The organism is Pseudomonas sp. S3(2024), assembly GCF_036861315.1.
In the GTDB taxonomy this organism is placed as follows: Bacteria; Pseudomonadota; Gammaproteobacteria; order Pseudomonadales; family Pseudomonadaceae; genus Aquipseudomonas; species Aquipseudomonas putida_A.
In genome coordinates this window covers 1-56,107 of sequence record NZ_JAZAQQ010000009.1, presented here as the reverse complement: position 1 = coordinate 56,107, position 56,107 = coordinate 1, and the positions used below count along the sequence as shown (strand labels likewise).

Below are 56,107 nucleotides of genomic sequence, written 5' to 3'. Positions count from 1 at the left end.
GTCAGGGTCATACGTAGCCCTCGAGCAGTTTGGCCACGCCGGCAGGTTGCACGTCGCCAAAGGTGTCGTCGTCGATCATCAGCGCCGGTGCCTTGTCGCAGTTGCCGAGGCAGCAGACAGGCAGCAGGGTGAAACGACCGTCGGCGGTGGTCTGACCCAGGCCGATGCCCAGATTGTTCTGGATTTCGCTGACCACCGACTCGTGGCCACCGATGTAGCAGACCATGCTGTCGCAGACGCGAATGATGTGACGGCCGACCGGCTGACGGAAGATCTGGCTGTAGAACGTCGCCACGCCTTCAACGTCGCTGGCCGGGATGCCGAGGATCTCGCCGATTGCGTACAGGGCGCCATCCGGCACCCAGCCGCGTTCCTTCTGAACGATCTTCAGGGCTTCGATCGACGCCGCGCGCGGGTCTTCGTAGTGATGCAGCTCGTGCTCGATGGCCGAGCGCTCGGTTTCACTCAAGGTGAAACGGTCTGTCTGGATAAGCGTGCTGTTCATGCTTAGCGGTCCACGTCGGCCATAACGAAGTCGATACTACCCAGGTACGCAATCAAGTCCGCGACCATGCTGCCTTTGATCACCGAAGGGATCTGTTGCAGGTGCGGGAAGCTCGGAGTACGGATCCGGGTACGGTAGCTCATGGTGCCGCCGTCGCTCGTCAGGTAATAACTGTTGATGCCCTTGGTCGCTTCGATCATCTGGAAGGATTCGTTGGCCGGCATGACCGGACCCCACGAAACCTGCAGGAAGTGCGTGATCAGGGTTTCGATGTGCTGCAGCGTGCGCTCTTTCGGCGGCGGCGTGGTCAGCGGATGATCCGCCTTGTACGGGCCTTCCGGCATGTTGCGCATGCACTGGTCGATGATCTTGATGCTCTGGCGCATCTCTTCGACGCGGACCATGCAGCGATCGTAGGCATCGCCATTGGCGGCCAGCGGTACTTCGAATTCGAAGTTCTCGTAGCCGGAGTATGGACGCGCTTTACGCAGGTCGAAGTCGCAACCGGTCGAACGCAGGCCGGCACCGGTGACACCCCATTCCAGGGCTTCTTTGGTGTTGTACTGGGCGACGCCGATGGTCCGACCTTTGAGGATGCTGTTCTGCAGGGCCGCCTTGGTGTACTCGTCGAGGCGTTTTGGCAGCCATTCAACGAAGTCTTTCACCAGTTTGTCCCAGCCGCGCGGCAGGTCGTGGGCGACACCACCGATGCGGTACCAGGCCGGGTGCAGACGGAAACCGGTGATGGCTTCGATCACTGTGTACGCCTTCTGGCGGTCGGTGAAGGTGAAGAACACCGGGGTCATGGCGCCGACGTCCTGGATGTAGGTACCCAGGAACAGCAGGTGGCTGGTGATCCGGAAGAACTCGGCCATCATGATGCGGATGACGTCGACTTTCTCCGGCACCTTGATGCCGGCCAGCTTCTCGACCGAGAGCACATACGGCAGGTTGTTCATCACGCCGCCGAGGTAGTCGATACGGTCGGTGTACGGGATGAAACTGTGCCAGGACTGACGCTCGGCCATCTTCTCGGCACCACGGTGGTGGTAACCGATGTCCGGTACGCAGTCGACGATCTCTTCGCCATCGAGTTGCAGAATGATGCGGAACGCACCGTGCGCCGAAGGGTGGTTCGGGCCCAGGTTGAGGAACATGTAGTCCTCGTTGGCCCCGGAACGCTTCATGCCCCAGTCTTCAGGACGGAAGCGCGCAGCTTCTTCCTCAAGCTGCTGCTTGGCGAGGTTGAGGCTGAACGGATCGAATTCGGTGGCGCGCGCCGGGAAGTCCTTGCGCAGCGGGTGACCTTCCCAGGTCGGCGGCATCATGATGCGCGACAGGTGCGGGTGACCTTTGAAGTCGATGCCGTACATGTCCCAGACTTCACGCTCGTACCAGTTGGCGTTCGGCCAGATGCTGGTGACGGTCGGCAAGCTCAGGTCGCTTTCGGACAAGGCGACTTTGATCATCACGTCACTATTACGCTCAAGCGACATGAGGTGATAGAACACGGTGAAGTCGGCGCCCGATGGCAGCCCTTGACGCTTGGTGCGCAGGCGCTCGTCCACGCCGTGCAGGTCATAGAGCATGACGTACGGCTTGGGCAGGTTGCGCAGGAAGGTCAGGACTTCGACGAGTCTGGCGCGCGCCACCCACAGCACCGGCATGCCGGTGCGGGTCGACTGAGCGGTGAACGCTTCGGCGCCAAAACGGTTGTTCAATTCGACGACCACATCCTGGTCGTCTGCCTTATAAGGCGGGATGTACAGAGCGCTGCCTGTAGTCATGGTTATTTTTTCGCTTTCGGTCAACGTAAAGAATGAAGCCAGCTTCTCGTTTCTTTGAAACAGACTGGATCAGACTTCGTCAGGGCTGCGCAGATTGGTGACTGCGATTCGCTGTTCGCGGCGCTGTTCCTTCTGCGAAGGCATGTCGGCGCGATAAACGCCTTGGTCGCCAACGACCCAGGAAAGCGGACGACGCTCCTGTCCAATCGATTCCTGCAACAGCATCAAGCCTTGCAGGAATGCTTCTGGACGAGGCGGGCAGCCAGGTACGTAGACGTCCACGGGCAGGAACTTGTCCACCCCTTGAACCACGGAGTAGATGTCGTACATGCCACCGGAGTTGGCGCACGAACCCATGGAGATAACCCACTTAGGCTCGAGCATCTGCTCGTAGAGACGCTGAATGATCGGCGCCATCTTGATGAAGCAGGTACCGGCGATAACCATGAAGTCGGCCTGACGCGGTGATGCCCGGATAACTTCGGCGCCAAAGCGCGCGATGTCGTGGGGCGCCGTGAAGGCGGTGGTCATTTCCACATAGCAGCACGAAAGGCCGAAGTTGTACGGCCACAGGGAGTTTTTACGCCCCCAGTTGACCGCGCCACTCAGCACGTCTTCGAGCTTGCCCATGAAAATGTTTTTGTGAACTTGATCCTCTAACGGATCGGAAACGGTTTCCCGTTCGCCGATCGGATATTGCTCGTTAGGAGCATCGGGGTCGATTCTGGTGAGATTGTATTGCATTGCCAAAGCCTCATTGTTTCAGCTTCGCCTGCCGCTTGCGACGAGCTTCCGGAGCCCAGTCAAGGGCGCCCACTCGGAACAGGTAGACAAGACCTGCCAACAGAATTGCTATGAAAACGAGAGCTTCGACGAATCCGGTCCAGCCGCTTTCGCGGACGGACACAGACCATGCAAAGAGAAAGAGGGCTTCGATATCGAAGATCACGAACAGCATCGCGACCAGATAGAATTTGGCTGAGAGCCGCAAGCGGGCGCCACCTGTAGGTAGCATGCCGGACTCGAACGGTTCGTTTTTGCTGCGGCCCCAGGCTTTTGACCCGAGGAGGCTGGAGACGCCAAGCATGAAGGCACACAGGCCGACGACACCCAGAAGGAAAATGGCAAAGCCCCAGTTGTGGGCCATGAGTCCTGTCGCTTCGGGCATGCTGGTAATCCTTAACAGAGAGCAAAGGTCTCTGAGCTTGATAAAGAAATAGGCAGTGACGATATGTCGCAGCAATCAATCGCGCTGATTTTATGGCTAAACACCCGGCAAGTAAAATTCCTATAGCGAAATTATTTATTGGAATAAGGACATAGCGTACCTCCAATGCCCTGCAGCCCATGCGTTGCGGGCATTAGCCGGGTTTATGCAAATAATGTTTTGTAGGGAATGTAACGAACATAGTTGCAGCTAAATGATAATTAATATCGTTTGGAGTGGTTTTGTAACTGTTTAGCGGTGCAGTAAACAGAAAGTTGTCTTATATGCCTGTTACTGCAAGTAGCGGTGGCGCCCGTTTTAGCTGATTTTTCTGACCTGAGTACTGGTCTGGATCAATGTTTCGTCGCGCGGCGGGCGTCAAACCTGTGGGAGCGGGCTTGCTCGCGAATGCGGTGGGTCAGTCGCGCATGTGCAGGCTGACACTACGCTTTCGCGAGCAAGCCCGCTCCCACAAGGGGGGCTGTGGTGTTTGGGGAATCAACGCGCAAAAAAAAACGCCCCGAACCAGTCGGGGCGTCAGTTTTGCGGCTTTGCGGTTAGCTTTCTATACGATCCGCAAAGGCCGTTTGCTCAGCGAAGCCGAATCAGTGGAACTGTTCTTCTTCGGTCGAACCGGTCAGCGCGGTCACCGAGGACGAGCCACCCTGAATCACGGTGGTCATGTCGTCGAAGTAGCCGGTGCCCACTTCCTGCTGGTGAGCCACGAAGGTGTAACCCTTGGCGGCGTCAGCGAATTCCTGCTCCTGCAGCTTCACGTAGGCAGTCATGTCGTTGCGGGCGTAGTCGTGCGCCAGGTTGAACATGCTGTGCCACATGTTGTGAATGCCGGCCAGGGTGATGAACTGGTGCTTGTAGCCCATGGCGGACAGTTCGCGCTGGAACTTGGCGATGGTCGCGTCGTCCAGGTTTTTCTTCCAGTTGAAGGAAGGCGAGCAATTGTACGACAGCAGTTGGTCCGGGTATTCCTTCTTGATCGCTTCAGCGAAGCGACGAGCTTCTTCCAGATCCGGCTTGGCGGTTTCGCACCAGATCAGGTCGGCGTACGGTGCGTAGGCCAGGCCACGGGCAATCGCCTGATCCAGACCGGCACGTACCTTGTAGAAGCCTTCCTGAGTACGCTCGCCTGTCACGAACGGCTGGTCGTACGGATCGCAGTCCGAAGTCAGCAGGTCAGCCGCGTTGGCGTCGGTACGCGCCAGGATGATGGTCGGCGTGCCGGCAACGTCAGCCGCCAGACGAGCAGCGGTCAGCTTCTGTACGGCTTCCTGAGTTGGAACCAGTACCTTGCCGCCCATGTGGCCGCATTTCTTCACGGAAGCCAGCTGGTCTTCGAAGTGAACGCCGGCGGCGCCTGCTTCGATCATGCTCTTCATCAGCTCGTAGGCGTTCAGTACGCCGCCGAAACCGGCTTCAGCGTCAGCCACGATTGGCGCGAAGTAGTCGATGTAGCCTTCGTCGCCCGGGTTCTTGCCGGCCTTCCACTGGATCTGGTCAGCACGACGGAACGAGTTGTTGATGCGCTTGACCACGGTTGGCACCGAGTCCACCGGGTACAGCGACTGGTCCGGGTACATGGATTCTGCGGAGTTGTTGTCCGCAGCCACTTGCCAGCCCGACAGGTAGATCGCCTGGATACCGGCCTTGACCTGCTGAACAGCCTGGCCGCCGGTCAGGGCGCCCATGCAGTTGACGAAATCTTTCTCTGGGCGGAAGGACGGCTTGGCACCCTGGGTCACCAGGTTCCACAGCTTCTCGGCGCCCATTTTCGCAAAGGTGTGCTCAGGTTGAACCGAGCCACGCAGACGGACGACGTCAGCAGCGGAGTAAGTGCGAGTCACGCCTTTCCAGCGCGGGTTTTCAGCCCAGTCTTTTTCAAGGGCTGCAATTTGCTGTTCGCGTGTCAGTGCCATGGAGATAAACCTCGTCGCGTCTTTATGAAAAGTTGTTCTGCGGTGGAAAATTCCTGCGCTCGCTGACCAGAAGCTTAGGTGGTCAAGTCGGATTCGGCGGGGTAGGCGACGGGATGAACGATGGGCTCGAGGGGAAGTGAGCAGGTAGTGGCGGACTGCGGGCGCATTCGGGCGTCGTGGGCCTTTATACGGACTACAGCGTGAAGCCGGGTTACCTAAATACGCTTCCGTCCCTCGGGACAACTTCGTTCCAGTCGGCAACCTCGTCAAACACACCTTGTGGGCGGTACAGACACGAAGCGGTTCGCGGGGTAGGTGCGAACGTCGCTTCGAAGGCCCTTGCCAGGGCCTCTGATTAGCGGGAGCGAGGCCATCATGCCTTCGCTTTTTTGGCTCGTCAAACGTTTTGTAGTGCTTTTTTTTAAGCACTACATCTTTCGTCTAATACGACTAATCAGTCAGTTTTCGGTGCTTTAGTCCAGGGCGTCGACTTTGACCCGTAAAGTCATGTCATCCCGGCCTTGAGTCGAGTAGCTGCGGGTCAGGCCCTGTTTGTCTGCCTGAGTCTGGCGATTTACGCCGGCGAGGGTGATCCATTCGCCCAGGCGTCCGCTGACCGTTGTGTCGGTACTTTGCACGTTCACTACATCGGCGCGTTCCTGGCTCATGCGGTCACGGTTGGTACTGATTGCCAGGTGAACGATGTCGCCGGTGACGCTGGCGGTGACGTAGAAGCCTTGAGTGACGTTGCGGTATTGGGTCTGGCTACTGTAGTCGCCGTAGGAGTTGGTCTGGCTGCTGGTGATCGGCACACTTTGGCCGACCTGAATCAGCGCCGGCATGCCGTCGGTGGCCTGTACTTGCTGCACGCCGCCGTCACGGCTGGCGGTGCTGCGGCTGATAATGCGGGTCTGATTCGGCTGCGCGCCGTTGACCGAGTAGCCTTCATCGCCGCGACCGTTGTTTTCATTGGTATCAACCGTGATCAACAGGCGTTTGGGCGCAGTATCGAGCTGGGTAATCAGCGCCTTGAGTTCCTGAATCTTGTCCGGCTCGGCCTTGATGATCAGTTGATTGCCATAGGCGCTGACCTGACCGTCCTTGCCGATAAAGTCTTGCGCCATCGGCAGCATGTCGGCGCTGGTGCGGTAGTTGAGGGGCACGATTTCTGTGGCTGCCATCACCGAAAAACTGCAACCGAGCAGCAGGGTGGTGAGCAGGGTGCGTAGGGACATGTCCGTTATCTCCGCTTTCGAAAGGCTTGATATTGCCAGTTTGTCGGCCCGGGGTGGGGCAAGTTGAATCGTAGACAGCAAAACGCCCCGGCATCTGAAGATGGCGGGGCGTTTTGAGGGTGCTCACATACCGCTTTTTGTGGCGAGGGAGCTTGCTCCCGCTGGGCTGCGCAGCAGACCCCAAATTTTCAGGGCCGCTTCGCGCCCCAGCGGGAGCAAGCTCCCTCGCCACAGGGTTTCACAGGTATGGGATCTCTGTTGATCAAGCCGAATGCCGAACCATATCGACATGCGGAATCCCGGCTTCGAGGAATTCCTCGCTGACCAGGCTGAAGCCTAGGCGCTCATAGAACGCCGTCGCCTGTACCTGGGCGCTGAGCATCTGCTGCTGCAGGCCGCGGGCTTCGGCTTCGGCGATGACCGCTTGCATCAGCGCATCGCCCACCTTCATCCCGCGCCAGTCCTTCAACACCGAAACCCGACCAATGTGCCCGTCGGGCAGCAGGCGGGCGGTGCCGATCGGAAAGTCGCCTTCGAACGCCAGAAAATGCACGGCGGTCGCGTCATCGGCGTCCCATTCAAGCTCGGGTGGCACCGATTGTTCGGCGATGAACACCGTTTCACGAATGCGCCGGATCTCGGCGTTGTCCTTTTGCCAGTCTGCGACACGTACGCGAATCTTATTCATCGGCAAATCCCAGGCTGCCTTGTTTGACCAGTTCGCACAGCAGGCCGCGACCGTCTTCGTCGTTGAGCCACTCGCCGAGGTTGTCGACATGCAGCGCATCGGCAGCGCAGATCATCTTCAGCAGCTCGCGCAGCTTGCCCGGCAGGTAACGGCTCTGGCCGCTGGCGAACAGCAGCAGATCGTCATCGACTTCCGACCAGGCCAGGCGCGCGCTCGGGTTGCGGATCAGCACGGCGCCGTCTTGCAGGGCGTTGAGGAAGTCGTCTTCTTCAACGTCTTCCGGGCCGACCACCAGTTCCGGGTAGCGCGGCTCGGTCATGTACTGGCCGAACCAGGTCAGCAGCAGACGCTCGTCGCTCATGTGCTCGGCGAGCAGGCTTTTCAGGCGGCCGAGTGCGTCGTGCTGGATCTGATGTGGATCATCGCTGACCGGTTTCGCATCGGCGTCGGTGTAGCGTTCTTCGTCAGTCAGGAACTGGCTGAGGAAGTCGGTGAAGTGGGTCAGTACTTCCGAGGCGCTCGGGGCGCGGAAGCCAACCGAGTAGGTCATGCAGTTGTCCACGGCGACACCGCAGTGGGCCAGGCGCGGCGGCAGGTAGAGCATGTCGCCCGGTTCCAGCACCCACTCTTCGGTCTCGTGGAATTCGGCGAGAATGCGCAGATCCGCGTGTTGCAGCAGCGGGCTGTCGGAGTCGCACATCTGGCCGATTTTCCAGTTGCGCTTGCCGTGGCCTTGCAGCAGGAACACGTCGTAATTGTCGAAGTGCGGGCCGACGCTGCCACCCGGGGCGGCGAAGCTGATCATCACGTCATCGACGCGCCAGCTCGGCAGGAAGCGGAAGTTTTCCAGCAGCTCGCTGACTTCCGGGACGAATTGATCAACGGCCTGAACGAGCAGGGTCCACTCTTTTTCCGGCAGCTTGCTGAATTCGTCTTCGGCGAACGGGCCGCGACGCAGCTCCCACGGACGCTCGCCGTGCTCGATCACCAGGCGCGACTCGACCTCTTCTTCCAGGGCCAGGCCGGCCAGTTCGTCGGCGTCGATCGGGCTTTCGAAGTCAGGGATGGCCTGACGGATCAGCAGCGGCTTTTTCTGCCAGTAATCGCGCATGAATTCGCGCGCCGTGAGACCGCCCAGAAGTTGAAGAGGAGTATCAGGATTCATGTGTAACCTATTGAAAAAAAGCATTTTTCAGACGGGAATAAAAACGCCCGGCGCGGCCGGGCGTCTCAAACGGGTCAAGCGGTGAATCAGATGCGTTTGGCTTGCGCTACAGCGTTACCGATGTAGTTGGCCGGGGTCAGCTGTTTCAGCTCGGCTTTCGCTTCGGCTGGCATGTCCAGGCCGTCGATGAAAGTCTGCAGCGCTTCCGGGCTGATGCCCTTGCCGCGGGTCAGTTCTTTGAGCTTTTCGTACGGGTTTTCGATGTTGTAGCGGCGCATCACGGTCTGGATCGGCTCGGCCAATACTTCCCAGCAAGCGTCCAGATCGGCAGCGATCTTGTCAGCGTTCAGCTCAAGCTTGCTGATGCCTTTGAGGCTGGCTTCGTAGGCGATCACGCTGTGAGCGAAGCCCACACCGAGGTTGCGCAGTACGGTGGAGTCGGTCAGGTCGCGCTGCCAGCGGGAAATTGGCAGTTTGCTCGCCAGGTGCTGGAACAGTGCGTTGGCGATGCCCAGGTTGCCTTCGGAGTTTTCGAAGTCGATCGGGTTGACCTTGTGCGGCATGGTCGACGAACCGATTTCGCCAGCGATGGTGCGCTGTTTGAAATAACCCAGGGAAATGTAGCCCCAGATGTCACGGTCGAAGTCGATCAGGATGGTGTTGAAGCGCGCGATCGCGTCGAACAGCTCGGCGATGTAGTCATGCGGTTCGATCTGCGTGGTGTACGGGTTGAAGCCCAGGCCCAGTTCGTCTTCGATGAAGGCGCGGGCGTTGGCTTCCCAGTCGATCTGCGGGTAGGCCGACAGGTGCGCGTTGTAGTTGCCTACGGCGCCATTGATCTTGCCCAGCAGCGGCACGGCAGCGACTTGAGCGATCTGACGCTCGAGACGGTAAACCACGTTCGCCAGCTCTTTACCCAGAGTAGTCGGGGAGGCCGGTTGGCCGTGGGTGCGCGACAGCATCGGCACGTCGGCGAAACGGATCGCCAGTTCGCGGATGGCGTTGGCAGTCTGGCGCATCAGCGGCAGCATCACGTCGTCACGGCCTTCGCGCAGCATCAGGGCGTGGGACAGGTTGTTGATGTCTTCACTGGTGCAGGCAAAGTGGATGAACTCGCTGACCTTGGCCAGCTCCGGCAGCTTGGCCGCCTGCTCCTTGAGCAGGTATTCGATCGCCTTGACGTCGTGGTTGGTGGTGCGCTCGATCTCTTTGACGCGCTCAGCGTGCTCCAGCGAGAAGTTTTCAGCCAGTTCATTGAGAACGGCGTTGGCCTCGGCGGAGAAGGCTGGCACTTCCGGGATACCGGCGTGGGCGGCCAGGCGCTGGAGCCAGCGCACTTCAACCAGGACGCGGGCACGGATCAGGCCGTACTCGCTGAAAATCGGGCGCAGGGCCTGGGTTTTGCCGGCGTAGCGGCCGTCAACAGGGGAAACCGCAGTGAGCGAAGAGAGCTGCATGGGGTGTTCTCGGACAGTCGGGCAACGAAATGGGGCGCGTATCATACATGAAAAAATCCGCCGGTCCGTTGCCAACTGACCGGCGTATTACGCGCTACAGACTACAAAACTTTTATTGCGCGACGATTTACTCGCTGCGCATCAACGGATACAGCTCCTTGAGCAGCTTGCGCCGGCTGATCACCAACTGCCAGCGGTGGCCGCCGAGCTGTCGCCACAGGCGTGCCGAACGGATGCCGGCCAGCAGCAGGGCGCGGATCTTCGAGGCGTTGCTCGGTTGCTGCAGGTTGCGCATGTCGCCATGCACCTGAATGCGCTGGCGCAGCGTGCTCAGGGTGTCCTGATACAGCGCACCGCAGGCGGCGATCACGTTTTCGTGGGCCGGGCCGAAGTGTTCGACCTGTGACTGGATCTGCGGCAGGCGCTTGCCAATGGTGTCGAGCATGTCGTCACGTTTGGCCAGTTGGCGTTCCAGGCCGAGCATCGACAGGGCATAGCGCAGCGGTTCGCGTTGCAGGGTGCTCGGGTCGCGCTCGAGGGCGCCGATCAATGCCCGATAACCCTCGCGCAGATTGAGGTCGTCGCCGCCGTACACATCCAGAGTGTCCTTCGGGTCGCGTACCAGCAGGCTGCCGAGCATGCAGCTCAGGCCGGCCTCGCTGGTCTGGCCGGTCTTGGCGATGCGGTCGACCAGCACGGCGGCGAGAAACACCCCGCCCAGCGCCGTCAGTTGCTCCTGAGTCGGGCTCATGCCTGGCCGCTCCACGGCTCGGCCACTTCGATCACGCCGCCACCGAGGCAGATTTCACCGTCATAGAACACCACGGACTGACCCGGGGTTACCGCGCGTTGCGGTTCGTCGAACACGGCGCGGTAGCCGTTTTCGGTTTTTTCCAGGGTGCAGGCCTGATCGCTCTGGCGATAACGCACTTTGGCGGTCAGGCGCAGTGGCTGGCTCAGGTCGATCGGATTGACCCAGTAGATTTCCGAAGCGAGCAGGGCGCTGGAGAACAGCCACGGATGGTTGTTGCCCTGGCCGACGATCAGCTCGTTAGTGTCCAGATCCTTGCGCAGCACGTACCACGGCTCGTCGCCCGCATCTTTCAGGCCGCCGATGCCCAGGCCCTGACGCTGACCGATGGTGTGGTACATCAAGCCGTGGTGACGGCCGATGACTTCGCCTTCGGTGGTTTTGATTTCGCCCGGTTGCGCCGGCAGGTATTGCTTGAGGAAATCGCTGAAACGTCGCTCGCCGATGAAGCAGATCCCGGTGGAATCCTTCTTCTTGGCGGTCGCCAGCTCGTATTTCTCGGCAATGGCGCGCACTTCGGGCTTTTCCAGTTCACCGACCGGGAACAGGGTCTTGGCGATCTGTTCGCCGCCGACAGCGTGCAGGAAGTAGCTCTGGTCCTTGTTCGGATCGAGGCCCTTGAGTAGTTCGGTACGACCATCGATGTCGCGACGGCGCACGTAGTGGCCGGTGGCGATCAGGTCGGCGCCAAGCATCATGGCGTAGTCGAGGAACGCCTTGAACTTGATCTCGCGGTTGCACAGGATGTCCGGGTTCGGCGTGCGACCGGCCTTGTATTCGGCCAGGAAGTGCTCGAACACGTTGTCCCAGTACTCGGCGGCGAAGTTGGCGGTGTGCAGCTTGATGCCGATCTTGTCGCACACGGCCTGGGCATCCGCCAGGTCGTCCATGGCGGTGCAGTATTCCGTTCCGTCGTCTTCTTCCCAGTTCTTCATGAACAGGCCTTCCACCTCGTAACCCTGCTCGATCAGCAGGAGAGCGGAAACGGAAGAGTCCACGCCGCCGGACATGCCGACAATGACGCGCTTCTTGGATGTGTCAGAAGGGGCTGGATCACGCATAGGGATTCAATGAGTGTCTTGAAAAAGGACGCGATTCTAGCAGGCTCACGGCCTCAAGGCTAAAGAGAAGGGCGGATCAGTTCGAGACTGAAGTGATGACCGGCCAGATAGTCGTCGATGCAGCGGATGATCAGCTCGCTGCGCCAGTTGTCGCGCTGAGCGATTAATTCGCTACGGGTCAACCACTTGGCGCCGACGATGCCGTCGTCCAGTTGATAGTCGGGGTGGTGTTTCACTGCTTTGGCGCTGAAGCACACGCGTTGATACGTCACCCCGTTGCTCGGCGCGGTATACAGATAAATGCCGATCACCCCGGTGGGTTCGACGTCCCAGCCGGTTTCCTCAAGGGTTTCGCGGATGGCGGCGTCGATCAGGGTCTCGTTCGGGTCCAGATGACCGGCCGGCTGGTTGAGCACATTACGCCCGGCTTTGTGCTCTTCGACCATCAGGAAGCGGCCGTTGTCTTCGACGATGGTGGCAACGGTGATGTGGGGGAGCCATTCCATAGGGTGTCCTCAAATATTGAATTGAAACCTAATCCCTGTAGGAGTGAGCCTGCTCGCGATAGCGCAATGTCAGCCACCATAATCGTTGAATGGTATACCGCTATCGCGAGCAGGCTCACTCCTACAAGGGGCTTGTGTTGTATTCGGAAACAGAAACCCCGGCACTGGGCCGGGGCTTCTTTGCAGCATTACAACCTTAAACCAGCGCAGCAATCGCCGCGTTGAAGGTTGCGCTTGGGCGCATGGCCTTGCTGATCAGCTCGGCGTCGGCGTGGTAGTAACCGCCGATGTCCACTGGCTTGCCCTGCACGGCGTTGAGCTCGGCAACGATGGTGGCCTCGTTCTCGGTCAGGGTTTTGGCCAGGGTCGCGAACTGCGCTTGCAGTGCAGCGTCTTCGGTCTGGGCGGCCAGGGCCTGAGCCCAGTACAGCGCCAGGTAGAAGTGGCTGCCGCGGTTGTCGATGTTGCCGACCTTGCGCGATGGCGACTTGTTGTTGTCGAGGAACTGGCCGGTGGCCTGATCCAGGGTTTTCGACAGAACCAGCGCTTTCGGGTTGTTGTAGTTCACACCCAAATGCTCGAGGGACGCTGCCAGAGCCAGGAATTCGCCCAGCGAATCCCAGCGCAGGAAGTTCTCTTCGACCAGTTGCTGCACGTGCTTCGGCGCCGAACCGCCGGCGCCGGTTTCGAACAGGCCACCGCCGTTCATCAGCGGCACGATCGACAGCATCTTGGCGCTGGTGCCCAGTTCCATGATCGGGAACAGGTCAGTCAGGTAGTCGCGCAGGACGTTGCCGGTCACCGAAATGGTGTCCTTGCCTTCGCGGGTGCGCTGCAGGGTGTACTTCATGGCGTCGACTGGCGCCATGATCTGGATGTCCAGACCGCTGGTGTCGTGATCCTTCAGGTACGCCTGAACCTTCTCGATGACCACGCCGTCGTGGGCGCGCATCGGGTCCAGCCAGAAGATCGCCGGGGTGCTGCTGGCGCGAGCACGGTTGACGGCCAGTTTGACCCAGTCCTGAATCGGCGCGTCTTTGGTCTGGCACATGCGGAAGATGTCGCCGGCTTCAACAGCCTGTTCCATCAGCAGGTTGCCCTTGCTGTCGGTGACGCGAACCACGCCGTCAGCCTTGATCTGGAAAGTCTTGTCGTGCGAGCCGTACTCTTCGGCTTTCTTCGCCATCAGGCCAACGTTTGGCACGCTGCCCATGGTGGTCGGATCGAACGCGCCGTTGGCTTTGCAATCTTCGATCACGGCCTGGTAGATGGTTGCGTAGCAACGATCCGGGATCACTGCCTTGGTGTCGTGCAACTGACCGTCGGTACCCCACATTTTGCCGGAGTCACGGATCATCGCTGGCATCGAGGCGTCGACGATGACGTCGCTCGGCACGTGCAGGTTGGTGATGCCCTTGTCGGAGTTGACCATCGCCAGCGATGGGCGAGCAGCGTAGACCGCCGCGATGTCAGCTTCGATCTGTGCTTGCTGCTCGGCCGGCAGGGCCTTGATGCGCGCGTACAGGTCGCCGATGCCGTTGTTCAGGTTGAAGCCGATCTGAGCCAGCACGTCGGCGTGTTTGGTCAGGGCGTCTTTATAGAACTCGGCAACGATCTGGCCGAACATGATCGGGTCGGAGACCTTCATCATGGTCGCTTTCAGGTGCACCGAGAGCAGCACGCCCTGGGCCTTGGCGCTGTCGATTTCAGCGGCGATGAACGCGCGCAGGGCGTTTTTGCTCATCACGGCGCAGTCGAGGATCTCGCCAGCCTGAACGCTGGTTTTTTCTTTCAGGACGGTGGCGGTGCCGTCTTTGGCGATCAGCTCGATTTTCACAGCGTCAGCGGCGTCGATCAGGGCAGCTTTTTCGCTGCCGTAGAAATCGCCGGTGCTCATGTGAGCGACGTGGGACTTGGAGTCTTTGGCCCACGCGCCCATTTTGTGCGGGTGCTTGCGCGCATAGTTCTTGACCGACAGCGGAGCGCGGCGGTCGGAGTTGCCTTCACGCAGAACCGGGTTCACGGCGCTGCCCTTGACCTTGTCGTAACGCGCCTTGGCTTCTTTTTCGGCGTCGTTGGTCACGGTTTCCGGGTAGTCCGGCAGGTTGTAACCCTGGGCTTGCAGCTCTTTGATCGCCGCTTGCAGCTGAGGCACCGAAGCACTGATGTTCGGCAGCTTGATGATGTTGGCTTCAGGCGTAACGGCCAGGTCGCCCAGTTCGGCGAGGTGGTCGGCTACGGCTTTGTCGCCCAGTTGCTCGGGGAAGCTGGCCAGGATGCGTGCTGCAAGAGAGATATCGCGGGTTTCCACGGCGATATCGGCCGAGGCGGTGTAAGCCTCGATGATCGGCAGCAGGGAATAGGTGGCGAGGGCTGGAGCTTCGTCGGTGAAGGTATAGATGATCTTCGAGCGGGTGGGCATATTCGGATTAACTCTCTCTTCTTTGCTAAAGCGTGCGCAGAAACTCGAGGGGCGCCGGGTAAGCGCGTTCGTTCAAAGTCATCCATGAACCGAATGTCGAGATTCTTCGCGGTGATGTTGGGTGCATCAGTAGAGCGTCAAGCAGTCGGACTGCGGTAACAACCCGACCAATCAGGCGGAAAGTCTCGTGCTAGAGAGGCCAGCCGTCGTGACCCTTTGGTCAGCGGGCGGCATTATACATAGGTAGCTGGCAATCTGCCGATGGTTCATATGCAACGATTCTCGTCCATTGGTCTAAAGGTCGCAGGGGCGGGTGGGGCGTAGAGTCGCTGCGAATGCTTGAGTTTGGCGCTTTTCCCTTTGCTTTCAGGCTTGTACGAAACCAGATGTGGCCGCGCCGTGAACAGAGGGTTTGCGTGTTGATTTAACTGGGTTACGCTCGAACCAAGCCAGATGTTCAATCCAAACAATGGAGTTCAGCATGGGTTACAAGAAGATTCAGGTTCCAGCCGTCGGCGACAAAATCACCGTCAATGCAGACCATTCTCTCAATGTTCCTGATAACCCGATCATCCCCTTCATTGAAGGTGACGGCATTGGCGTCGACGTCAGCCCGGTGATGATCAAAGTGGTTGATGCTGCCGTGGCCAAGGCCTATGGGGGCAAGCGCAAGATTTCCTGGATGGAGGTTTATGCTGGCGAAAAAGCGACCCAGGTCTACGACCAGGACACTTGGCTGCCCCAGGAAACCCTGGACGCCGTCAAGGATTACGTGGTCTCCATCAAGGGCCCGCTGACCACCCCGGTCGGTGGTGGCATCCGCTCCCTCAACGTAGCCCTGCGCCAGCAACTCGATCTGTATGTGTGCCTGCGTCCCGTGGTGTGGTTCGAAGGTGTGCCAAGCCCGGTGAAAAAGCCTGGCGACGTCGACATGGTGATTTTCCGCGAGAACTCCGAAGACATTTATGCCGGTATCGAATGGAAGGCCGGCTCCCCTGAGGCCACCAAGGTCATCAAGTTTCTGAAAGAAGAAATGGGCGTCACCAAGATCCGTTTCGACCAGGATTGCGGGATCGGCATCAAGCCTGTTTCCAAGGAAGGCACCAAACGTCTGGTGCGCAAGGCCCTGCAATACGTGGTGGACAACGACCGCAAGTCGCTGACCATCGTGCACAAGGGCAACATCATGAAATTCACCGAAGGTGCCTTCAAGGACTGGGGTTACGAGGTGGCGAAGGAAGAATTCGGCGCCGAGCTGCTCGATGGCGGTCCATGGATGAAATTCAAGAACCCGAAAACCGGCCGTGAAGTCATCGTCAAGGACGCCATCGCCGACGCCATGCTTCAGCAGATCCTGCTGCGTCCAGCCGAGTACGACGTAATCGCCACCCTGAACCTCAACGGTGACTACCTCTCCGACGCCCTGGCGGCGGAAGTGGGCGGTATCGGTATCGCGCCGGGCGCCAACCTGTCCGACACCGTGGCCATGTTCGAGGCGACCCACGGTACCGCGCCGAAGTACGCCGGCAAGGACCAAGTCAACCCGGGTTCGGTGATTCTGTCGGCCGAGATGATGTTGCGTCATCTGGGCTGGACCGAAGCAGCTGACCTGATCATCAAGGGCACGAACGGCGCCATCAAGGCCAAGACCGTGACCTATGACTTCGAACGTCTGATGGAAGGCGCCACGCTGGTGTCTTCTTCGGGCTTCGGTGAGGCGATCATCAAGCACATGTAAGCCATGCAGGTACAAAAAAACCGCCTTCGGGCGGTTTTTTCATGTCCGGGTGACGGTTATGTCAGCCCGACACCTTTTCTTTATGAGGGGCAGGCGTAGCCGATTCGCTTGCCACGGGCGCCGCTGTGATCTTTACCGCGTGCAGGCCTTTGGGGCCCTGAACGATGTCGAAACTGACGACCTGCCCGGCCTTGAGGGTTTTATACCCGACCATCTCAATAGCCGAGTAGTGCGCAAAGAAATCTATGTCCTTGCCATCCTCGTCTCGTCCTTCGCGGGCATCGGTGTTGATGAAGCCGAATCCCTTGGCATTGTTGAACCACTTGACCTTGCCGACAGCCATGCTCAAATCCCTCTGCAACAGACTCCATCGCTGGAGTATCATCCAGGACATCCGCAATCTAATCCGTTAAAAGGATTGACTCCGCGGATCTTTTTTACCCACTGTGGGCTCTATTGGTTGTAACACCGTTTTCCCGATAGTCAAGGTGACCGGGCAGTCGGAGTTGAAAAGGTGTACAGCCGCCCCCACCACTGTATTTGCACAACTGACGAACCTTTCTTTCCATGCATGCAATCAGCCAGATTCGACTAACATTCAATCAGGATCGCCCGCTTCTCCAAAAGGATCATCCAGAGGAGCACGACGACGATTCGGCAGGCGTTGCTGTTCAGGAAGCAAAGCCTGCGTTACAGGCGCCGCCGATGTACAAGGTGGTTTTGTTCAACGATGACTACACACCGATGGATTTCGTCGTCGAAGTGCTCGAGGTGTTTTTTAACCTGAATCGCGAGCTGGCGACCAAGGTCATGCTGGCCGTTCACACAGAAGGACGGGCAGTATGTGGAGTGTTTACCCGCGACATCGCCGAGACAAAGGCCATGCAGGTCAACCAGTACGCCAGGGAAAGCCAGCATCCGCTACTCTGTGAAATCGAGAAGGACGGTTAATCGCCGACCACTTGGGTATGAGGTGAAGCTATGTTAAACCGCGAGCTCGAAGTCACCCTCAATCTTGCCTTCAAGGAGGCTCGTTCGAAGCGTCATGAATTCATGACCGTCGAACACCTGCTGCTGGCCCTATTGGACAATGAGGCTGCCGCCACCGTATTGCGTGCCTGCGGCGCAAACCTCGACAAACTCAAGCACGACCTGCAGGAGTTCATCGACTCCACCACGCCATTGATCCCCGTCCACGACGAAGATCGCGAAACCCAGCCAACCCTGGGCTTCCAGCGTGTACTGCAACGTGCTGTCTTCCATGTGCAGAGCTCGGGCAAACGCGAAGTAACCGGCGCCAACGTGCTGGTTGCAATCTTCAGTGAGCAAGAGAGTCAGGCCGTATTCCTGCTGAAACAGCAGAGCGTTGCGCGCATTGATGTCGTCAATTACATCGCCCACGGCATTTCCAAAGTGCCAGGGCACGGCGATCACTCTGAAGGTGAACAAGATATGCAGGACGACGAGGGCGGTGAGTCTTCTTCTTCAGGCAATCCGCTGGATGCTTATGCCAGCAATCTCAACGAACTCGCACGCCAGGGCCGGATCGATCCGCTGGTCGGCCGCGAGATGGAAGTCGAGCGTGTCGCGCAGATTCTAGCGCGTCGGCGCAAGAACAATCCGTTGCTGGTCGGCGAGGCAGGCGTGGGTAAAACCGCGATTGCCGAAGGCCTGGCCAAGCGCATTGTCGACAACCAGGTGCCGGATCTGCTGGCCAACAGCGTCGTCTATTCGCTCGATCTCGGTGCTCTGCTCGCGGGCACCAAGTATCGCGGTGATTTCGAGAAGCGCTTCAAGGCGCTACTCAATGAACTGAAAAAACGTCCGCAGGCGATCCTGTTCATCGACGAAATTCACACCATCATCGGTGCGGGCGCTGCGTCCGGTGGCGTAATGGATGCCTCGAACCTGCTCAAGCCGCTGCTGTCGTCTGGCGACATTCGCTGCATCGGCTCGACCACGTTCCAGGAATTTCGCGGCATCTTCGAGAAGGATCGTGCGCTGGCACGACGCTTCCAGAAGGTCGATGTTGTCGAGCCGTCGGTGGAAGACACCATCGGTATCCTGCGCGGCCTGAAAGGGCGTTTCGAACAGCACCACAACATCGAATACAGCGATGAGTCGTTGCGCGCCGCTGCCGAGCTGGCATCGCGCTACATCAATGACCGGCATATGCCGGACAAGGCCATCGACGTGATCGACGAGGCGGGTGCCTATCAGCGCCTGCAGCCGGTCGAGATGCGCGTCAAACGCATCGAAGTGCCGCAGGTTGAAGACATTGTGGCGAAGATCGCGCGGATTCCGCCGAAGCACGTCACCAGCTCCGACAAGGAACTGCTGCGTAACCTGGAGCGCGACCTGAAGCTGACGGTGTTTGGTCAGGATGCGGCGATCGATTCGCTGTCGACCGCGATCAAACTGTCCCGTGCCGGCCTCAAGTCGCCTGACAAGCCAGTCGGTTCGTTCCTGTTCGCCGGTCCTACCGGTGTCGGTAAAACCGAGGCCGCGCGGCAACTGGCCAAGGCGTTGGGCATCGAACTGGTGCGCTTCGACATGTCCGAGTACATGGAGCGCCACACCGTATCGCGTCTGATCGGTGCGCCTCCGGGCTATGTCGGCTTTGATCAGGGCGGTCTGTTGACCGAAGCGATCACCAAGCAGCCGCACTGTGTATTGCTGCTCGATGAAATCGAGAAGGCGCATCCGGAAGTCTTCAACCTGCTGCTGCAGGTGATGGACCACGGCACACTCACCGACAACAACGGGCGCAAGGCGGATTTCCGCAACGTGATCGTGATCATGACCACCAACGCCGGTGCCGAAACCGCGGCGCGTGCTTCGATCGGCTTCACTCATCAGGACCACTCGTCTGATGCGATGGAAGTGATCAAGAAGAGCTTCACGCCGGAGTTCCGTAACCGTCTGGACACCATTATCCAGTTTGGTCGCCTCAGCCATGAGGTCATCAAAAGTGTGGTGGACAAGTTCCTTACCGAACTACAGGCGCAGCTGGAAGACAAGCGTGTGTTGCTGGAAGTTACCGATGCGGCGCGCAGTTGGCTGGCGGCCGGTGGTTATGACTCGGCGATGGGCGCACGTCCGATGGCGCGTCTGATCCAGGACAAGATCAAGCGTCCGCTGGCGGAGGAGATTCTGTTTGGCGAGCTGGCCGAGCATGGCGGTGTAGTGCACATCGACATCAAGGATGGTGAGTTGACGTTTGACTTTGAGACTACGGCGGAGATGGCCTGACGGCTTGGTTGTTGGTTTGGAAGGCGCCTTCGGGCGCCTTTTTGTTGGCTGATGTTTTTGGGTGTATATCCGTTGCTGCGGTTATGGCTGCTTAGGGTTCCGCCCTTACGGCGGGTCACTTTTTCCAGACGCCGAAAAAGTAACCAAAAAGGCTTTACCCTGACGTTCGGCCCTCGCCTAGGCTCGGGTTCCTTCGCTGCGGGATTCATCCGGGGGGCAGCGCCTACGGTTTGCTTCGCTGCACCTCCTCTCGCTGTGTTTGGCTGCGCCAAACGGTCGCTGCGCTCCCACCCCCGGATAAATCCCTCCACTCAGCCTGCCGACGGGCCCTGAGATCAAAAGCTTTACTCGAGCTAACGCTCATTGTGTTGAGTGGGGCGGCTTCGCCGCAGGGTTGCACGCTCTCTGAATTGTAGGAGCCAGCCTGCTGGCGATGGCGGCCTGACAGCCGACCAATCTCTTGCTGATGCCCCCGGCCCAATTGTGGGAGCTGGCCTGCCAGCGATGGCGGCCGACCAGTCTGCCAATCTCCAACTGCCTACCCCAATCCACTGTGGGAGCGGGCTTGCTCGCGAAGGCGGCCTACCAGCCGACCAATTTCTAACTGAATGCATCCAGTGCCATGCAGGAACTGCCGAAGGCTGTGATTTTTTGATCTGCTTTGGCTTTGGCTTTGGCTTTGGCTTTGGCTTTTGATGTGGCTTTTGATCTTCAGCCCCTTCGGCAGGCCGAGCGAAGGTGTCCATCAGGGGTAGGCGCGCAGCGCCATGCGGCGAAGCCGCATCCATCGAGAGGAGGTGCAGCGAAGCAAACCGGAGGCGATGCCCCCTGATGGGCACCGTAGCGAGGGAACACTGAGCCTCAGCGAAGTGCCGTACGCCGGGGCAAAGCCTTTTGGGTTACCTTTTCGGCGTTTGGAAAAGGTGACTCGCTGTAAGAGCGAAACCATAGGAGGCCGTTACCGCAGCAACGGATATACACCCAAAACCCAAACCCAAACCCAAACCCAAATCGCAGACAAACAAAAACGCCCGGCAAAGCCGGGCGTCTTGTATTGACTTGATTAACGAGCGCGGTAAGTAATGCGCCCTTTGCTCAAGTCATAGGGCGTCAGCTCGACGCGCACTTTGTCACCGGTAAGAATACGAATGTAGTTCTTGCGCATCTTGCCGGAAATATGCGCGGTTACGACGTGCCCATTTTCCAACTCCACACGAAACATGGTGTTGGGCAGGGTGTCGACGACAGTGCCTTCCATTTCGAAGCTGTCTTCTTTCGACATGCAGTAAAGCCCTCGGTGTCCAATGAATGGCCCGGTGCAACTGCGCCAGGCAAAAGCGGCGTGCATTGTGCCCGAAAAAGGGGGTTTAAGCCAAGGGGTTTACGGCTTGCGATCAGTTAAGAATCACCCAGCGCTGATTAATCAGCAATTCAATGGGGCGATACTGGGTCTTGTAGTTCATCTTTTTGCAGTTCTTGATCCAGTAACCGAGATACACCGCCTCTAGCCCCAGGCGCTGGCTTTCGGTGATTTGCCACAGGATTGCGAAACGACCCAGACTGCGGCGCTCTTCGTCAGGTTCGTAGAAGGTATAGACCGCTGACAAGCCATTGGGCAGCAGATCGGTCACCGCGACGGCGAGTAACCGTCCGTCGAGACGAAATTCATAAAAGCGCGAGAAGGGCAGATCGCGCACCAGAAAGGTCGAGAACTGGTCCCGGCTCGGCGGGTACATATCGCCGTCGGCGTGTCGCTGCTCGATATAGCGCTGGTACAGATCGAAATATTCTTCGCTGAAGTGCGGTTTTACCGGGCGTACCTGCAGATCGGCATTGCGTTTGAAAATGCGTTTCTGCTGGCGGTTGGGCAGGAACTGCGCCACCGGGATGCGTGCAGGCACGCACGCATTGCAATTCTGGCAATGGGGCCGATACAGATGATCGCCGCTGCGACGAAAACCCATTTCCGACAGGTCTGCGTAGACATGCACATCCATGGGCTGACTCGGGTCGAGAAACAGCGTCGTCGCCTGCTCCTCGGGCAGATAACTGCAGGAATGAGGCTGAGTGGCATAGAACTTCAAGCGCGCCAACTCGGTCATGATCAACCCTCGGGATAAGCTGGTGAATTAAGTGTAAGCCACGCGCGCAAAAGTCGCTCAGCAAACCCAAGTGGCACGACTGGGTTGATCCAGGTGGCGAGCCAGATAGTCGGCGAATTCGTGGCGGGGGATCGCCCGGGCGCCGAGGCTGTGCAGATGGTCGGTCGGCATCTGGCAGTCAATCAGGACAAATCCGGCGTTTTTCAGATGCTGAACCAGCGTGGCAAAGCCATATTTCGAGGCATTGTCGGCGCGGCTGAACATCGATTCGCCGAAAAACAGCTGACCCATCGCCAGGCCATACAGGCCGCCGACCAGTTGGCCCTGATCCCAGACCTCTACTGAGTGGGCGAAGCCGCGGCGGTGCAGTTCGAGGTAGGCGTCCTGCATGGCTTCGGTGATCCAGGTGCCGTCGGCGTAATCCCTGGGGGCGGCGCAGGCACGAATCACGGCGTCGAAATCCTGATCGAAGGTCACCTGGTAGCGTTGCTTGCGCAGCAATTTGCCGAGGCTGCGCGAGACATGCAGTTCGTCGGGAAACAGCACGGTGCGCGGATCCGGTGACCACCAGAGGATCGGCTGGCCTTCGGAGAACCACGGAAAACAGCCGTGCCGGTAAGCCTGCACCAGCCGATCGGCGGACAGATCGCCACCGGCAGCCAGCAATCCATTGGGATCGCGCATGGCCTTTTCCAGGGGCGGGAAGGTCAGGGAATTGCGTTGTAACCAAGTCAGCATGGCGTCCAGGCTTGCAGAAGGGGAGGGCGGTGTGGGCGCGAGGCCCGCGCTAAAGTGTGCCGTTAAATGACAGGAATGTCGTCCAGATACTTCTCCGCGTCCAGTGCCGCCATGCAGCCGGCGCCGGCCGAGGTCACGGCCTGGCGGTAGACGTGGTCGGCCACATCGCCGGCAGCGAAGACGCCGGGGATCTCGGTGGAGGTGGCGTCGCCGTCGCTGCCGCCCTTGACCAGCAGGTAGCCGTCGCGCATTGGCAATTGGCCCTGGAACAGGTCGGTGTTGGGTTTGTGGCCGATGGCGATGAACACGCCGGCCAGTGTCAGCTCGCGGGTCTGCCCGCTGTGGCTGTCACGCAGGCGCGCACCGGTCACGCCGCTGGCATCGCCCAGCACTTCGTCCAGATTCTGGTTCCAGTGCAGGCGAACGTTGCCGTTGGCGGCTTTTTCGAACAGTTTGTCCTGAAGGATTTTCTCCGAGCGCAATTTGTCGCGGCGATGGATCAAATGCACCTCTTTGGCGATGTTCGACAGGTACAGCGCCTCCTCGACAGCGGTATTGCCGCCGCCCACCACGGCGACCACCTGATTGCGATAGAAGAAGCCGTCACAGGTCGCGCACGCCGAAACCCCTTTGCCGGCGAAGGCTTCTTCCGAAGGTAGACCCAGATACTGCGCCGAGGCGCCGGTGGCGATGATCAACGCGTCGCAGGTGTAAGTGCCGCTGTCGCCAATGAGTTCGAACGGGCGCTGCTGCAACTTGGCGGTGTGGATGTGGTCGTAAACGATCTCTGTGGCAAAGCGCTCGGCGTGTTTTTGCATGCGCTCCATCAGCACTGGACCGGTCAGGCCTTCGACGTCGCCAGGCCAGTTGTCGACTTCGACGGTGGTGGTGAGCTGACCACCGGCCTGCAGCCCGGTGATCACCACCGGTTTGAGGTTGGCACGGGCAGCGTACACGGCGGCGCTGTAACCGGCAGGGCCGGAGCCGAGAATGATCAGGCGTGAATGCTTCGCTGCGTTCATCAAATACACCTCATAAGCCTTTGTCACAAAAGACAATGCATGCTCAAATTGAACCGCAGGATTTGTGGCAATGGCTATGCTCAACTATGGGTCTTGAAGCATGGCATCAGCCGCACAAACCCGTACAATGCCGGGCTGTTACAGAATATTTGTAGAGCGCTGTGTTTATGGCTGTGTTTATAAAAGCTGCGGCACAGTGTTAAAAGTAGTCTCAGATGCGCCGGTTCACTTTTTTACCTGCCTGGATTAGGCAGTTTTTTATCGACATTCAATAGATGGACGCGCCCCGGGCGCAGGAAAAGAAGCGTTTTGAAGAAATCCACCGCAGCACCAAAAACAGTCGTTCCGCTCTGGCGCCAGCAATTGCACTACCGGCTCAAGGAAGGTGCATTGATCGCCATCGGTGCCTTGTGCCTGTTCCTGATGATGGCCTTGCTGACCTACGGCAAGGATGATCCGGGCTGGAGTCACAACAGCAAGATTGACGACGTGCAGAATTTCGGCGGCCCCGCCGGTTCTTACAGTGCCGACATCCTGTTCATGGTGCTGGGTTACTTCGCGTACATCTTCCCGCTGCTGCTGGCGGTCAAGGCCTATCAGATCTTCCGTCAACGTCACGAGCCGTGGCAGTGGAGCGGCTGGCTGTTCTCCTGGCGCCTGATCGGTCTGGTGTTTCTGGTGCTGTCCGGCGCTGCGCTGGCGCATATCCATTTTCATGCGGCCACCGGCCTGCCGGCGGGCGCGGGCGGGGCGCTGGGCGAAAGTCTCGGCGATCTGGCGCGCAATGCCCTGAATATCCAGGGCAGCACGCTGTTGTTCATTGCGCTGTTCCTGTTTGGCCTCACGGTGTTCACCGACCTGTCGTGGTTCAAGGTGATGGACGTCACCGGCAAGATCACTCTCGACCTGTTCGAACTGTTTCAGGGCGCGATCAACCGCTGGTGGTCGGCCCGAACCGAGCGTAAGCAACTGGTTGCGCAACTGCGTGAAGTCGATGATCGCGTTCACGATGTGGTCGCCCCGACTGTCACCGACAAGCGTGAACAGGCCAAGGTCAAGGAACGTCTGATCGAGCGCGAGCAGGCCCTGAGCAAGCACATGTCCGACCGCGAGAAGCAGGTACCGCCGGTCATCGCCCCGGCCCCGGCCAAGGCGCCGGAGCCAAGCAAGCGTGTGCAGAAAGAGAAACAGGTGCCGTTGTTCGTCGACAGCGCCGTGGAAGGCACCTTGCCGCCGATCTCGATCCTCGATCCTGCGGAAAAGAAACAACTCAATTATTCGCCGGAATCCCTGGCAGCGGTCGGCCACTTGCTGGAGATCAAGCTCAAGGAGTTCGGCGTCGAAGTCACCGTGGACTCGATCCACCCGGGCCCGGTGATTACCCGTTACGAAATCCAGCCTGCAGCCGGCGTCAAAGTCAGCCGCATCGCCAACCTGGCGAAAGACCTTGCACGTTCGCTGGCCGTGACCAGTGTGCGGGTGGTCGAGGTGATTCCGGGCAAGACCACGGTCGGTATCGAGATTCCCAACGAAGACCGGCAGATCGTGCGTTTCTCCGAAGTGCTGTCGACCCCCGAGTACGACAACTTCAAGTCGCCGGTCACCCTGGCCCTGGGCCACGACATCGGCGGCAAACCGGTCATCACCGACCTGGCGAAGATGCCGCACCTGCTGGTCGCCGGTACCACTGGTTCCGGTAAGTCGGTGGGCGTGAACGCGATGATCCTGTCGATCCTGTTCAAATCCGGCCCGGACGACGCCAAACTGATCATGATCGACCCGAAAATGCTTGAGCTGTCGATCTATGAAGGCATTCCGCACCTGCTGTGCCCGGTAGTGACCGACATGAAGGACGCGGCCAACGCCCTGCGCTGGAGCGTTGCCGAGATGGAACGTCGCTACAAGCTGATGGCGAAGATGGGCGTGCGTAACCTGTCCGGCTTCAACGCCAAGGTCAAGGAAGCGCAGGATGCCGGCGAGCCGTTGAGCGATCCGCTGTACAAGCGCGAAAGCATTCACGACGAAGCGCCGCTGCTGCAGAAGCTGCCGACCATCGTCGTGGTGGTCGACGAATTCGCCGACATGATGATGATCGTCGGCAAGAAGGTTGAAGAACTGATTGCGCGTATCGCACAGAAAGCGCGTGCCGCCGGTATTCACCTGATCCTCGCGACCCAGCGTCCTTCGGTGGACGTGATCACCGGTCTGATCAAGGCCAACATTCCGACGCGTATGGCGTTCCAGGTGTCGAGCAAGATCGACTCGCGGACCATCATCGACCAGGGTGGCGCCGAACAACTGCTCGGTCACGGTGACATGCTCTACATGCCACCGGGCACCAGCCTGCCGATCCGGGTGCACGGCGCGTTCGTTTCCGACGATGAAGTGCACCGCGTGGTCGAAGCCTGGAAACTGCGTGGCGCACCGGAATACAACGATGACATCCTCAACGGTGTCGAAGAGGCGGGCAGCGGTTTCGAAGGCAGCAGCGGTGGTGGTGACGGTGACGATCCGGAAGCCGACGCGCTGTATGACGAAGCCGTACAGTTCGTCCTGGAAAGCCGCCGGGCGTCGATTTCCGCGGTACAGCGTAAGCTGAAGATTGGTTACAACCGCGCTGCGCGCATGATCGAAGCCATGGAAATGGCCGGGGTCGTCACCTCAATGAACACCAACGGTTCGCGTGAAGTTCTGGCCCCGGGCCCGGTTCGCGACTGACTGCAAAAGCAAAAGGCGGGACAATGATGTGCCGCCGCTCTCCCAACGAGTATTCAAGAGGACTCCCATGCGTCTTATCCGCATGCTGTTGCCAGTACTGGCGCTGACCACGTTCACGGCCCACGCCGACGACAAGGACGTGGCGCGTCTGACCCAATTGCTGGAAACATCGAAAACCCTGACCGCGAACTTCTCGCAGCTGACCCTCGACGGCAGCGGCACGCAGTTGCAGGAAACTCGCGGTGATATGGTCCTGCAGCGTCCGGGCCTGTTCTACTGGCACACCGAAGCGCCAAACGAGCAGACCATGGTCTCCGACGGCAAGAAGGTCACCCTGTGGGACCCGGACCTGGAACAAGCCACCATCAAGAAGCTCGACGAGCGCCTGACCCAGACCCCGGCGCTGCTGCTGTCCGGTGACGTGTCGAAGATCAGCCAGAGCTTTGACATCAGCGCGAAAGAGGCGGGCGGCGTGATCGACTTCACCCTCAAGCCGAAGACCAAGGACACCCTGTTCGACAGCCTGCGTCTGTCGTTCCGCAACGGCCTGGTCAATGACATGCAACTGATCGACAGCGTTGGTCAGCGCACCAACATCCTGTTCACCGGAGTCAAGGCCAACGAAGCGGTGTCGGCGTCGAAGTTCAAGTTCGACATCCCGAAGGGTGCCGATGTAATTCAGGAATAAACGCATAACCTTGTGGGAGGGGGCTTGCTCCCGAAGGCGGTGGATCAGTCGCCATCGATGTCGAATGGCACACCGCTTTCGCGAGCAAGCCCGCTCCCACAGGGGTAAATGATCGGTCTCAAGATCTAATAGAGGTTTCAACGCTACGTGATGGATCTGTTTCGCAGTGCACCGATTGCCCAGCCACTGGCCGCGCGTTTGCGTGCGACCAATCTGGATGAGTACGTCGGTCAGGAGCACGTGCTCGCTCGCGGCAAGCCTCTGCGTGAGGCGCTGGAGCAGGGTGCCCTGCATTCGATGATCTTCTGGGGGCCGCCGGGCGTGGGTAAGACCACCCTGGCGCGATTGCTCGCGGAAGTCTCGGATGCGCATTTCGAAACGGTCTCGGCGGTGCTTGCCGGGGTCAAGGAGATCCGTCAGGCCGTTGAAATCGCCAAACAGCAGGCCGGCCAATACGGCAAGCGCACCATTCTGTTCGTCGATGAAGTGCACCGCTTCAACAAATCGCAGCAGGATGCGTTCCTGCCGTACGTCGAAGACGGCACGCTGATTTTCATCGGCGCCACCACCGAAAACCCTTCGTTTGAATTGAACAACGCGCTGTTGTCGCGGGCCCGCGTCTATGTGCTGAAAAGCCTCGACGAGACCGCGCTGCGCAAACTGGTACATCGCGCGCTCACCGAAGAGCGCGGGCTGGGCAAGCGTAACCTGACCCTCAGCGATGAAGGCTTCCAGATGCTGTTGTCGGCCGCCGATGGCGATGGCCGGCGCCTGCTCAATCTGCTGGAGAACGCCTCGGATCTGGCTGAAGACAACAGCGAGATGGGCACCGAGCTGCTGCAAAGCCTGCTCGGCGATACCCGACGGCGCTTCGACAAGGGCGGCGAAGCGTTCTACGACCAGATCTCCGCGCTGCACAAATCGGTACGCGGTTCCAATCCCGATGGCGCGCTGTACTGGTTTGCGCGGATGATCGATGGCGGCTGCGATCCGTTGTACCTGGCGCGGCGCGTGGTGCGTATGGCCAGCGAAGACATTGGCAACGCCGACCCGCGCGCCCTGAGCCTCTGCCTGGCGGCGTGGGAAGTGCAGGAGCGTCTTGGCAGCCCCGAAGGCGAGCTGGCGGTGGCCCAGGCCATCACTTATCTGGCCTGTGCACCGAAAAGCAACGCGGTGTACATGGGCTTCAAGACCGCGCTGCGCGCCGCTGCCGAGTACGGTTCGCTGGAAGTGCCGCTGCACTTGCGCAATGCACCGACCAAACTCATGAAGCAACTGGGTTACGGCGACGAATACCGCTACGCCCACGATGAACCGGATGCCTATGCCGCCGGCGAAGATTATTTCCCGGAAGAGCTCGAACCGATCCCGTTCTATCAACCGGTGCCCCGTGGCCTGGAATTGAAGATCGGCGAGAAGCTCAACCACCTCGCCCAACTCGACCGTTTAAGCCCAAGACAGCGGAGAAAATAGTGCTTCCATTGATCGTTGCGGTCTCCGTCGGCGGGATTGCCGGCACCCTGTTGCGCTTCGCCACCGGCAATTGGGTCAACGCCAATTGGCCGCGGCACTTCTATACCGCGACGCTGGCCGTTAATATCGTGGGCTGTCTGCTGATTGGCGTGTTGTACGGCCTGTTTTTGATACGCCCGGAGGTGCCGATCGAGGTGCGTGCCGGGTTGATGGTCGGCTTCCTCGGGGGGCTGACGACTTTTTCATCCTTTTCACTGGATACGGTGCGCCTGCTGGAAAGCGGGCAAGTGCCGCTGGCCCTGGGCTATGCGGCGATCAGCGTATTCGGCGGGCTGCTCGCGACGTGGGCCGGCCTGTCCCTGACCAAACTTTGATAACGAGAAACCGACATGCTCGATTCCAAACTGTTACGTAGCAACCTTCAGGACGTAGCGGACCGCCTGGCTTCCCGTGGCTTTGCCCTGGATACCGCGCGCATCGAAGCGCTGGAAGAACAGCGCAAGACCGTCCAGACCCGCACCGAAGCACTGCAGGCTGAGCGTAACGCGCGTTCCAAATCCATCGGTCAGGCCAAGCAGCGCGGCGAAGACATCGCGCCGCTGATGGCGGATGTCGAGCGCATGGCGGGCGAGCTGAGTGCCGGTAAAGTTGAGCTGGACGCGATCCAGACCGAGCTGGACTCGATCCTGCTGGGTATCCCCAACCTGCCGCACGAATCGGTACCGGTCGGCAAAGACGAAGACGACAACGTCGAAGTGCGCCGCTGGGGCACGCCGACGCAGTTCGATTTCGAAGTGAAAGACCACGTTGCACTGGGCGAGAAGTTCGGCTGGCTGGACTTTGAAACCGCGGCCAAGCTGTCCGGCGCCCGTTTCGCTCTGCTGCGCGGCCCGATCGCCCGTCTGCACCGTGCCCTGGCGCAGTTCATGATCAACCTGCACGTCAACGAGCACGGCTACGAAGAGGCCTACACGCCTTATCTGGTTCAGGCCCCGGCGCTGCAGGGCACTGGCCAGTTGCCGAAGTTCGAAGAAGACCTGTTCAAGATCGCTCGCGAAGGCGAAGCCGATCTGTACCTGATCCCGACCGCCGAAGTGTCCCTGACCAACATCGTGGCCGGTGAAATCGTCGACTCGAAACTGCTGCCGATCAAGTTCGTCGCGCACACCCCGTGCTTCCGCAGCGAAGCCGGTGCGTCGGGCCGTGACACTCGCGGCATGATCCGTCAGCACCAGTTCGACAAGGTTGAAATGGTCCAGATCGTCGAGCCGTCGACTTCGATGGAAGCGCTGGAAGGCCTGACCGCCAACGCCGAAAAAGTCCTGCAACTGCTGGGTCTGCCTTACCGCACCCTGGCGCTGTGCACCGGCGACATGGGCTTCAGCGCCGTGAAAACCTACGATCTCGAAGTGTGGATTCCGAGCCAGGACAAATACCGCGAAATTTCGTCGTGCTCCAACTGCGGCGACTTCCAGGCCCGCCGCATGCAAGCGCGTTTCCGCAACCCGGAAACCGGCAAGCCTGAGCTGGTACACACCCTGAATGGTTCCGGCCTGGCGGTCGGTCGTACGCTGGTGGCGGTGCTGGAAAACTACCAGCAGGCCGACGGTTCGATCCGCGTGCCGGACGTACTGAAGCCGTACATGGGTGGCCTTGAGGTCATCGGTTAAATGAAATATCTGCCGCTGTTTCACAACCTGCGCGGCAGTCGTGTGTTGGTGGTCGGTGGGGGGGAAATTGCCTTGCGCAAATCCCGCCTGTTGGCCGATGCCGGTGCGCTGCTGCGGGTGGTCGCACCTGAAATCGAAGCGCAACTGCGCGAACTGGTCAGCGCCAGCGGTGGCGAATGTCTGCTGCGTGGTTACGTGGAAGCGGATCTGGACGGTTGCGGGCTGATCATTGCCGCCACCGACGATGAAACGCTGAATGCGCAGGTCTCCAGCGATGCCCATCGGCGTTGCGTGCCGGTCAACGTGGTCGATGCGCCGCAGCTATGCAGCGTGATCTTCCCGGCAATCGTTGACCGCTCGCCGCTGATCATCGCGGTGTCCAGCGGCGGCGATGCGCCAGTGCTGGCGCGGCTGATTCGCGCCAAGATCGAAACCTGGATTCCTTCGACCTACGGCCAACTGGCCGGTCTTGCCGCGCGTTTCCGCAATCAGGTGAAAAACCTGTTTCCGGATGTGCAGCAGCGCCGTGGTTTCTGGGAAGACGTGTTTCAGGGCCCGATTGCCGACCGGCAACTGGCCGGGCAGGGCACTGAGGCCGAGCGGCTGTTGCAGGCCAAGATTGATGGCGAAGCGACTGTTACTACCGGCGAAGTGTATCTGGTGGGGGCAGGGCCGGGTGATCCGGATCTGCTGACCTTCCGCGCCTTGCGTCTGATGCAGCAAGCCGACGTAGTGCTGTACGACCGCTTGGTCGCTCCGGCGATTCTTGAGCTGTGCCGTCGCGATGCCGAGCGTGTCTACGTCGGCAAGCGTCGCTCTGATCACGCGGTGCCGCAGGATCAGATCAACCAGCAACTGGTGGATCTGGCCAAGGCCGGCAAACGCGTGGTGCGCCTGAAGGGCGGTGACCCGTTCATCTTCGGTCGCGGCGGTGAAGAAATCGAAGAGCTGGCGGCCCACGGGATTCCGTTCCAGGTGGTGCCGGGGATCACGGCGGCCAGCGGTTGCGCGGCGTATGCCGGGATTCCGCTGACCCACCGCGATTACGCGCAGTCGGTGCGCTTCGTCACCGGGCACCTGAAGGACGGTTCCACCGATCTGCCGTGGGCCGACCTCGTCGCCCCGGCGCAGACGCTGGTGTTCTACATGGGCCTGGTGGGCTTGCCGGTGATTTGCGAGCAGTTGATCAAACACGGTCGCAGCGCGGATACCCCGGCGGCGTTGATCCAGCAGGGCACCACGGTCAATCAGCGGGTCTTTACTGGCACGCTGGCCGACCTGCCACGTCTGGTAGCGGAGCATGAAGTGCATGCGCCGACGCTGGTGATCGTGGGGGAGGTGGTGCAGCTGCGCGAGAAACTGGCGTGGTTCGAAGGGGCTCAGGCGCAAGTCTGAAAACCGAGTTGCCCTCATTCGCGAGCAAGCCCGCTCCCACATTGGATCTGTGTCATGCACAAATCCAGTGTGGGAGCGGGCTTGCTCGCAAAGAGGCCCTCAAAAAACACCGAATCAATCAGCCTCTACGCCAAACCCCTTTCCCGTTGAGCCGCGCCCGATCATGCGCCCCGCTGAAATCCTGCGCCGGCCCCTTCGGCACAATCCCCGTCGGATTGATGGTCTTGTGGCTACCGTAGTAGTGGTTTTTGATGTGCTGAAAATCCACCGTCTCGCCAATCCCCGGCCACTGATACAGCTCACGCAGCCAGTTCGACAGGTTCGGGTAATCGGCAATCCGCCGCAGATTGCACTTGAAGTGCCCGTGGTACACCGCATCGAAGCGAATCAGCGTGGTGAACAGTCGCACATCGGCCTCGGTCAGGTATTCACCCGTCAGATAGCGATTGGCGCCCAGCACCCGTTCCAAGTGATCCAGCTCGGCAAACACCTCATCGAACGCCTCTTCATAAGCCTGTTGCGAGGTGGCAAAGCCGGCGCGATACACACCGTTGTTCACCGCCGGATAAATCCGTTCGTTCAGTGCATCGATCTCGCCGCGTAACGGTGCCGGGTAGAAGTCCAGTTCGTTACCGGTCAGGTCATCGAAGGCGCTGTTGAACATGCGGATGATTTCCGCCGACTCATTGCTGACAATGCGCTTGAGCTTTTTGTCCCACAGCACCGGCACAGTGACACGGCCGGTGTAGTCCGGCGTGTCGGCGGTGTAGCGCTGATGCATGAAGTCGAAGTGGTCGAGCTTGTCGCCGGTCGAGCCAAGGGTCTGGTCGAAGGTCCAGCCGTTTTCCAGCATCAGCCAGCTGACCACGGACACGTCGATCAGGCTTTCCAGACCTTTGAGCTTGCGCAGAATCAGCGTACGGTGCGCCCACGGGCAGGCGAGGGACACATAAAGGTGATAGCGCCCGGCTTCGGCGGCGAAACCGCCTTCACCGCTCGGCCCGGGCTGGCCGTCAGTGGTGACCCAATTGCGCCGTTGCGCCTGTTCGCGCTGAAAGGCGCCGTCTTTGCTGCTTTCGTACCACTTGTCCTGCCAGTGGCCATCGACGAGTAAACCCATGATCAAGACTCCTGATTCAATAAGCGTTGGAGCCGAGTCTATTCCGATGAGTTCGAACAAAAAGCGCAAAGATCGGGCGTCTATGATCGGTTAAATCGATTTGTTGCGCGCCGCCCAGTATTGCTCGGCGGTTGCGAACGCTTGCTCGCGGCTTTGACCGAGGCCGCGCAGGGCCAGGGCCATGGTCGAGATCAGGGCCATTTGCGGATAGCTGTCGACCACCTCGCCGCGCCACACCGCTTTCAAATGCTCGACATCCAGCGAGGCCGGTTTGACGTGGCGCTGGCTCGACAGCTGCGGCCATTCCTCGTCCCAGCTCTCGCCGCCCTTCGTGCCGTACAGATGACTGTCGGCATCCGGATTGATCTCGATTTCGCCGCCATCGCCCTTGACCACGATCGCCGTGTCGCCGAGCAGACCGCTGGCCTCGCGATGCACCGCTTGATAGCCCGGGTGGAAAATACTTTGCAGGCCACAACGGGCGCGCAGTGGATTGAGGATGCGTGCCAGCGAGTGAATCGGCGAGCGCAGGCCCATGGTGTTGCGCAGGTCGATCATCTTCTGCAACTGTGGCGCCCAGTCGATCAGCGGCATGAACGCCAGACCGCCGCGGTCCAGCGCGCTGCCGACCTGCGCCCAGGTGCGGCAGAGCGGGATGTTCAGCTCGCCAAGCAGTTGTTCGGTGTACAGACGTCCGGCGGTGTGCGCGCCGCCGCCGTGCATGAAAATCCGCACGCCGTTTTGCGCCAGGCACTTGGCCGACAGCAGGTACCACGGCAGATGGCGTTTCTTGCCGGCGTAGGTCGGCCAGTCCAGATCGACATTCAGCGTTGGCGCTGACAGGCGCTCGCGCAAGGCTTCGGTGAAACCGGCCATTTCCTCCGCGCTTTCTTCCTTGTGCCGTAGCAGCATCAGAAAGGCCCCGAGCTGGGTGTCTTCGACTTTGTCGTCGAGCACCATGCCCATGGCTTCCCGGGCTTCTTCACGGGTCAGGTCGCGGGCGCCGCGTTTGCCCTTGCCGAGGATCCGCACAAACTGTGCGAACGGGTGCTCGGCGGGCGTTTCGAGGGTCAGCGCTGGAAAGTCGGTCATAAGCAATTCGTCGGTTTGGGCAGGCCCGCCAGTTTCGCGGCGAGTTTGGCAGGGGTGCCTTTGAACAGTCGGTTCAGGTGCAGGCTGTTGCCTTTGTCCGGGCCGAGTTTGAGTGCGGTGTACTTGATCAGCGGGCGGGTGGCTGGCGACAACTGGAATTCCGCGTAGAAACTGCGTAGCAGTTCGAGGACTTCCCAGTGTTCGGGGGTCAGTTCGATGTCTTCAGCGGCGGCGAGGGCGCTGGCAACGTCATGGGACCAGTCGCCGAGGTCGACCAGAAAGCCGTCCTTGTCCAGTTCGATGGCGCGGGCGCCGACAGTCATCGAGTTCATAGCCAACTGTTGACCTTGTCGTGGTGGATCGACAGTTCGACGAAGGCCGGGTAATCGATGGCTTCGGCCCAGTCGGGAGCAACGATGGCACGGGCCTGCAGGTCTTCGACGAGGGCGAACAGCTTGACCCGGCGCTCGTTCAGCGTGGCGAATGGCGCAGTGCCCGGTTGCAGGGCGTAAACCGCATCACCGGATAACAGTAAGGCGTCGGCAGCGCCGATCACGCGCAGGCAACTGCTCAGGCGATCATCGCCGAACGGGGAATGAGACAACACATGCAAAGTCGACATCAGAGGGTGATCACCTGGTCGTAACGGTCAATAAGGGCGGTGATTTCGCTGGCGCCAAGCGGCTGCGCTTCGTCCAGCGACAGCGTGCTCAGGCCACGGGCGCTGGCGCTGTCGGTGCAGTAGAACAGTTCTTCAACGCCGAACATCGGCAGCGCCTGCAGATTGGCACTGAGGTCTTTCTGTTGCAGGGCCTTGGCGTTCTGCCCGGCGGCCAGTTGCAACACGCCATCGTCGAGAAACAGCAGGCCGATCGGCAGATCGAACGCGCCGCCGGCGAGGACGATGTCCAGCGCTTCGCGGGCGCCGGGGCCGGACCATGGCGACTGGCGGCTGATGATCAACAGGGATTTGGCCATTTCACGCGCCTCCGAAACAGATCAGTCGATCGGCGTCCTGCACCGCGTCGTGCAACTGGCCGAGGCCAGACAATTCCCACGGCGCGCTGACCGCGACGGCATCACGCTGGTAGCGTTTGGCTTCTTCGTCATTCAGCACGCCACGGCGCAGGGCGGCGGCGATACACACCACACCGTCCAGTTGCTGCTCGCTGATGAACGTGCGCCATTGTTTGGGCAGGTCCAGTTCGTCCTGCGGGGTGACCACCGCGTCGGAGGCGTTGTAGACGCCGTCCTGATAAAAAAACAGCCGGACAATCTCATGCCCGCCGGCCAGCGCAGCCTGCGCAAACAGCAGGGCACGGCGCGAGGAGGGCGCATGGGCGGCGGAAAACAGCGCGATGGCGAACTTCATGACGGACTCGATCAGCAAAACTGCGGCCATGATAAAGCTTTATGACGGCATCCGCGAAACCGAAGTCAGGCGCATGCCCTCTGTGGGAGCGGGCTTGCTCGCGAAGGCGTTGGGTCATTCAAAAAGTCTTTGACTGATGCACCGCTTTCGCGAGCAAGCCCGCTCCCACAGGATCGTATTTCAGCGCGGCATATAGCCCAGTTGCCAACGCCGCGGAATGCTCAGGGACAGCACGCCCAGCACCGCCGCCAGCAAGCCGCTGGCGAACAATGCCCGAAGTCCGAAATGATGTTCCAGCACTGCGCCGAGTATCGCGCCGATGAACATCCCGCTCCACGGCACCAGTTGCACCCGCCAGCCATTACGCCGCTCGCCGAGCATCCAGCGCCCCAGTCCACGGCCGAACCGTGACAGCGCTCCGGTCACGTACGTCAGGCCCACTGGCAGGCCGTTCACTTCCTCGACCGCCGCGTTGAGCATGCCCATCGCGATGATCGCCGCCAGCAACGCCGGCAGTTGCGTGTCATACGGCCAGGCCGCCGCCAGGCAGAGCAGGGTGGCGATGCACAGCAACAAGGGCAATGTGCGCCGCCCACCGAGGCGCCCGATCACGATCCCCAAGGCATTACCGATCACGAAGGTGACGACCAGGATGATCAGGCGCAAGGTCAGTCCGAGGTCGCCGTCACTGATCGCCACCGCCAGCCGCGTGGTGTTGCCGCTCATGAACGAAACGAAATCGCCGCTGGCCATGAAGCCGATTGCATCGGTCATGCCGGCGAGTACCGACAGGCTGGCCACCAGCGCCAGACCGATGCGCCCGCGCCATTTCTGCCGATGCAGATGCCCGGAGGTGGCGCGGTGAGTCGAAGTGGAGGGCAGCATCGGCGACGATATCCTTCAGCGGCGGTTACGGTTCCAGCCCATACAATTCGCAGTAATCTTCCCAGCGCATGTGGGCCATTTCCGCTACCTCGCGATGCACCTCCATGCGCTGGGCCTGATAGTCCTCGGGCGTTGCGGCCGTCAGGAGCAAGGTCAGTTCCCAGGCGAACAGGCCTTGATTCTCCGCCTCGGCCTCGAAGGCTTCGTGCAGGCGTTCTTCACGATACTGCGCAGCGGTTTCACCCTTGGCCTGGGCCAGCAGCGGATTGAGATGATCGAGGGTTTCGCGCAATTCGGGGCGCGCGTCGAGAAACAATTTCAGGGCTTGTTCATGTCGCTGGTCGGTGGGCGCCATGTGTGTTCCTTGTGAGGCTGATGACCCTAGGGTGCCGGAGCGGCTGCCGCATGTCGCGCTATAAATGCAGTAAAGCAGAACGATTTTGCCTGTTGCGGTGATACAGTCCGCTTTTTTCTGAATGAGCGAATGCAATGCGAATTCTGATGGTAGCGCTGGCCGCGACCGTGCTGGCTGGCTGCGCGGGTTCGGTGATGGACGATTCTCGCACCAAAGCCCCGTACAAGGTTCTGACTTCGGACAAGCCGGAGAAAGTTGTCGCTCAGTGCGTACAGTTCGGCTGGCAGGACGAAGCAGTGTTTGGCGTGGACGCCGGAGCGTATCTGCAACCGGGCAAGAAGGGTGGCTCGACGGTGTACACCCGTTCCGCAGAGTCATTTGTCGACGTGACCAGCGATGCGTCGGGAACCGTCCTCAACTACTACGTGCAGAAGGACGATTTTGTTGCCAAGCGCCGGTTGGCGGCGTTGGCGACCTGTCTTTGATATTGCGCTGAAGCGGCTGCCGTTATCGCCAGCAGGCTGGCTCCCACACTGGATTTGTGTTTGCCACCGATCCTGTAGGAGTGAGCCTGCTCGCGATGAGGCCAATGAATTCAACCGATCAAGCGCTTCTGGAAATAATGCCGGCTATGCCCCGGCGGGTAATCAACGATCTCGCCAAACTGGCTGAATCCCAGCTTCTCGTAGAACGCCGGCGCCTGAAAGTCGAAGGTGTCCAGCCAGATGCCGAGGCAGTTCTTCTCCTTGGCCAGATTTTCCGCCATGGCCATCAGTTCCGAGCCGATGCGTTGCCCGCGACCCTGTTCCGGGACGCACAGCAACTCGATGTACATCCACTGGAAGATCACCCGGCCGTACAAACCGCCGAGAATCGCGTCGTGTTCATCGCGCACCAGCAGGGCGAAAGGTTCAGATGTGGAACCACCGGTCCGGGCGTCGTTATACGCAATCAAAGGCTCGAGAATGGCTTTGCGCTGTTCTTCCGTAGGGTTCTGCGACAGCTCGATTCGCAACGTCATGTGCAACTTCCTTGTGAGATGAACCGCCAGCCTATCCTGCCCGGGGAGCGTCTTCCAAGTCCTTCCTCATCCCTTTGGAACCGCCGCTGTCGCGCCGGGGTCTAGCTTTTACAGCGTCATTCCGAACGCGGTTGATGAGGATCCCCCATGAATATTTTCGAAGCCCTTCGCGAAAGCCACGACCGCCAGCGCAGTTACGCCAAAGCCCTGGTCGAAACCAGCGGCGACACCCCGGAGCGGGTTGAAGCCTATAAACAGCTGAAAGCCGAGCTGCAGGCCCACGAAACCGCCGAAGAACGCCACTTCTACATCCCGCTGATGGAATTCGACAACGGTGTTGACCTCAGTCGCCACGCCATTTCCGAGCACCATGAAATGGACGAGATGATGGAAGAGCTGGACGAGACCGAGATGTCCAGCCCGGCGTGGCTGGCAACGGCGAAGAAGCTCTCGGACAAAGTCCATCACCATCTCAAGGAAGAAGAGCAAAAGTTCTTCCAGATGGCCGGCAAATTGCTCGATGACAAGCAAAAGGAACAACTCGCTGGCCAGTACGAAAAGGAGTACCAGGCGCAACTGCCATGAGTACTGAATGCCAGTTTTTGCAGTGTCGGCGTGTAGGCCTTTGGCCATGCGTTGGGTGGGTCTTGTCGTAATAAGCTGTATATTCATCCAGTATTTTCGGCGTTTTTGACTTGAGACGCCGATTGACTGCGACAAAACCGCCGATGGACAAAAAAACCACCTCCGTTAGCTTGAAGGCCTCTCCTCGGACAGGAGAGTTCTTAAATCAACGGAGTGAAAAACATGAATCAACCACAAGCTCAAACCCAACTGCGACACGGTCGCGTCACCTCTCCAGCCAGCCGCGGTGCGGTAGCCATCGAGCAAGGATTGCTCGGTGCCTGGCAGGTCAACGAAATGGAAGGCGGCAAGAACTTCCCGGCGCTGACGGCAGGGCCTTTTCCTGCTCCCTATGGCAGCGACAGTGACAGTGTCACGCCGCCCGCCGACGGTTACATCCTCAGCGGTGGCAAGACCGATGCCCGTGACTGCGTGAACTTCACCGACGAGGAAATGAGCAAAAAGCTCAATCGTCCGTTCAGCTGGCCACTGCTCAGTGTCACCCCGGGCCAGACGCTGGAAGTGAAGTGGGAATACACCGCGCCACACACCACCCGTGGTTATCGCTGGCTGATCACCAAGGATGGCTGGGATCCGAAACAGCGCATTTCCCGTGCACAACTCGAAGCGCAGCCTTTCGCCGAAGACTTCTACACTCAAGTGCCGTATTACAGCTATCCGGGGGAATTGAAGGCCAAGGTCAATCATTCGGTGAAATTGCCGGCCACCAAAAAGGGCCGTCACGTCATCGTGCTGATGTGGATCGTCGCCAACACCGGCAACGCGTTCTATCAGGCGTTCGACGTCGACTTCAAATAACGGCGTTACGCTCAACCCACAGGTTCTGAAGGATTAGAACATGTCAAATATCGACTTCACGCTAGTGCAAAACCAGGCGGCCGACGCGGCCGCGCTGATGCCGAGCATCGCCGGCAAAAAAATACTCATGGGCTTCTGGCACAACTGGCCGGCGGGTCCAAGTGACGGCTATCGTCAGGGCCGCTTCGCCGAAATCGCTCTGGAAGCGGTGCCCAAGGAGTACAACGTGGTCGCGGTGGCGTTCATGAAGGGCAGCGGGATTCCAACCTTCAAGCCGTACAACGTCTCCGATGCCGAGTTCCGGCGTCAGGTCGGCGTGCTCAACAGCCAGGGGCGGGCGGTGCTCTTGTCCCTGGGTGGCGCCGATGCGCACATCGAGTTGCGGGCCGGACAGGAACAACCACTGGCCAATGAGATTATCCGTCTGGTGGAAACCTACGGCTTCGATGGGCTGGACATCGATCTTGAACAGAGCGCGATTGATTTCGCCGCCAACAAGACCGTGCTGCCGGCCGCGCTGAAACTGGTCAAGGATCACTACGCAGGCCAGGGCAAGCACTTCATCATCAGCATGGCCCCGGAGTTTCCGTACCTGACCACCAACGGCAAATACGTCGGATACCTGCAGGCACTGGAAGGCTATTACGACTTCATCGCGCCGCAGTTCTACAACCAGGGCGGCGACGGGGTCTGGGTACCGGAAGCCAATAATGGCAATGGTGCGTGGATCGCGCAGAACAATGATGCGCTGAAAGAGGACTTCCTCTATTACCTGACCGAAAGTCTGGTGACCGGCACCCGGGGCTTCACCAAAATCCCGGCGGACAAATTCGTCATCGGCCTGCCGGCCAACGTCGATGCGGCGGCCACCGGTTACGTGATCGACAGCACCGCCGTCGGCAATGCGCTCAAACGTCTGGCGATCAAAGGGCTGCCGATCAAGGGCCTGATGACCTGGTCGGTAAACTGGGACAACGGCGTCAGCAAGGATCGCGTGCCGTATGGCTGGGAATTCAGTCGGCGTTATGGACCGCTGATTCACGGAGCGAAAACAGCGGCACAGGAAACGGATGACACGTTGTCGCGCGTCGCCCGTTAGCAGCAATTAAAGAGCCCGGTAGCGCTGCCGGGCTTTTTTGCGTGGGCCAGGCAAACAATGCCCGGATGTGAGTCATAGCGGAGCGGGTTGTTTATCCGATCGGGACGCGCTCGATACATTGAGTGAATGACTTGACGAGATCCAGCAAGCAGGCAGCCGCCTGATTGATCTGCGTATCGGAAAGCGCCGCGTAGCCAATCAGCACGCCAGGTTTGACCGCGTGACTGCTGGTGAATGCGGATACCGGTTGCAGGCAAAGATTGAAGAGGGCAGCCCGTGCGCAGAATTCTCTTTCATCAATGTCTGCGGGTAACCAGAGTACAAAATGTAATCCGGATTGCTCGCCGGAAATCTGCAGATCAGGGTTTTCTCGCAGCTTTGAGATCAGCAAATCGCGTCGATGTTGATACGTCTGTCGCGAGATGCGCAAATGCCGTACATATTTTCCGGTGCAGAGAAACTGGTTGAGTGCGAGCTGACCCAGTATGCCGGGCGTCTGGCCGGTGTCTTCGATGAGGTTGATGACTTTCTTCTGTAAATGTTTGGGAATGACCATGAAGCCCAGACGAAAGTTGCTGAACAGGGTTTTATTGAAGCTGCCGCAGAAAATCACCCGGTCGTTTGTATCTATTGATTTGATGGCGGGCAGAGGAGCACTGCCATAGTTGTACTCGCTGTCGTAGTCGTCCTCGATGATGATCGCATTGGCTGCGGTCGCCGAGGCCAGCAGGGCCTTGCGGCGTGCCATGCTCATGCAGACACCCAAAGGAGCCTGGTGAGAGGGCGTGACATAAATGGCCTGAACCGGACTGGCGGGTGACAACGCTTCAACGATCAGACCTGCATCGTCCACTGGAATATCGATGATTGTGTTGCCGGAACAATTGAATATCCGCCGGGCCCAGTAATAGCCGGGATCTTCCATGGCAACGACGGCCTCTTTTCCCAATAATCTGCTGATGAGGTCAAGACAGTGCCTGATGCCGTGGGTAATCACGATGTCCTGAGGTGAGCAGTCAATTCCCCGGTAGATCTGGATATGGTCGCAAATGGACTTGCGCAAGTTCTCGTCACCGCCGAGTGACGAGGCCGATACTGCGGTGGCGAGGTCTTTGGCGGAAGGTGTGCATAACGACTTTACATCTTTTTCTTCGAGCAATCCCGGATCGGCCAGTCTGGCAATAAACGGTACATAAGGCTGTAAATAAGTAATGGGAGCAGGTGAATCGGATGACCGGTGAGTATCAAGTTCGACTTGCAGTTCCTTAGTTCTGGCGGCGGCGATCAGATTATCCGGCAATGTTGCGCAGACCACCGAGCCGGCACCTCGCTTGCGAATGATGAAACCTTCTTCGCGCAATTGATCGAAAACAGTTTCCAGAGTCCCTCGGGAAACTCCCCATCTTTGCGCAAGCGTACGCGTGGAGGGCAGCGCTTCGCCGGATTGGAGCCGACCGGAACTGATCAGGTGTTCAAGGAAACGGCACAGAAGCTGATGTTTGGTGGACAGCGAATGTTCGGTCAATTCGAACGGCAAGACTAGGTCGAGGCCAACTGGCCGCTTACCTCTGGTCATAGTGGTACACACCAAAATCCATTTAATGGATCTTCATCTTAGCGCGGCATACAAATACGCTCAACGCCGCTCAAGCTAACGCGTTGAGGGGTGGCGCGCGAGTCATTGGGGTCAAGAGAAACTGGATTGGTATAGGGATATCGTCGGCAATGACTGCTTTTGAAAAACTGTCAACACTCAATAAGACTAATCATCGCGAGCCGCAACTAAAGATTGCGATAGTCGGAGGGGGTGCAACAGCGATTAGTGTAATTGATGCGTTGCAGCGCGACGTTAAGCTGAAAAATATGGATGTTGCAATTACCCTCTATGAGCCTGACAAGAAAATAGGTCCAGGTCGCGCTTATCAAAACGATGGTGATTATGGATTGATTAATCGCCAGGCCCGATTCATGTCCGTGAAAAGTGACGATCCCCGGCACTTTGTAGGATGGGTCACTCATAAATATGGAAGTGCACTGGCGCAACTTGATTTCTTGCCCCGTCACTATTTTGGTGAGTACCTGTCCGATTGTTTTGCCGAGCAAGTGGCGCTGGCGCGCGACCTCAAGCGGCCGATTCGAGTGATCGGGCAAAAGGTCACCAGCCTGACAATGCACGATGACAAAGCGGTCGTCGGTGTCGAAAACGGGCCGCAACAAGTGTTCGACCGGGTGATTCTGTGCATCGGTACCGCTGAACCGGCGGATATCTTCTCATTGGCCTGTTCCCAGAATTACATCGGCAATCCGTATCCGATGTGGACCAGGTTTTCCGCGATTGGCGGCGACGATCAGGTGGCGATCATTGGTTCCAGCCTCTCTGCTGTCGATGCAGTCCTGGCCCTGAATGCCCAGGGACACCGCGGCAAGATCGTCATGCTGTCGCGCAATGCGCTGCTGCCAGCGGTGCGCATGCCGCATCACGACTTCACTTACAAGGTCATCACCCGCGAACGTATCGAAGAGCTGCGTGATGAAGCGGGGATGATCTCGTGGTCGAAATGGCTTGGCCTGATCACCTTCGAACTGACAGCCCAAGGCGTGGATCTGGAGAAGCTCAAGGCTGAACTGGCGCCAGGTCAACTGCCGTTCGAGCGGCTGGAGCGCCATCTTCAAGCATCGGCCCGTGGCGAAAAGTGGCTGTCCATCCTGATTGATATTGCCAACGACTACGTCGAGCTGGCCTGGGACAGCCTGAGTGCGGGCGATCGCAGTTATTACATGGCCAACTATCACTCGATTTTCATGAGCCTGTGCAACCCGATGCCTCCGGCAACGGCCAACAAGTTGCGCAACATGCTCGAATCCGGACACCTCGTGATTCGTCCTGGCCTGAAGGGCGTGGAACTGAGTCCCGGTGGCGGTTTCGTCCTGAATTACCAGGCAGGCGCCTGTCATGCCGACTGGGTCATCAACGCCACTCGATCAGAAACCGGTGGTGTCGGGCAGACCGGTACCGAGCTGGTGTCTTCGATGGTCAACAATGGCGTCGCTCAGCACCATCCGTTTGGTGGACTGCACGTGTCATTCGGCTCGCACAAGGTCATCGACCGCAGTGGCAAGGCCAGCGACGCTATTTATGCCTTGGGCCAACTGGCTGCCGGTAACCATTACTACACTAGTTCACTGGCCATGATCACACGTCAGATCGACCGGGTTCTGCCGCATTTGCTGACGCCTGATCAATACCTCAAGGAGCTTTCTGCGTGAAATCCAGCCGCCCCGGAATCCTGTTACCTGCAGCGTTGTTGTCGGCCGTAATCGTGCCGCAGCTCGGACTCGGTCTGATGACGCCCACCGTTGCAAAACTGGCGGAGGAGTTTCGAGTCCCCCATGAGGCGATTCAGGAAACGTTTGTTGTTTACATGATCGGGTATGCGTTGTCCGTGGTATTGGCGGGGATTCTTGCCGATCGTATCGGAGCCCGTCGTGTACAGCTTTCGGGGTTGCTGATTTGTGCTGCCGGGTGCCTGCTTGCAGCGTTCTCGGACTCCTTTTACCTGTTTGCGGTTGCGCGTTTCATGCAGGCCCTCGGAGGGTGTGTAGGGACCGTAACCACCAGGCTGATCGTGAAATCCGATTATCCGGAAAGCAAACGCCTGCGAATTCTCACCACCCTTGCCTCGGCGATAGCGCTCACGCCGTGTATCGCACCGTTGCTCGGCGGCATGTTGTTACCTTCGCTCGGATGGCGCTGGATGATGGGCGGCGTGGGGATCTTCAATCTCGCGGCATTGGTGCTTTTCTGGCAGGTCGACACCTCTCCGGGGGCATCGGATTCGACGGGGCGCAGCATCATTGCCGTTTATGCCGCCAACTTCAGAAATGCGGATTATCTGGCTTATGCCGCCGGCATCAGTCTGGTGTGGATGAGTTACTTCGTGTTCCTGTCCTGTTCGACTTATGCGTTGCAGACGGAACTGGGCATGTCCAGCCTGGGTTACGGCGCGGTGATCTCCCTGTGCGCCGTCGGTTATGTGATTGGCAGTACGTTGGCGCGAGCATTGAGCGCCAGGTGGGCGTTGAACGAGATCCTGCTGCTTGGAAGCAGGGTAGGCATGGCCGGGTGCATGTTGCTGGGCATTCTGCTGTCGGTGTTTGGCAGTGTGCTGCCGGCGCTGCTGATTCCGATGGTGTTCATTCTGTTGTCGGTCGGGATGGTGATTCCCGCGACTCAGGCCGGGCTATTGAAGAGTGTCAGTCGCGATATCGGTATTTCCTCCGGGCAGTTTTTCTTTTTCCAGATGGCGGCGGGGGCCGGTTACGGTTTGCTGGTCAGTTCCTTTTCCGAACTGGGCGTTCGTGGCCTGGCACTGTTTATCGCCATTCCGATGGTCGTGTTGTTCGTTTTCCTGAATATGTCGCGGGCACTGTCGAAGTCCCCGGAAGAACAGTTGAAGGCAGTCTCTCGGACCTGAGTTTGCTGTTGCTGCGACCCTGATAAAAAAAACAAGGATGTGTAGTCGTGCAGTATCTGAAATCGCTGAAGTTGAACAGTGTGTGTTATGACATTCGTGGCCCGGCACTGGAGCAGGCCAGAAAGATGGAGGAGGACGGCCAGCGCATTCTCAAGTTGAATATCGGCAATCCCGCGCCCTTCGGTTTCGAGGCGCCCGACGAGATACTCCAGGATGTGATCCGTAATTTGCCGACGGCGCAAGGTTACAGTGACTCCAAAGGCTTGTTCAGCGCCCGCAAGGCCGTCATGCAGTACTGTCAGCAGAAGCAGATCGAGGGCGTCGGCGTCGACGATATCTACCTGGGCAATGGCGTCTCCGAGCTTATTGTGATGTCACTGCAGGCGCTGCTGAACAACCGCGACGAAGTGCTGGTGCCTGCTCCGGATTATCCGTTGTGGACCGCCGCGGTGAGTCTTGCCGGGGGCAATGCGGTGCACTACAGGTGCGACGAGCAGCAGGACTGGTGGCCGGACCTCGATGACATACGGGCCAAAATCACCCCCAACACCCGAGCGCTGGTGATCATCAACCCCAACAATCCCACCGGTGCGGTGTATCCGCGAGACGTGCTGCTGGGAATGCTGGAGATCGCGCGCCAGCACAATCTGGTGGTGTTCTCCGACGAGATCTACGACAAGATTCTCTACGACGAAGCTGTGCACATCAGCACCGCCTCGCTGGCGCCGGACCTGCTGTGCCTGACCTTCAACGGGTTGTCCAAGTCGTACCGGGTGGCCGGGTTCCGCTCTGGCTGGCTGGTGATTTCCGGGCCGAAGCAGCATGCCGCCGGCTACATCGAAGGCATCGACATGCTGGCGAACATGCGCCTGTGCGCCAACGTTCCGGCCCAGCATGCGATCCAGACCGCGCTGGGGGGTTACCAGAGTATCAATGACCTGGTCTTGCCTCAGGGGCGCCTGCTCGAACAGCGCAACCGGGTGCATGAACTGCTCAACGCTATTCCCGGCGTCAGTTGCGTCAAGCCGATGGGCGCGCTGTACGCGTTTCCAAGGATCGATCCGAAAATTTGCCCGATCAAGGATGACGAGAAGTTTGTCCTCGAGCTGTTGATGTCGGAAAAGCTGCTGGTGGTCCAGGGAACCGCGTTCAACTGGCCCGCGCCCGACCATTTCCGCGTGGTCACGTTGCCGGCACTGCCGGACATCGAAGACGCCATGGCGCGGATTCATCGATTCATCAGCAGCAGGTCAGTCAACAACCTGAGCGTTCGTCGAGTGGCGAATAACGCCCGGGACCTGTGGCCGGTCTTCTGATTCCAGACGCAGATCAAGTAAGCAAGTTGTCATGCCTGACGTAAGTTCGTGGCAGGTGTGACAGCGCAAAGTGCCAGACGGCTGGATGCCACACTCGGCCATCTCTCTAAGTTGTGCAGCATAAAGGAATGAGTATGCGGAACTTTGATGCGCAGGTTTCTTATCGGGTCATGCTTTCTCAGGATGAGGTTAATCATCATGGGTCCGATTGGGAGAAAGAGGCCTTGAATGAACTGGAAGAGCGACTTGGAGCAGGGTCCGACTTTCCCTGCATCTTTTCCAAGAATGCATTCAAGAAGTCTTCGATCAAGTTTGTATTTGTCGACACTCTGGATGCTCAAGGGCTGGCGAAACTGGCTGAAGGGTTAAAAGAGTATGTAACGCTTTCCAGAACATGGAGTGGTTCAATCGAGGACGCTTATCCGCTCATCGTGTTCTTTTCAACCGATGCGATATCGGCGAGTACCGCGCAGGAGTATCAGGCCGCCGGGTGGGGCGTGCTGCAGAGCCTGCACTGGCTGGATGAAAGCCCGTGGCCGGACAGCGTCGATGTCGACCCGGAGTCACCGTTCTGGTCGATGTGCTTCGCGGGAATGCAACTGTTTGTGAATATGAGTTCTCCCGCACACAAACTTCGCAAGAGCAGAAACCTCGGGTCGAGATTTGCGTTGGTCATTAATCCGCGTGAACGCTTCGATGTATTTGCCGGCGATACCGTGGGCGGACGTAATGTTCGCGCCAATATTCGCAAACGCATCCTTAAATATGATTCGGTGCCCCACGCCTTGCAATTGGGCGGCTTCGGCTCTGACGCCAAAGAGTGGTGGCAATACGGTTTGATTGAAGAAAATGCAGAGCGCACCGATGTTTGCCCGTTCAAACATTCCAGCCATGAAAATAAAGAGGAAGCCTGATGTTCAAGTTGATTGTATCCAACGGCAGAGTGGCAGACCGCACGGCATTTACCCGTATCGGCGCGTTGAAGGCCGCGTCGGCACTTGAAGCAAAGTACGGTGTAGCGCCGCTGTATATCGGTGACGGCAGCTGCGAGCCGGCGGCCGATGACTGGACAGTCAGTCTGCCGGCAGGACGTGAGCAGATCGATTCGCTGCATCGCGCCGTGGCCTGTGCGGTAGAGGAGCAGCAACTCACAGTGGTCATCAACGGCACCTGCCCGGCCAGCCTGGGCAGCGTACCTGCGGTTGCCAGACATTACCCGGACCTTTGTCTGGTGTGGGTCGATGCCCATGGTGACTTCAATATTCCGACGACCACTGACACGGGCTACCTGGGCGGGATGGTGGTGTCGGCATTATGTGGCCTCTGGGACAGCGGCTGTGGCGCCGGCGTGCGTGCGGAGAACGTCATTCTGGTCGGCGCGCGTGACATCGACGGGCAAGAGCAGCGTCTGCTGAGCGCCAATAATGTGCGCACGCTTTCCCCGCAGCAGGCAACCGCCGAAGCGGTGCGCAGCGCGATCGGCCAATCGAAGGTCTGGGTGCACATCGATTGGGACTCTCTTGAGCCTGGCTACGTGCCCGCTGACTACGCAGTGCCTGACGGTCTGCTGCCGCAACAGCTCGCGGCGATCCTGGGAGCAATTCCGCTGGAGCAGATCGTCGGCCTGGAAATCGCCGAGTTCAACGCCTCCTGCGATGCGGCGACGGCACAGCGTGCGACCCAGTGCATCATCGATATCGTTGACCCGCTCCTCTCCAAAGCGTGTCTTGAGGCGAGTGTGTGCCATGCATAAACCGCCTGCTGCTGACCGGCTGCGTTTCAGCAAGATGCACGGTGCGGGCAATGACATGATCATTCTCGATCTGCGTGATGCGCAGGATCCGTCGCGCGAATTGTGCAAGTACCTGGCTAACCGCCATAAAGGTATCGGCGCCGATATGGTCCTGGGCGTCAAGGCGGCGCGCAATCCATCGTCCGTGGCCTCGTTCGATATCTGGACGGCGCAGGGCGAGTCCTCCCGGCAATGCGGCAACGGCGCGCGGTGTGTCGCCGCATGGCTGGTTCGGGCAGGCCTGACGGAGGCGTCCGAGTTCACCCTCGACAGTCCCTCCGGTACCCACCGGGTCCGGGTCATGGAGGACGGCAACTATCAGATCAGCATGGGCGCACCGAATTTCTCGCCCGCCGCCATCCCGGTGTTCGGCTTCGACCAGGTGCAGTCGGCTTATCAACTCGAACTCGCCGGGCAACACCTGGCGTGTTCGGCGGTATCGATGGGCAACCCGCACGCGGTGATCGAAGCCGAGCGTGATCAGTATGAGATTCCAACTGTCGGCAGTGCCCTGCAAAACTCCGGGTATTTCTCCCCTGACGTCAACGTCGGGTTTGTACAGCTGCAATCGCGCAACAGGATAAAACTCAAGGTCTACGAATTCGGCGCAGGCGAGACGCTGGCCTGCGGCAGCGGTGCCTGCGCGGCGGTCGCGGTGCTGGCGCGGGCCGGGCGGGTCGACCGCTCGGTCGATGTCGAACTGCCCGGCGGAACCCTTGAAGTGACATGGGAGAGTGACTTGTCCGCGATGTACCTCTCCGGCCCTGCTGAATTCGTATTTGATGGAGAACTCGCTCATGCCGTTGTATGAAAGCATTCTGGACATGATCGGCCGTACGCCAATCGTCAAGCTGCAAAGGCTCGCCCCGGAACACGTCAGCATTTATGTGAAGGTCGAGTCGTTCAACCCAGGTGGTTCGGTCAAGGACCGGCTGGCGCTGGCTGTGGTACTCGACGCCGAAGCCAGAGGCCTGTTGAAGCCTGGCGATACGATCGCCGAATGCACCTCCGGCAACGTCGGCATTGCGTTGGCGATGGTTGCCGCGGCGCGCGGCTATAACTTCGTGGCGATCATGTCCGACAGTTACTCGATCGAACGGCGCAAGCTGATTCGTGCCTATGGCGGCAAGGTTCTGCTGTTTCCTGCTCACCTGGGCAGCAGCGGCGGCAACCAGATTGCCGATGAACTGGCGCAGAAGTTTGGCTGGTTCAGATCGCGACAATTCGATAACCCGGCCAACCCTTCCTATCACCGCGAAACCACCGCCACCGAAATCCTCGGTGATTTCGCCGGTAAACGCCTGGACTACTTTGTCACCGGTTTCGGCACCAGCGGCACACTGACCGGCGTTGGCCAGATGCTGCGAGTCGCGCGACCCGCCGTGCAGATCGTTGCCGCAGAACCGGAAAATGCTGCGTTGCTGTCGGGCGGCACCTGGGGCGTGCACCAGATTCAGGGACTCGCGCCCAACTTCACGCCGACCATCATGGACAAGACCGTCATCGACAAAGTCCTGACCGTGAACGAGTACGAAGCACGTGACACTTCGCAGCGCCTGGCCAGGGAGGAGGGGATCTTCGTCGGCATTTCTTCGGGCGCCTCGGTCGCCGCAGCGTTGAAGGTTGCCGAGACCGCAGCGTCCGGTTCGGTGCTGCTGGCCATGCTGCCGGATACCGGTGAACGTTATCTCTCGACCTTCCTGATGGATGGCATCGCCGAAGGTTCCGACGATGACTGGTTGCAGTCGCTCGAGCCATAACAGGCAACCGGTTACTTGGCGAAGCAGGCGCTCTAAGGGATTAGCATCATGGTGGAAACTCTTCCGGCAGCAGATTACATCGAGTTCGCGCGCCCGTTTCCAATGCATCGTGGAGGTGTACTGGAAGATTTCAGGCTGACGTATGAGACGTTCGGGCAACTGAATGATCGTCGCGACAACATCGTCCTGGTGCTGCCCGGCATGTCCGCCAACAGCCACGTCTGCAGTGTCGCTCGCGATCCTGAGGCGGGCTGGTGGGAGGACTTTGCCGGTTCAGGCAAGCCGATCGATACAGACCGCTGGTATGTGATCTGTTTCAACTATCTGGGGGGTTGCAAGGGCTCGACGGGGCCGCTGTCCACCGAGCGGGCGAGTGGCAGGCCTTACCAGTCGCGCTTTCCCGAGCTGAGCATCGAAGACATCGTCGACACGATCGTCATGGCCGTGAAAGCGCTGGGCATGGCGCAAGTGACCTGCCTGATCGGCGCTTCGATGGGTGGCATGTGTGCGCTGGCCCTGTTGACCCGGCATCCGGGGTTTGTCCGGCATCACATCAACCTGTGCGGCGCGGCCAGTTCGCTTCCCGTGTCCACAGCCTTGCGTTCATTGCAGCGGGAAGCCATCCGCAGTGATCCGCTGTGGGCCGGTGGCGAGTATTCGCCGGATGCGCGCCCGATCCATGGCATGACGCTGGCTCGCAAGATCGGCCTGTTGAGTTATCGCTCCGGCGCGCAATTGAATCGCCGTTTCAGCCGCAGCGATCAGGCGGCGGGGAAATCCGCCGGCATGACCCACGACTTTGAAGTCGAGGATTATCTGCAGGCCAATGCCTGGCGATTCGCGCGGGATTTCGACCCTAACAGTTATCTGCAGCTAAGCCGCGCGATTGATCTTTATGCCTGTCTGACGCCGCCGCAGGGCGGTTTTCAGACTGCCGGGCTGGAGCAGGTTCTGGTGGTCGGCGTCGAGAGCGACACGCTGTTTCCTGTCGCGCAACAGCAGCACATCGCTCAAGGGCTCGAGCAGGATGGTGCCGAGGTGACCTTTGTCCGGCTCGATTGCCCGGACGGCCACGACGCCTTTCTGACCGATCTGCGGGCGTTCGGGCCGCTGCTGGAACATTTCATGAATCGTATTGGTTCCGTCCTTCCTGCGGGCAGGGCGGAGCGTTGTCTGGAGTTGCACGATGAACGATTTTGACAAGGTTGCATTGGTGACCGGTGCCAACCGTGGCATCGGTTTCGAGGTGGCGCGACAACTGGCCGCCGAGGGCGTGACGGTGGTACTCAGTGGCAGGAATTATCAGGCTGTCGCTCAGGCGGCCGACGAGTTGGTCGGCATGGGCCTGAAGGCGTTCCCGTGCCTGATGGATGTCACGGATGAAGACAGCATCGCCTCGGCGGTCAAATTGCTGGAGGCGAAGTTCGGTCGACTGGATATTCTGATCAATAACGCGGCGATCCGTATCGAATCATACGGGTTGAACCCTTCGCAACAACCACTTCAACAGTGGCGCCAGACGTTTGAAACCAACCTGTTCGGCATGGTCGCGGTGACCCAGCATTGTCTGCCGCTGATTCGTCAATCTGCGGCCGGACGCATCGTCAACGTATCCAGTCTGCTGGCATCGCTCACCACCCATACGGACGTCGATTCTTACGCCTATTCACCGATGTTCAAATCCTTGCCGGGCTACAGCGCCAGTAAAAGCGGGGTGAATTCGTGGACGGTTCATCTGGCTTACGAGCTTCGCGATACGCCCGTCAAGGTCAATGCCGTGCACCCCGGTTACACCAAAACCGGCATGAATGACGGCGCCGGTGATCTCGATGTGCAGGAAGGCGCGCGGACCAGTGTCGCGCTGGCATTGATCGGTGCCGATGGCCCCACGGGCACTTACCGCCATCAGGACCGCGTGATTCCCTGGTGAGTCGTCGCTGTTTTTCTGCTTCCAACTGTCCAGTAGAAAGGATTCTTCATGATTAAGCTTGCACTCGTCACCGATAAGCCGAACCTGCACATTGACTACGACATGCCGCCATTGCTGGAAGCCTGCAAGCAACTGTCGATCAACGCCGATGTGTGTTTCTGGGACGATCCGTCAGTCGATTGGGCGGCGTATACCGCCGTATTGATCCGTTCACCGTGGGACTGCATTGAAAGCCTCGACGAATTCTTTGCCTGGTGCGACAAGGTGCATGCACTGACCTGCCTGTTGAACGTGCCGTCCGTGGCCCGATGGGGCTTGAACAAGTTGTACCTGAAGGACATTGCTGCGCGCGGTGTGCCGATTATTCCCAGTGTATTCCTGGCGCCCGACGACGCTCCCGAGGGTTATCTGGCTGACTTCCTCGACGCGAACACCGACAGCCACGAATTTGTCGTCAAACCGACGATCGGCTCGTATTCGCGCGGGGTGAAAAGATTTGTCCGTGGCGGTTCCGAGGCCGCGCTGGCACACATTCGCGCGCTGCAAAAGCGCGGTTCGCACGTGATCATTCAGCCGTACATCACCACCATCGACACTTACGGCGAGACGGACCTGACCTTCTTCGATAACACCTTCAGCCATTCCATCCGCAAGGGCGCCATGCTCATGGCGGACGGTACGGTGAACGTGCCGACCCCCGAATTTCGCCAGCCGCGCGAGGCGGATGCCGAGGAGCAGGCGGTGGCGCTATCGGCGCTGGTGGCTTCTGCCGAGGTGCTCGGGCTTGAGCTGCCGTTGCTCTACGGCCGGGTCGACGTGATCCGCGACTATGACGGTCGGCCAATGATCATGGAAATGGAGATCTGCGAGCCTTCGCTTAACCTGCCGTTTCGCGCCGACAGTGCGATGAACCTGATCAAAGGTGTGCTCAAGCGCATCGACCGGCACCTGGTCGATCTCTGACAACCTCCGCGAACGCCAGTAAACAGGCCCGACAGCATTGCCGGGCTTTTTTTGTGCGCGCGATTATTCGACTATGGGCGTTTTCCGATGGCACAAGGAACAGGCGTCATGACCAAGACAGCCGAGCGGGTCAACATTGTCGATACTCAGGTGTTGTCCCACGACTGGTATCTGTTGCAGAAAATCACCTTCGACTATCTACGCAACAACGGTGACTGGCAGCGGCAGACTCGCGAAGTCTACGACCGTGGCAATGGCGCGGCGATTCTGTTGTTCAACCGCGAAAAGCGCACGGTGGTGCTGACCCGCCAATTCCGCTTGCCGGTGTTCGTCAACGGCCACGACGGCTTGTTGATCGAAGTGGCGGCGGGGCTGCTGGAAGGTGCGGCGCCGGAACAGCGGATCCGCGACGAGGCCGAAGAGGAAACCGGTTACCGCGTGCATGAGGTGAAGAAGGTCTTCGAGGCCTACATGAGCCCCGGCTCGGTGACCGAGAAACTGCACTTTTTTATCGCCGAATACGACGCGAAGTCGAAGGTCAGCGAGGGCGGCGGCCTGGAAGAGGAAACCGAAGAACTGGAAGTGCTGGAGTGGCGCTTCGATGAGGCACTGGCGGCGTTTCAGCGCGGCGAGATCTGCGACGCCAAGACCATCATGCTGTTGCAGTATGCGGCGATGAATAATCTTTTCGACAGCTGATTCAGCGTCAATCCATTGTGGCGAGGGAGCTTGCTCCCGCTGTGCTGCGCAGCGGCCCCAGGTTTTTACCCGTGCTGCGCACTGGAGCGGGAGCAAGCGCCCTCGCCACACATATGGCATTTACAGGGTTAAAACAGGTCGCCTGTTCTACCGACATCAGACCAGTCACCGCCCTCCAGCGTCAGCAACCGCTCTTTGGCCTCAAGCCCGCCCGCAAACCCGGTCAACTTCCCCGACGCGCCGATCACCCGATGACACGGCGCCACAATCGAAATCGGATTGCGCCCGTTCGCCGCGCCCACTGCACGCACCGCCGTCGGGTTGCCGATCTGCTCGGCGATCTGACTGTAAGTGCGGGTTTCGCCAAACGGAATGGTCAGCAGCGCCGCCCAGACCTTCTTCTGAAATTCGGTGCCGACAAAGTCCAGCTCCAGATCGAAACGATCACGGCGGCCGGCAAAATATTCCTCAAGCTGCTGCGCGGTTCGCTGCAGCAGCGGATTGTCCGGCGCTTCGCTCATCGGACCGAGGCGCACCCGGCCCGGTTTGTCGTTTTCCCAGAGGATGGCCGCCAGTCGTGAGCCGTTCGCAACCAGCTTCAATTCGCCGACCGGTGAGGGCAGGGTGATGAACGTGTACGACATGGGCAGAACTCCGGATCGGTACGGCGAGAGTGCCCAGCATACTGCCTGAGCGGGGAGGCGCAAATCGCAATAGCGACCATACTGCTTGGTGCTTTTGCTGCGTTCCCCTCTGTTCTGCACAGAACCCGAAAACAAAAAAGAGATCGACTCATGAAGTACGAACCTTTGGCCAAAACGCTGATTGCGACGTCACTGGCACTGAGCTGCCTCATGGCCCACGCCGCTTCCGTAGCACCGGTTGCCGCCGAAAACGGCATGGTGGTCACCGCTCAACACCTGGCCTCGCATGTCGGTGTCGATGTGTTGAAAAACGGCGGTAACGCGGTGGATGCGGCGGTCGCTGTGGGCTATGCGCTGGCGGTGGTGTATCCCGCCGCGGGCAACCTCGGCGGTGGCGGTTTCATGACCATTCAACTGGCGGACGGGCGCAAGACCTTCCTCGACTTCCGCGAAAAAGCCCCGCTGGCGGCGACCGCCAACATGTACCTGGACAAGGACGGCAACGTCGTCCCGGATCTGAGCACCCGTGGTCACCTCGCCGTGGCGGTGCCGGGCACCGTGTCGGGCATGGAGCTGGCGCTGAGCAAGTACGGCACCAAACCGCGCAAGGACATGATCGCCCCGGCGATCAAACTGGCTGAGGACGGTTTTGAACTGGAGCAGGGCGACGTCGATCTGCTGGACTACGCCACCGATGTGTTCAAGAAGGACATGCGTGATTCCGGTTCGATCTTCCTGCACAACGGCGAACCGATGCAGGTCGGGCAGAAACTGGTGCAAAAGGATCTGGCGAAAACCCTGCGCACCATTTCGGAAAAAGGCGCTGACGGTTTCTATAAAGGCTGGGTGGCCGACGCCATCGTCACGTCCAGTCAGGCCAACAAGGGCATCATCACCCAGGCTGACCTCGACAAATACAAGACCCGCGAACTGGCCCCGGTGGAGTGCGATTACCGTGGCTACCATGTGGTTTCGGCGCCACCGCCAAGCTCCGGCGGGGTGGTGATCTGCGAGATCATGAACATTCTCGAAGGCTATCCGATGAAGGATCTGGGCTTCCATTCGGCCCAGGGCATGCACTACCAGATCGAAGCGATGCGTCACGCTTACGTGGACCGCAACAGCTATCTGGGCGACCCGGATTTCGTGAAGAATCCGATCGAGCACCTGCTGGACAAGAACTACGCCACCAAGCTGCGCAATGCGATCCAGCCGCAGAAGGCCGGGATCTCCGCCGAGCTGAAACCCGGCGTCGCCCCGCATGAAGGCAACAACACCACGCACTATTCGATCGTCGACAAGTGGGGCAACGCAGTGTCTGTGACTTACACTCTCAACGACTGGTTCGGCGCCGGGGTGATGGCGAGCAAGACCGGGGTGATCCTCAACGACGAGATGGACGACTTCACCTCCAAGGTCGGCGTGCCGAACATGTACGGTCTGGTGCAGGGCGAGGCCAATGCCATCGCCCCGGGCAAAACCCCGCTGTCGTCGATGAGCCCGACCATCGTCACCAAGGACGGCAAAGTGGTGATGGTGGTTGGTACACCGGGTGGCAGCCGCATCATCACCGCGACCTTGCTGACCATGCTCAATGTCATCGACTACGGCATGGGCCTGCAGGAAGCGGTCGACGCGCCGCGTTTCCATCAGCAATGGATGCCGGAAGAAACCAACCTCGAAGACTTCGCCGCCAGCCCGGATACGAAGAAGATCCTCGAGAGCTGGGGCCACAAGTTCGCCGGGCCGCAGGATGCCAACCACATCGCCGCGATTCTGGTCGGCGCGCCGTCGCTGGGCGGTAAACCCGTGGGCAAAAACCGTTTCTACGGGGCCAACGATCCACGGCGTAATACCGGGTTGTCATTGGGTTATTGAGCGGCGTAAAAAGGGCGGCGGGGCTTGGCTCCGTCCCCTGTCTCAAGGATCGATCAAGGAAGGCCCATCATGTCTAGTGCATTGCTGATCATCGACGTCCAACAGGCTCTCTGCTCGGGCGAGTATCAGTGCTTCGACATCCACCGTGTGATCGACACCATTAACCAGCTCAGCACGCGTGCGCGTGAGGCGGGTGTGCCGGTAGTGCTGATTCAGCATGAGGAAAAGGACAGCCCGCTGGCCCATGGGGCCGAAGGCTGGCAACTCGCCGAAGGCCTGCTGACGACAACGCAAGACCTGCGCGTACGCAAAACCACCCCTGATTCGTTCTACCAGACTGACTTGGGCAAACTGCTGGCCAGCGAAGACTTCGAGCGCCTGATCATCTGCGGGCTGCAGACCGACTACTGCGTCAACGCCACCGTGCGCAGGGCGCACGAACTGGGCTACGACGTGGTGCTCGTCGCGGACGCTCACTCCACCGTCGACAACGGCAACATGAGCGCCGAAGACATCATCGCCGAACACAACAAGGATCTGGCGCACCTGACCGGCGCGACGGCCCGGGTCGACGTCAAACCCGCCGTCAAGATCGTTTTCTAAACCAGCGAATCCCCTGTGGGAGCGGGCTTGCTCGCGAAGGCGGCAGCCCATTCGACATTGATGGCGACTGATAGACCGCTTTCGCGAGC

The 56,107-nt window shown here is 59.4% G+C and carries 55 protein-coding genes and 2 pseudogenes (1 of these 57 cut by a window edge); 26 read left to right on the top strand and 31 right to left on the bottom strand.

All coding sequences use genetic code 11. The features are described 5' to 3' along the window. The 15 genes from nuoF to VLA07_RS21490 all read right to left on the bottom strand — a co-directional run. A protein-coding gene (gene nuoF, locus VLA07_RS21555; protein ID WP_041073222.1) for an NADH-quinone oxidoreductase subunit NuoF crosses the window boundary here: on the bottom strand, positions 1–11 show its 5' portion. 1,345 nt of this gene lie to the left of the window's left edge; the window shows 11 of its 1,356 coding nt (coding positions 1–11); its start codon is at positions 9–11; the stop codon falls past the left edge of the window. Then, positions 8–505 carry an NADH-quinone oxidoreductase subunit NuoE gene (gene nuoE, locus VLA07_RS21550; RefSeq protein WP_003223804.1) on the bottom strand — a complete coding sequence of 166 codons (498 nt, stop codon included), beginning with the start codon at positions 503–505 and terminating at the stop codon, positions 8–10. The genes nuoF and nuoE overlap by 4 nt, the downstream gene beginning before the upstream one ends. Positions 506–507: 2 nt before the next feature. After that, a complete protein-coding gene (gene nuoC / locus VLA07_RS21545; protein WP_027614664.1) occupies positions 508–2,292 on the bottom strand; it encodes an NADH-quinone oxidoreductase subunit C/D in 1,785 nt (594 codons plus the stop codon). A 69-nt stretch (positions 2,293–2,361) separates the two neighbouring features. Beyond that, the gene (locus VLA07_RS21540) at positions 2,362–3,036 is read right to left on the bottom strand and encodes a NuoB/complex I 20 kDa subunit family protein (RefSeq protein ID WP_003223809.1); all 675 of its coding nucleotides are present in this window, start codon (positions 3,034–3,036) and stop codon (positions 2,362–2,364) included. Positions 3,037–3,046: 10 nt separating this feature from the next. Further along, on the bottom strand, positions 3,047–3,460 hold the full coding sequence (locus tag VLA07_RS21535) for an NADH-quinone oxidoreductase subunit A (protein WP_003223812.1): 414 nt from the start codon (positions 3,458–3,460) through the stop codon (positions 3,047–3,049). A gap of 644 nt (positions 3,461–4,104) precedes the next feature. Then, on the bottom strand, positions 4,105–5,430 hold the full coding sequence (gene aceA / locus VLA07_RS21530; protein WP_003223815.1) for an isocitrate lyase: 1,326 nt from the start codon (positions 5,428–5,430) through the stop codon (positions 4,105–4,107). Positions 5,431–5,903: 473 nt separating this feature from the next. Continuing rightward, positions 5,904–6,665: a secretin N-terminal domain-containing protein gene (locus VLA07_RS21525; protein ID WP_247268613.1), complete on the bottom strand. Its 762-nt coding sequence runs from the start codon at positions 6,663–6,665 to the stop codon at positions 5,904–5,906. A 262-nt stretch (positions 6,666–6,927) separates the two neighbouring features. Further along, the gene (locus tag VLA07_RS21520) at positions 6,928–7,353 is read right to left on the bottom strand and encodes a GNAT family N-acetyltransferase (protein WP_003223818.1); all 426 of its coding nucleotides are present in this window, start codon (positions 7,351–7,353) and stop codon (positions 6,928–6,930) included. Further along, the gene (locus tag VLA07_RS21515) at positions 7,346–8,518 is read right to left on the bottom strand and encodes a ribosomal protein uL16 3-hydroxylase (RefSeq protein WP_086794582.1); all 1,173 of its coding nucleotides are present in this window, start codon (positions 8,516–8,518) and stop codon (positions 7,346–7,348) included. Before VLA07_RS21515 ends, VLA07_RS21520 begins: the two co-directional genes overlap by 8 nt. An 86-nt stretch (positions 8,519–8,604) precedes the next feature. Further along, entirely contained in the window at positions 8,605–9,975 is a 1,371-nt protein-coding gene (purB, locus tag VLA07_RS21510) for an adenylosuccinate lyase (RefSeq protein WP_027614666.1), read from the bottom strand. A 127-nt stretch (positions 9,976–10,102) separates the two neighbouring features. Beyond that, entirely contained in the window at positions 10,103–10,726 is a 624-nt protein-coding gene (gene hflD, locus VLA07_RS21505) for a high frequency lysogenization protein HflD (protein WP_003223824.1), read from the bottom strand. Continuing rightward, positions 10,723–11,847, bottom strand: coding sequence for a tRNA 2-thiouridine(34) synthase MnmA (gene mnmA, locus VLA07_RS21500; RefSeq protein ID WP_027614667.1), 1,125 nt, complete (start codon positions 11,845–11,847; stop codon positions 10,723–10,725). Before mnmA ends, hflD begins: the two co-directional genes overlap by 4 nt. Before the next feature lie 59 nt (positions 11,848–11,906). Continuing rightward, positions 11,907–12,353, bottom strand: a complete 447-nt coding sequence (locus tag VLA07_RS21495) for an NUDIX hydrolase (RefSeq protein ID WP_007964846.1) — start codon at positions 12,351–12,353, stop codon at positions 11,907–11,909. A 69-nt stretch (positions 12,354–12,422) separates the two neighbouring features. Further along, positions 12,423–12,542 (bottom strand): hypothetical protein, encoded by a 120-nt coding sequence (locus VLA07_RS27275; RefSeq protein WP_139054570.1) that lies wholly within the window; start codon positions 12,540–12,542, stop codon positions 12,423–12,425. A gap of 7 nt (positions 12,543–12,549) precedes the next feature. Beyond that, on the bottom strand, positions 12,550–14,775 hold the full coding sequence (locus VLA07_RS21490; protein WP_007964845.1) for an NADP-dependent isocitrate dehydrogenase: 2,226 nt from the start codon (positions 14,773–14,775) through the stop codon (positions 12,550–12,552). A gap of 481 nt (positions 14,776–15,256) precedes the next feature. Between VLA07_RS21490 and icd the strand changes: the two genes are divergently transcribed. Further along, positions 15,257–16,513 (top strand): NADP-dependent isocitrate dehydrogenase, encoded by a 1,257-nt coding sequence (gene icd, locus VLA07_RS21485; RefSeq protein ID WP_003223831.1) that lies wholly within the window; start codon positions 15,257–15,259, stop codon positions 16,511–16,513. Between the two features lie 61 nt (positions 16,514–16,574). On the opposite strand, the gene VLA07_RS21480 is transcribed toward icd, so the two are convergent. Next, the gene (locus tag VLA07_RS21480; RefSeq protein ID WP_097088214.1) at positions 16,575–16,856 is read right to left on the bottom strand and encodes a cold shock domain-containing protein; all 282 of its coding nucleotides are present in this window, start codon (positions 16,854–16,856) and stop codon (positions 16,575–16,577) included. A 224-nt stretch (positions 16,857–17,080) separates the two neighbouring features. Here VLA07_RS21480 and clpS point away from each other — a divergent pair, with 224 nt between their 5' ends. Further along, the gene (gene clpS / locus VLA07_RS21475; protein ID WP_027614670.1) at positions 17,081–17,464 is read left to right on the top strand and encodes an ATP-dependent Clp protease adapter ClpS; all 384 of its coding nucleotides are present in this window, start codon (positions 17,081–17,083) and stop codon (positions 17,462–17,464) included. A 30-nt stretch (positions 17,465–17,494) separates the two neighbouring features. After that, positions 17,495–19,765 carry an ATP-dependent Clp protease ATP-binding subunit ClpA gene (clpA, locus tag VLA07_RS21470; RefSeq protein WP_097088113.1) on the top strand — a complete coding sequence of 757 codons (2,271 nt, stop codon included), beginning with the start codon at positions 17,495–17,497 and terminating at the stop codon, positions 19,763–19,765. Positions 19,766–20,828: 1,063 nt separating this feature from the next. On the opposite strand, the gene infA is transcribed toward clpA, so the two are convergent. The 4 genes from infA to trxB form a co-directional block, all read right to left on the bottom strand. Next, positions 20,829–21,047 carry a translation initiation factor IF-1 gene (gene infA / locus VLA07_RS21465; RefSeq protein ID WP_002553999.1) on the bottom strand — a complete coding sequence of 73 codons (219 nt, stop codon included), beginning with the start codon at positions 21,045–21,047 and terminating at the stop codon, positions 20,829–20,831. Between the two features lie 112 nt (positions 21,048–21,159). Continuing rightward, complete coding sequence (locus tag VLA07_RS21460) at positions 21,160–21,867, bottom strand: arginyltransferase (protein WP_027614671.1); 708 nt, start codon at positions 21,865–21,867, stop codon at positions 21,160–21,162. 57 nt (positions 21,868–21,924) lie between these two features. Then, entirely contained in the window at positions 21,925–22,605 is a 681-nt protein-coding gene (gene aat, locus VLA07_RS21455) for a leucyl/phenylalanyl-tRNA--protein transferase (protein WP_247268615.1), read from the bottom strand. A 62-nt stretch (positions 22,606–22,667) separates the two neighbouring features. Beyond that, positions 22,668–23,627, bottom strand: a complete 960-nt coding sequence (gene trxB, locus VLA07_RS21450) for a thioredoxin-disulfide reductase (protein WP_247268616.1) — start codon at positions 23,625–23,627, stop codon at positions 22,668–22,670. A 309-nt stretch (positions 23,628–23,936) separates the two neighbouring features. Here trxB and VLA07_RS21445 point away from each other — a divergent pair, with 309 nt between their 5' ends. The 6 genes from VLA07_RS21445 (at position 23,937) to cysG (ending at position 31,571) form a co-directional block, all read left to right on the top strand. Then, a complete protein-coding gene (locus tag VLA07_RS21445; RefSeq protein ID WP_095138945.1) occupies positions 23,937–26,345 on the top strand; it encodes a DNA translocase FtsK in 2,409 nt (802 codons plus the stop codon). 67 nt (positions 26,346–26,412) lie between these two features. After that, positions 26,413–27,033 carry an outer membrane lipoprotein chaperone LolA gene (lolA, locus tag VLA07_RS21440; RefSeq protein WP_098968157.1) on the top strand — a complete coding sequence of 207 codons (621 nt, stop codon included), beginning with the start codon at positions 26,413–26,415 and terminating at the stop codon, positions 27,031–27,033. Positions 27,034–27,183: 150 nt separating this feature from the next. After that, a complete protein-coding gene (locus VLA07_RS21435) occupies positions 27,184–28,506 on the top strand; it encodes a replication-associated recombination protein A (protein WP_003223849.1) in 1,323 nt (440 codons plus the stop codon). Beyond that, positions 28,506–28,880 (top strand): fluoride efflux transporter CrcB, encoded by a 375-nt coding sequence (gene crcB / locus VLA07_RS21430; protein WP_027614675.1) that lies wholly within the window; start codon positions 28,506–28,508, stop codon positions 28,878–28,880. Before VLA07_RS21435 ends, crcB begins: the two co-directional genes overlap by 1 nt. A gap of 15 nt (positions 28,881–28,895) precedes the next feature. Further along, a complete protein-coding gene (gene serS, locus VLA07_RS21425; RefSeq protein WP_003223852.1) occupies positions 28,896–30,176 on the top strand; it encodes a serine--tRNA ligase in 1,281 nt (426 codons plus the stop codon). Beyond that, on the top strand, positions 30,177–31,571 hold the full coding sequence (gene cysG, locus VLA07_RS21420; RefSeq protein WP_027614676.1) for a siroheme synthase CysG: 1,395 nt from the start codon (positions 30,177–30,179) through the stop codon (positions 31,569–31,571). A gap of 118 nt (positions 31,572–31,689) precedes the next feature. Here the strand turns inward: cysG and VLA07_RS21415 are convergent, their stop codons facing one another. The 8 genes from VLA07_RS21415 to VLA07_RS21380 all read right to left on the bottom strand — a co-directional run bounded on the left by VLA07_RS21415 (position 31,690) and on the right by VLA07_RS21380 (position 36,395). Beyond that, positions 31,690–32,691: a glutathione S-transferase family protein gene (locus VLA07_RS21415; protein ID WP_247268617.1), complete on the bottom strand. Its 1,002-nt coding sequence runs from the start codon at positions 32,689–32,691 to the stop codon at positions 31,690–31,692. Between the two features lie 90 nt (positions 32,692–32,781). Next, positions 32,782–33,783, bottom strand: coding sequence for a glycosyl transferase family protein (locus VLA07_RS21410; RefSeq protein ID WP_333991232.1), 1,002 nt, complete (start codon positions 33,781–33,783; stop codon positions 32,782–32,784). Next, positions 33,780–34,115, bottom strand: a complete 336-nt coding sequence (locus VLA07_RS21405) for a TusE/DsrC/DsvC family sulfur relay protein (protein ID WP_333991231.1) — start codon at positions 34,113–34,115, stop codon at positions 33,780–33,782. The genes VLA07_RS21410 and VLA07_RS21405 overlap by 4 nt, the downstream gene beginning before the upstream one ends. Further along, on the bottom strand, positions 34,112–34,405 hold the full coding sequence (gene tusB / locus VLA07_RS21400; protein ID WP_333991230.1) for a sulfurtransferase complex subunit TusB: 294 nt from the start codon (positions 34,403–34,405) through the stop codon (positions 34,112–34,114). Before tusB ends, VLA07_RS21405 begins: the two co-directional genes overlap by 4 nt. Further along, on the bottom strand, positions 34,405–34,761 hold the full coding sequence (gene tusC, locus VLA07_RS21395) for a sulfurtransferase complex subunit TusC (protein WP_047295096.1): 357 nt from the start codon (positions 34,759–34,761) through the stop codon (positions 34,405–34,407). The genes tusB and tusC overlap by 1 nt, the downstream gene beginning before the upstream one ends. Before the next feature lies 1 nt (position 34,762). Then, positions 34,763–35,155, bottom strand: a complete 393-nt coding sequence (gene tusD / locus VLA07_RS21390; protein ID WP_096795705.1) for a sulfurtransferase complex subunit TusD — start codon at positions 35,153–35,155, stop codon at positions 34,763–34,765. A gap of 180 nt (positions 35,156–35,335) precedes the next feature. Further along, positions 35,336–36,040, bottom strand: coding sequence for a YoaK family protein (locus VLA07_RS21385; protein ID WP_027614683.1), 705 nt, complete (start codon positions 36,038–36,040; stop codon positions 35,336–35,338). 25 nt (positions 36,041–36,065) lie between these two features. Then, a complete protein-coding gene (locus VLA07_RS21380) occupies positions 36,066–36,395 on the bottom strand; it encodes a DUF6388 family protein (protein WP_027614684.1) in 330 nt (109 codons plus the stop codon). Between the two features lie 134 nt (positions 36,396–36,529). Between VLA07_RS21380 and VLA07_RS21375 the strand changes: the two genes are divergently transcribed. After that, entirely contained in the window at positions 36,530–36,880 is a 351-nt protein-coding gene (locus VLA07_RS21375; protein ID WP_333991227.1) for a hypothetical protein, read from the top strand. 110 nt (positions 36,881–36,990) lie between these two features. On the opposite strand, the gene VLA07_RS21370 is transcribed toward VLA07_RS21375, so the two are convergent. Further along, complete coding sequence (locus VLA07_RS21370; RefSeq protein ID WP_098968166.1) at positions 36,991–37,416, bottom strand: GNAT family N-acetyltransferase; 426 nt, start codon at positions 37,414–37,416, stop codon at positions 36,991–36,993. Positions 37,417–37,563: 147 nt separating this feature from the next. Between VLA07_RS21370 and VLA07_RS21365 the strand changes: the two genes are divergently transcribed. The 3 genes and pseudogenes from VLA07_RS21365 to VLA07_RS21355 form a co-directional block, all read left to right on the top strand. Then, complete coding sequence (locus VLA07_RS21365) at positions 37,564–38,001, top strand: hemerythrin domain-containing protein (RefSeq protein ID WP_027614687.1); 438 nt, start codon at positions 37,564–37,566, stop codon at positions 37,999–38,001. Between the two features lie 222 nt (positions 38,002–38,223). Further along, positions 38,224–38,859 (top strand): lytic polysaccharide monooxygenase auxiliary activity family 9 protein, encoded by a 636-nt coding sequence (locus tag VLA07_RS21360; protein WP_027614688.1) that lies wholly within the window; start codon positions 38,224–38,226, stop codon positions 38,857–38,859. Between the two features lie 40 nt (positions 38,860–38,899). Then, positions 38,900–39,922 (top strand): annotated as a pseudogene (locus VLA07_RS21355) (chitinase); the annotation flags it as partial. A gap of 127 nt (positions 39,923–40,049) precedes the next feature. Here VLA07_RS21355 and pdxR read toward each other — a convergent pair. Continuing rightward, on the bottom strand, positions 40,050–41,495 hold the full coding sequence (gene pdxR, locus VLA07_RS21350; RefSeq protein WP_333991224.1) for a MocR-like pyridoxine biosynthesis transcription factor PdxR: 1,446 nt from the start codon (positions 41,493–41,495) through the stop codon (positions 40,050–40,052). Between the two features lie 188 nt (positions 41,496–41,683). On the opposite strand from pdxR, the gene VLA07_RS21345 reads away from it, so the two are divergent. From VLA07_RS21345 to VLA07_RS21295, 11 genes and pseudogenes are all read left to right on the top strand, one after another. Further along, positions 41,684–43,225, top strand: a complete 1,542-nt coding sequence (locus VLA07_RS21345) for an FAD/NAD(P)-binding protein (RefSeq protein WP_333991222.1) — start codon at positions 41,684–41,686, stop codon at positions 43,223–43,225. Then, complete coding sequence (locus VLA07_RS21340) at positions 43,222–44,433, top strand: MFS transporter (RefSeq protein ID WP_333991220.1); 1,212 nt, start codon at positions 43,222–43,224, stop codon at positions 44,431–44,433. The genes VLA07_RS21345 and VLA07_RS21340 overlap by 4 nt, the downstream gene beginning before the upstream one ends. Positions 44,434–44,480: 47 nt before the next feature. Next, a pseudogene (locus VLA07_RS21335) lies at positions 44,481–45,674 on the top strand (pyridoxal phosphate-dependent aminotransferase); the annotation flags it as partial. 209 nt (positions 45,675–45,883) lie between these two features. After that, entirely contained in the window at positions 45,884–46,663 is a 780-nt protein-coding gene (locus VLA07_RS21330) for a YqcI/YcgG family protein (RefSeq protein ID WP_333991218.1), read from the top strand. After that, on the top strand, positions 46,663–47,502 hold the full coding sequence (locus VLA07_RS21325) for an arginase family protein (protein WP_049827968.1): 840 nt from the start codon (positions 46,663–46,665) through the stop codon (positions 47,500–47,502). Before VLA07_RS21330 ends, VLA07_RS21325 begins: the two co-directional genes overlap by 1 nt. After that, positions 47,495–48,352, top strand: coding sequence for a diaminopimelate epimerase (dapF, locus tag VLA07_RS21320; protein ID WP_333991217.1), 858 nt, complete (start codon positions 47,495–47,497; stop codon positions 48,350–48,352). The genes VLA07_RS21325 and dapF overlap by 8 nt, the downstream gene beginning before the upstream one ends. After that, positions 48,339–49,301: a cysteine synthase A gene (gene cysK, locus VLA07_RS21315; protein WP_333991215.1), complete on the top strand. Its 963-nt coding sequence runs from the start codon at positions 48,339–48,341 to the stop codon at positions 49,299–49,301. The genes dapF and cysK overlap by 14 nt, the downstream gene beginning before the upstream one ends. A 48-nt stretch (positions 49,302–49,349) precedes the next feature. Beyond that, on the top strand, positions 49,350–50,501 hold the full coding sequence (metX, locus tag VLA07_RS21310) for a homoserine O-acetyltransferase MetX (RefSeq protein ID WP_081730311.1): 1,152 nt from the start codon (positions 49,350–49,352) through the stop codon (positions 50,499–50,501). Continuing rightward, the gene (locus VLA07_RS21305) at positions 50,488–51,231 is read left to right on the top strand and encodes an SDR family oxidoreductase (RefSeq protein WP_247268628.1); all 744 of its coding nucleotides are present in this window, start codon (positions 50,488–50,490) and stop codon (positions 51,229–51,231) included. The genes metX and VLA07_RS21305 overlap by 14 nt, the downstream gene beginning before the upstream one ends. 48 nt (positions 51,232–51,279) lie before the next feature. Next, positions 51,280–52,194 (top strand): ATP-grasp domain-containing protein, encoded by a 915-nt coding sequence (locus VLA07_RS21300; RefSeq protein ID WP_333991212.1) that lies wholly within the window; start codon positions 51,280–51,282, stop codon positions 52,192–52,194. 108 nt (positions 52,195–52,302) lie between these two features. Continuing rightward, positions 52,303–52,893, top strand: a complete 591-nt coding sequence (locus VLA07_RS21295) for an NUDIX domain-containing protein (protein ID WP_096795624.1) — start codon at positions 52,303–52,305, stop codon at positions 52,891–52,893. Positions 52,894–53,021: 128 nt separating this feature from the next. Here the strand turns inward: VLA07_RS21295 and VLA07_RS21290 are convergent, their stop codons facing one another. Continuing rightward, positions 53,022–53,537, bottom strand: a complete 516-nt coding sequence (locus VLA07_RS21290; protein WP_330206862.1) for a methylated-DNA--[protein]-cysteine S-methyltransferase — start codon at positions 53,535–53,537, stop codon at positions 53,022–53,024. A gap of 150 nt (positions 53,538–53,687) precedes the next feature. Here VLA07_RS21290 and ggt point away from each other — a divergent pair, with 150 nt between their 5' ends. Together ggt and VLA07_RS21280 are read left to right on the top strand one after the other, a co-directional pair. Further along, positions 53,688–55,415 (top strand): gamma-glutamyltransferase, encoded by a 1,728-nt coding sequence (gene ggt / locus VLA07_RS21285; RefSeq protein WP_027614698.1) that lies wholly within the window; start codon positions 53,688–53,690, stop codon positions 55,413–55,415. A 69-nt stretch (positions 55,416–55,484) separates the two neighbouring features. After that, positions 55,485–56,018, top strand: a complete 534-nt coding sequence (locus tag VLA07_RS21280) for a cysteine hydrolase family protein (RefSeq protein ID WP_330206860.1) — start codon at positions 55,485–55,487, stop codon at positions 56,016–56,018. Positions 56,019–56,107 lie beyond the last annotated feature (89 nt).

What these genes read in the sequence shown, in the direction of transcription:
- infA (WP_002553999.1), bottom strand. Translation starts at nt 21,047, where the DNA reads ATGTCGAAAGAAGACAGCTTCGAAATGGAAGGCACTGTCGTCGACACC.
- VLA07_RS21375 (WP_333991227.1), top strand. Translation starts at nt 36,530, where the DNA reads ATGCGAATTCTGATGGTAGCGCTGGCCGCGACCGTGCTGGCTGGCTGC.
- hflD (WP_003223824.1), bottom strand. Translation starts at nt 10,726, where the DNA reads ATGAGCCCGACTCAGGAGCAACTGACGGCGCTGGGCGGGGTGTTTCTC.
- nuoE (WP_003223804.1), bottom strand. Translation starts at nt 505, where the DNA reads ATGAACAGCACGCTTATCCAGACAGACCGTTTCACCTTGAGTGAAACC.
- VLA07_RS21535 (WP_003223812.1), bottom strand. Translation starts at nt 3,460, where the DNA reads ATGCCCGAAGCGACAGGACTCATGGCCCACAACTGGGGCTTTGCCATT.
- VLA07_RS21410 (WP_333991232.1), bottom strand. Translation starts at nt 33,783, where the DNA reads ATGACCGACTTTCCAGCGCTGACCCTCGAAACGCCCGCCGAGCACCCG.
- tusB (WP_333991230.1), bottom strand. Translation starts at nt 34,405, where the DNA reads ATGTCGACTTTGCATGTGTTGTCTCATTCCCCGTTCGGCGATGATCGC.
- cysG (WP_027614676.1), top strand. Translation starts at nt 30,177, where the DNA reads ATGAAATATCTGCCGCTGTTTCACAACCTGCGCGGCAGTCGTGTGTTG.
- aat (WP_247268615.1), bottom strand. Translation starts at nt 22,605, where the DNA reads ATGCTGACTTGGTTACAACGCAATTCCCTGACCTTCCCGCCCCTGGAA.
- trxB (WP_247268616.1), bottom strand. Translation starts at nt 23,627, where the DNA reads ATGAACGCAGCGAAGCATTCACGCCTGATCATTCTCGGCTCCGGCCCT.
- ggt (WP_027614698.1), top strand. Translation starts at nt 53,688, where the DNA reads ATGAAGTACGAACCTTTGGCCAAAACGCTGATTGCGACGTCACTGGCA.
- VLA07_RS21515 (WP_086794582.1), bottom strand. Translation starts at nt 8,518, where the DNA reads ATGAATCCTGATACTCCTCTTCAACTTCTGGGCGGTCTCACGGCGCGC.
- VLA07_RS21405 (WP_333991231.1), bottom strand. Translation starts at nt 34,115, where the DNA reads ATGAACTCGATGACTGTCGGCGCCCGCGCCATCGAACTGGACAAGGAC.
- VLA07_RS21345 (WP_333991222.1), top strand. Translation starts at nt 41,684, where the DNA reads ATGACTGCTTTTGAAAAACTGTCAACACTCAATAAGACTAATCATCGC.
- VLA07_RS21525 (WP_247268613.1), bottom strand. Translation starts at nt 6,665, where the DNA reads ATGTCCCTACGCACCCTGCTCACCACCCTGCTGCTCGGTTGCAGTTTT.
- VLA07_RS21280 (WP_330206860.1), top strand. Translation starts at nt 55,485, where the DNA reads ATGTCTAGTGCATTGCTGATCATCGACGTCCAACAGGCTCTCTGCTCG.
- VLA07_RS21490 (WP_007964845.1), bottom strand. Translation starts at nt 14,775, where the DNA reads ATGCCCACCCGCTCGAAGATCATCTATACCTTCACCGACGAAGCTCCA.
- icd (WP_003223831.1), top strand. Translation starts at nt 15,257, where the DNA reads ATGGGTTACAAGAAGATTCAGGTTCCAGCCGTCGGCGACAAAATCACC.
- clpS (WP_027614670.1), top strand. Translation starts at nt 17,081, where the DNA reads ATGCATGCAATCAGCCAGATTCGACTAACATTCAATCAGGATCGCCCG.
- VLA07_RS21435 (WP_003223849.1), top strand. Translation starts at nt 27,184, where the DNA reads ATGGATCTGTTTCGCAGTGCACCGATTGCCCAGCCACTGGCCGCGCGT.
- VLA07_RS21495 (WP_007964846.1), bottom strand. Translation starts at nt 12,353, where the DNA reads ATGGAATGGCTCCCCCACATCACCGTTGCCACCATCGTCGAAGACAAC.
- aceA (WP_003223815.1), bottom strand. Translation starts at nt 5,430, where the DNA reads ATGGCACTGACACGCGAACAGCAAATTGCAGCCCTTGAAAAAGACTGG.
- tusC (WP_047295096.1), bottom strand. Translation starts at nt 34,761, where the DNA reads ATGGCCAAATCCCTGTTGATCATCAGCCGCCAGTCGCCATGGTCCGGC.
- VLA07_RS21380 (WP_027614684.1), bottom strand. Translation starts at nt 36,395, where the DNA reads ATGGCGCCCACCGACCAGCGACATGAACAAGCCCTGAAATTGTTTCTC.
- VLA07_RS21460 (WP_027614671.1), bottom strand. Translation starts at nt 21,867, where the DNA reads ATGACCGAGTTGGCGCGCTTGAAGTTCTATGCCACTCAGCCTCATTCC.
- tusD (WP_096795705.1), bottom strand. Translation starts at nt 35,155, where the DNA reads ATGAAGTTCGCCATCGCGCTGTTTTCCGCCGCCCATGCGCCCTCCTCG.
- VLA07_RS21540 (WP_003223809.1), bottom strand. Translation starts at nt 3,036, where the DNA reads ATGCAATACAATCTCACCAGAATCGACCCCGATGCTCCTAACGAGCAA.
- VLA07_RS21325 (WP_049827968.1), top strand. Translation starts at nt 46,663, where the DNA reads ATGTTCAAGTTGATTGTATCCAACGGCAGAGTGGCAGACCGCACGGCA.
- VLA07_RS21330 (WP_333991218.1), top strand. Translation starts at nt 45,884, where the DNA reads ATGCGGAACTTTGATGCGCAGGTTTCTTATCGGGTCATGCTTTCTCAG.
- cysK (WP_333991215.1), top strand. Translation starts at nt 48,339, where the DNA reads ATGCCGTTGTATGAAAGCATTCTGGACATGATCGGCCGTACGCCAATC.
- purB (WP_027614666.1), bottom strand. Translation starts at nt 9,975, where the DNA reads ATGCAGCTCTCTTCGCTCACTGCGGTTTCCCCTGTTGACGGCCGCTAC.
- VLA07_RS21290 (WP_330206862.1), bottom strand. Translation starts at nt 53,537, where the DNA reads ATGTCGTACACGTTCATCACCCTGCCCTCACCGGTCGGCGAATTGAAG.
- VLA07_RS21295 (WP_096795624.1), top strand. Translation starts at nt 52,303, where the DNA reads ATGACCAAGACAGCCGAGCGGGTCAACATTGTCGATACTCAGGTGTTG.
- serS (WP_003223852.1), top strand. Translation starts at nt 28,896, where the DNA reads ATGCTCGATTCCAAACTGTTACGTAGCAACCTTCAGGACGTAGCGGAC.
- lolA (WP_098968157.1), top strand. Translation starts at nt 26,413, where the DNA reads ATGCGTCTTATCCGCATGCTGTTGCCAGTACTGGCGCTGACCACGTTC.
- VLA07_RS21480 (WP_097088214.1), bottom strand. Translation starts at nt 16,856, where the DNA reads ATGGCTGTCGGCAAGGTCAAGTGGTTCAACAATGCCAAGGGATTCGGC.
- VLA07_RS21305 (WP_247268628.1), top strand. Translation starts at nt 50,488, where the DNA reads ATGAACGATTTTGACAAGGTTGCATTGGTGACCGGTGCCAACCGTGGC.
- VLA07_RS21415 (WP_247268617.1), bottom strand. Translation starts at nt 32,691, where the DNA reads ATGGGTTTACTCGTCGATGGCCACTGGCAGGACAAGTGGTACGAAAGC.
- VLA07_RS21370 (WP_098968166.1), bottom strand. Translation starts at nt 37,416, where the DNA reads ATGACGTTGCGAATCGAGCTGTCGCAGAACCCTACGGAAGAACAGCGC.
- nuoC (WP_027614664.1), bottom strand. Translation starts at nt 2,292, where the DNA reads ATGACTACAGGCAGCGCTCTGTACATCCCGCCTTATAAGGCAGACGAC.
- metX (WP_081730311.1), top strand. Translation starts at nt 49,350, where the DNA reads ATGGTGGAAACTCTTCCGGCAGCAGATTACATCGAGTTCGCGCGCCCG.
- VLA07_RS21385 (WP_027614683.1), bottom strand. Translation starts at nt 36,040, where the DNA reads ATGCTGCCCTCCACTTCGACTCACCGCGCCACCTCCGGGCATCTGCAT.
- VLA07_RS27275 (WP_139054570.1), bottom strand. Translation starts at nt 12,542, where the DNA reads ATGCTGCAAAGAAGCCCCGGCCCAGTGCCGGGGTTTCTGTTTCCGAAT.
- clpA (WP_097088113.1), top strand. Translation starts at nt 17,495, where the DNA reads ATGTTAAACCGCGAGCTCGAAGTCACCCTCAATCTTGCCTTCAAGGAG.
- VLA07_RS21300 (WP_333991212.1), top strand. Translation starts at nt 51,280, where the DNA reads ATGATTAAGCTTGCACTCGTCACCGATAAGCCGAACCTGCACATTGAC.
- dapF (WP_333991217.1), top strand. Translation starts at nt 47,495, where the DNA reads ATGCATAAACCGCCTGCTGCTGACCGGCTGCGTTTCAGCAAGATGCAC.
- mnmA (WP_027614667.1), bottom strand. Translation starts at nt 11,847, where the DNA reads ATGCGTGATCCAGCCCCTTCTGACACATCCAAGAAGCGCGTCATTGTC.
- VLA07_RS21520 (WP_003223818.1), bottom strand. Translation starts at nt 7,353, where the DNA reads ATGAATAAGATTCGCGTACGTGTCGCAGACTGGCAAAAGGACAACGCC.
- VLA07_RS21360 (WP_027614688.1), top strand. Translation starts at nt 38,224, where the DNA reads ATGAATCAACCACAAGCTCAAACCCAACTGCGACACGGTCGCGTCACC.
- VLA07_RS21365 (WP_027614687.1), top strand. Translation starts at nt 37,564, where the DNA reads ATGAATATTTTCGAAGCCCTTCGCGAAAGCCACGACCGCCAGCGCAGT.